Origin of the sequence: Salmonella sp. SAL04157 (genome assembly GCF_046551635.1) — a bacterium.
GTDB classification, from domain to species: Bacteria; Pseudomonadota; Gammaproteobacteria; order Enterobacterales; family Enterobacteriaceae; genus Salmonella; species Salmonella enterica.
Genome location: NZ_JBGDVS010000013.1, coordinates 57,672 through 115,342, shown reverse-complemented (window position 1 = coordinate 115,342; position 57,671 = coordinate 57,672). Strand labels below are relative to the sequence as shown.

Annotated in this window: 41 protein-coding genes (2 of these 41 cut by a window edge); 7 read left to right on the top strand and 34 right to left on the bottom strand. The window is 55.4% G+C overall.

Translation table 11 applies throughout. The features are described 5' to 3' along the window. The 21 genes from shdA to ACLJRE_RS20825 all read right to left on the bottom strand — a co-directional run. Positions 1-2,267: the start of a fibronectin-binding autotransporter adhesin ShdA gene (gene shdA, locus ACLJRE_RS20925; RefSeq protein WP_071883013.1), read on the bottom strand. Its footprint begins 3,292 nt before the window's first position; 2,267 of the gene's 5,559 nt are visible here — the first part of the coding sequence; the start codon lies at positions 2,265-2,267; its stop codon lies off the left edge, out of view. 498 nt (positions 2,268-2,765) lie between these two features. Then, on the bottom strand, positions 2,766-2,840 hold the full coding sequence (locus ACLJRE_RS20920; protein ID WP_076728224.1) for an IS1 family transposase: 75 nt from the start codon (positions 2,838-2,840) through the stop codon (positions 2,766-2,768). Positions 2,841-2,866: 26 nt separating this feature from the next. Next, complete coding sequence (gene ratB, locus ACLJRE_RS20915; protein WP_023212375.1) at positions 2,867-10,177, bottom strand: DUF823/DUF824 repeat adhesin RatB; 7,311 nt, start codon at positions 10,175-10,177, stop codon at positions 2,867-2,869. A 125-nt stretch (positions 10,178-10,302) separates the two neighbouring features. Then, complete coding sequence (gene ratA / locus ACLJRE_RS20910; RefSeq protein ID WP_076735152.1) at positions 10,303-15,906, bottom strand: DUF823/DUF824 repeat adhesin RatA; 5,604 nt, start codon at positions 15,904-15,906, stop codon at positions 10,303-10,305. Positions 15,907-16,025: 119 nt separating this feature from the next. After that, positions 16,026-16,994: a SinI family autotransporter-associated protein gene (locus tag ACLJRE_RS20905; protein ID WP_023212373.1), complete on the bottom strand. Its 969-nt coding sequence runs from the start codon at positions 16,992-16,994 to the stop codon at positions 16,026-16,028. 57 nt (positions 16,995-17,051) lie between these two features. After that, positions 17,052-19,244 (bottom strand): intimin-like inverse autotransporter SinH, encoded by a 2,193-nt coding sequence (gene sinH / locus ACLJRE_RS20900; protein ID WP_023212372.1) that lies wholly within the window; start codon positions 19,242-19,244, stop codon positions 17,052-17,054. A 346-nt stretch (positions 19,245-19,590) separates the two neighbouring features. Continuing rightward, on the bottom strand, positions 19,591-19,812 hold the full coding sequence (locus ACLJRE_RS20895; protein WP_000406471.1) for a zinc ribbon domain-containing protein: 222 nt from the start codon (positions 19,810-19,812) through the stop codon (positions 19,591-19,593). Between the two features lie 88 nt (positions 19,813-19,900). Further along, on the bottom strand, positions 19,901-21,373 hold the full coding sequence (gene der / locus ACLJRE_RS20890) for a ribosome biogenesis GTPase Der (protein WP_000249411.1): 1,473 nt from the start codon (positions 21,371-21,373) through the stop codon (positions 19,901-19,903). A gap of 116 nt (positions 21,374-21,489) precedes the next feature. Then, entirely contained in the window at positions 21,490-22,668 is a 1,179-nt protein-coding gene (gene bamB, locus ACLJRE_RS20885; protein ID WP_001177071.1) for an outer membrane protein assembly factor BamB, read from the bottom strand. Between the two features lie 10 nt (positions 22,669-22,678). Then, positions 22,679-23,299, bottom strand: coding sequence for a YfgM family protein (locus ACLJRE_RS20880; protein WP_000409190.1), 621 nt, complete (start codon positions 23,297-23,299; stop codon positions 22,679-22,681). A 13-nt stretch (positions 23,300-23,312) separates the two neighbouring features. Continuing rightward, positions 23,313-24,587, bottom strand: coding sequence for a histidine--tRNA ligase (hisS, locus tag ACLJRE_RS20875; protein WP_001107139.1), 1,275 nt, complete (start codon positions 24,585-24,587; stop codon positions 23,313-23,315). Positions 24,588-24,697: 110 nt separating this feature from the next. Beyond that, entirely contained in the window at positions 24,698-25,816 is a 1,119-nt protein-coding gene (gene ispG, locus ACLJRE_RS20870) for a flavodoxin-dependent (E)-4-hydroxy-3-methylbut-2-enyl-diphosphate synthase (RefSeq protein ID WP_000551832.1), read from the bottom strand. A gap of 26 nt (positions 25,817-25,842) precedes the next feature. Continuing rightward, on the bottom strand, positions 25,843-26,841 hold the full coding sequence (rodZ, locus tag ACLJRE_RS20865) for a cytoskeleton protein RodZ (RefSeq protein WP_023212371.1): 999 nt from the start codon (positions 26,839-26,841) through the stop codon (positions 25,843-25,845). A gap of 292 nt (positions 26,842-27,133) precedes the next feature. Then, the gene (locus ACLJRE_RS20860) at positions 27,134-28,300 is read right to left on the bottom strand and encodes a bifunctional tRNA (adenosine(37)-C2)-methyltransferase TrmG/ribosomal RNA large subunit methyltransferase RlmN (protein WP_000003206.1); all 1,167 of its coding nucleotides are present in this window, start codon (positions 28,298-28,300) and stop codon (positions 27,134-27,136) included. A 205-nt stretch (positions 28,301-28,505) separates the two neighbouring features. Continuing rightward, complete coding sequence (gene ndk, locus ACLJRE_RS20855; RefSeq protein ID WP_000963846.1) at positions 28,506-28,937, bottom strand: nucleoside-diphosphate kinase; 432 nt, start codon at positions 28,935-28,937, stop codon at positions 28,506-28,508. Positions 28,938-29,057: 120 nt separating this feature from the next. Next, positions 29,058-29,921, bottom strand: a complete 864-nt coding sequence (locus tag ACLJRE_RS20850) for a 4Fe-4S dicluster domain-containing protein (RefSeq protein ID WP_023212370.1) — start codon at positions 29,919-29,921, stop codon at positions 29,058-29,060. Then, positions 29,921-30,730 carry a dimethyl sulfoxide reductase anchor subunit family protein gene (locus ACLJRE_RS20845; protein ID WP_000544895.1) on the bottom strand — a complete coding sequence of 270 codons (810 nt, stop codon included), beginning with the start codon at positions 30,728-30,730 and terminating at the stop codon, positions 29,921-29,923. Before ACLJRE_RS20845 ends, ACLJRE_RS20850 begins: the two co-directional genes overlap by 1 nt. Continuing rightward, positions 30,723-31,352 (bottom strand): DMSO/selenate family reductase complex B subunit, encoded by a 630-nt coding sequence (locus ACLJRE_RS20840; protein ID WP_023212369.1) that lies wholly within the window; start codon positions 31,350-31,352, stop codon positions 30,723-30,725. Before ACLJRE_RS20840 ends, ACLJRE_RS20845 begins: the two co-directional genes overlap by 8 nt. After that, on the bottom strand, positions 31,349-33,727 hold the full coding sequence (locus ACLJRE_RS20835; RefSeq protein WP_023212368.1) for a DMSO/selenate family reductase complex A subunit: 2,379 nt from the start codon (positions 33,725-33,727) through the stop codon (positions 31,349-31,351). The genes ACLJRE_RS20840 and ACLJRE_RS20835 overlap by 4 nt, the downstream gene beginning before the upstream one ends. A 154-nt stretch (positions 33,728-33,881) precedes the next feature. Next, complete coding sequence (gene pbpC / locus ACLJRE_RS20830) at positions 33,882-36,197, bottom strand: peptidoglycan glycosyltransferase PbpC (protein WP_023212367.1); 2,316 nt, start codon at positions 36,195-36,197, stop codon at positions 33,882-33,884. Next, complete coding sequence (locus ACLJRE_RS20825) at positions 36,198-41,132, bottom strand: alpha-2-macroglobulin family protein (protein ID WP_023212366.1); 4,935 nt, start codon at positions 41,130-41,132, stop codon at positions 36,198-36,200. Between the two features lie 208 nt (positions 41,133-41,340). Between ACLJRE_RS20825 and sseA the strand changes: the two genes are divergently transcribed. Both sseA and timP read left to right on the top strand, forming a co-directional pair. Further along, positions 41,341-42,183 (top strand): 3-mercaptopyruvate sulfurtransferase, encoded by an 843-nt coding sequence (gene sseA, locus ACLJRE_RS20820; RefSeq protein ID WP_000205242.1) that lies wholly within the window; start codon positions 41,341-41,343, stop codon positions 42,181-42,183. A gap of 415 nt (positions 42,184-42,598) precedes the next feature. Beyond that, on the top strand, positions 42,599-42,715 hold the full coding sequence (timP, locus tag ACLJRE_RS20815) for a small toxic inner membrane protein TimP (protein ID WP_242617172.1): 117 nt from the start codon (positions 42,599-42,601) through the stop codon (positions 42,713-42,715). 36 nt (positions 42,716-42,751) lie between these two features. Here timP and sseB read toward each other — a convergent pair whose 3' ends face one another. The 11 genes from sseB to trmJ all read right to left on the bottom strand — a co-directional run bounded on the left by sseB (position 42,752) and on the right by trmJ (position 51,644). Beyond that, complete coding sequence (sseB, locus tag ACLJRE_RS20810; protein ID WP_001522413.1) at positions 42,752-43,528, bottom strand: enhanced serine sensitivity protein SseB; 777 nt, start codon at positions 43,526-43,528, stop codon at positions 42,752-42,754. A gap of 109 nt (positions 43,529-43,637) precedes the next feature. Beyond that, positions 43,638-44,921, bottom strand: coding sequence for an aminopeptidase PepB (pepB, locus tag ACLJRE_RS20805; RefSeq protein WP_000133547.1), 1,284 nt, complete (start codon positions 44,919-44,921; stop codon positions 43,638-43,640). Between the two features lie 53 nt (positions 44,922-44,974). Beyond that, positions 44,975-45,175, bottom strand: coding sequence for a Fe-S cluster assembly protein IscX (iscX, locus tag ACLJRE_RS20800; RefSeq protein ID WP_000523621.1), 201 nt, complete (start codon positions 45,173-45,175; stop codon positions 44,975-44,977). 11 nt (positions 45,176-45,186) lie between these two features. After that, positions 45,187-45,522: an ISC system 2Fe-2S type ferredoxin gene (fdx, locus tag ACLJRE_RS20795; RefSeq protein WP_001124466.1), complete on the bottom strand. Its 336-nt coding sequence runs from the start codon at positions 45,520-45,522 to the stop codon at positions 45,187-45,189. Between the two features lies 1 nt (position 45,523). Next, positions 45,524-47,374 (bottom strand): Fe-S protein assembly chaperone HscA, encoded by a 1,851-nt coding sequence (hscA, locus tag ACLJRE_RS20790; protein ID WP_001196652.1) that lies wholly within the window; start codon positions 47,372-47,374, stop codon positions 45,524-45,526. A gap of 12 nt (positions 47,375-47,386) precedes the next feature. After that, the gene (gene hscB, locus ACLJRE_RS20785) at positions 47,387-47,902 is read right to left on the bottom strand and encodes a co-chaperone HscB (RefSeq protein WP_000384398.1); all 516 of its coding nucleotides are present in this window, start codon (positions 47,900-47,902) and stop codon (positions 47,387-47,389) included. Positions 47,903-48,097: 195 nt separating this feature from the next. After that, positions 48,098-48,421 carry an iron-sulfur cluster assembly protein IscA gene (iscA, locus tag ACLJRE_RS20780; protein WP_000028952.1) on the bottom strand — a complete coding sequence of 108 codons (324 nt, stop codon included), beginning with the start codon at positions 48,419-48,421 and terminating at the stop codon, positions 48,098-48,100. A gap of 28 nt (positions 48,422-48,449) precedes the next feature. After that, positions 48,450-48,836, bottom strand: coding sequence for a Fe-S cluster assembly scaffold IscU (gene iscU / locus ACLJRE_RS20775; RefSeq protein WP_000331704.1), 387 nt, complete (start codon positions 48,834-48,836; stop codon positions 48,450-48,452). Between the two features lie 27 nt (positions 48,837-48,863). Continuing rightward, the gene (iscS, locus tag ACLJRE_RS20770; RefSeq protein WP_000775263.1) at positions 48,864-50,078 is read right to left on the bottom strand and encodes a cysteine desulfurase; all 1,215 of its coding nucleotides are present in this window, start codon (positions 50,076-50,078) and stop codon (positions 48,864-48,866) included. Between the two features lie 180 nt (positions 50,079-50,258). Next, the gene (gene iscR, locus ACLJRE_RS20765; protein ID WP_001241346.1) at positions 50,259-50,753 is read right to left on the bottom strand and encodes a Fe-S cluster assembly transcriptional regulator IscR; all 495 of its coding nucleotides are present in this window, start codon (positions 50,751-50,753) and stop codon (positions 50,259-50,261) included. A 159-nt stretch (positions 50,754-50,912) separates the two neighbouring features. Beyond that, entirely contained in the window at positions 50,913-51,644 is a 732-nt protein-coding gene (gene trmJ, locus ACLJRE_RS20760; RefSeq protein ID WP_023212127.1) for a tRNA (cytosine(32)/uridine(32)-2'-O)-methyltransferase TrmJ, read from the bottom strand. A gap of 118 nt (positions 51,645-51,762) precedes the next feature. On the opposite strand from trmJ, the gene suhB reads away from it, so the two are divergent. The 5 genes from suhB to asrC all read left to right on the top strand — a co-directional run bounded on the left by suhB (position 51,763) and on the right by asrC (position 56,660). Next, on the top strand, positions 51,763-52,566 hold the full coding sequence (gene suhB, locus ACLJRE_RS20755) for an inositol-1-monophosphatase (protein ID WP_000553473.1): 804 nt from the start codon (positions 51,763-51,765) through the stop codon (positions 52,564-52,566). A gap of 144 nt (positions 52,567-52,710) precedes the next feature. Next, positions 52,711-53,589, top strand: coding sequence for an alpha/beta hydrolase (locus tag ACLJRE_RS20750; protein ID WP_023212128.1), 879 nt, complete (start codon positions 52,711-52,713; stop codon positions 53,587-53,589). 181 nt (positions 53,590-53,770) lie between these two features. Further along, positions 53,771-54,814, top strand: a complete 1,044-nt coding sequence (gene asrA / locus ACLJRE_RS20745; RefSeq protein ID WP_000985214.1) for an anaerobic sulfite reductase subunit AsrA — start codon at positions 53,771-53,773, stop codon at positions 54,812-54,814. Positions 54,815-54,817: 3 nt separating this feature from the next. Then, the gene (gene asrB / locus ACLJRE_RS20740; RefSeq protein ID WP_000017587.1) at positions 54,818-55,636 is read left to right on the top strand and encodes an anaerobic sulfite reductase subunit AsrB; all 819 of its coding nucleotides are present in this window, start codon (positions 54,818-54,820) and stop codon (positions 55,634-55,636) included. A gap of 10 nt (positions 55,637-55,646) precedes the next feature. After that, positions 55,647-56,660: a sulfite reductase subunit C gene (asrC, locus tag ACLJRE_RS20735; RefSeq protein ID WP_000020685.1), complete on the top strand. Its 1,014-nt coding sequence runs from the start codon at positions 55,647-55,649 to the stop codon at positions 56,658-56,660. Here asrC and ACLJRE_RS20730 read toward each other — a convergent pair whose 3' ends face one another. Both ACLJRE_RS20730 and ACLJRE_RS20725 read right to left on the bottom strand, forming a co-directional pair. Continuing rightward, positions 56,661-57,647: a nickel/cobalt transporter gene (locus ACLJRE_RS20730; RefSeq protein ID WP_410957491.1), complete on the bottom strand. Its 987-nt coding sequence runs from the start codon at positions 57,645-57,647 to the stop codon at positions 56,661-56,663. Then, positions 57,638-57,671, bottom strand: partial view of a DUF1007 family protein gene (locus ACLJRE_RS20725; protein WP_000805728.1) — the 3' end only. The gene runs 605 nt beyond the window's last position; the window shows 34 of its 639 coding nt (coding positions 606-639); its start codon lies off the right edge, out of view — the gene reads right to left on this strand; it ends in the stop codon at positions 57,638-57,640. The genes ACLJRE_RS20730 and ACLJRE_RS20725 overlap by 10 nt, the downstream gene beginning before the upstream one ends.

The window sequence follows — 57,671 nt, the reverse complement described above, 5'->3', positions numbered from 1 at the left end:
CCGACCTGAAGCACGCCGCTGTTAACGATAGCGCCAGTGCCCAGCGAATCCGCATGGTCAGCCGTCAGCGTACCGCCGGTTATGGTGGTGCCGCCGGAGTAAGTGTTATCGCCGGTCACGATCAGCTCATCGTTACCGGTTTTGACAATTTTGCCCCCGCCGGTCACGTTGTTATCCAGCGTGCCCTGGCTCAGCGCAAGCGTTGCGTTTTCTGCAATCGTCACATCGCCAGTGCCGAGCGAGGCGGCGTCTTTGGCGGCCAGAATGCCGCCGTCAATTTCAGTGTCGCCGTAGTCGTTGCCAGTGTTGCTGAGGATCAGCGTGCCGTCGCCCTGTTTGGTTAGCTTGCTGCCATCCCAGTTGGAGGTCGCCGTGGTTTCGTCCAGTTCGCTGGTGACGGTAAAGGTACTGCCTGCATCAACGGTAAAAGTGCCATGCGCAGCGCGCGTAGAATTTGCGCCCGCGTACCAACTCAAGCCTGTAGACAACTCGTAGTTGGTATTATCATTCGCATCAACGCCCGCGTTGATCGTAAGGTAATCCGGCATAGCAGAGATGTCGGCATCCAGCGTTACGCTGTCAAAATCGGTAGTGATCGCAGTTTGCGAATCAATCAGCGTGAACGATCCTAAGTGCTCGTCGGTTTCGGGCGCGACAAAGGTGGCCGTTGAGCTAAGGTTCAGCGTCCCGTCCAACGTGACGTTGGTGGCTTTGATAATTGGCGAGCTGTTGGCGGTATCCAGCGTCGCGTTTATCTGGCTGCCGTCCTGCAAGGTCAGGGTATTGTCCACCGTCAGCAGCGTACCTGTCGAACCGCTCGCGTTGCCCAGCGTAATGCCGCCGTCGTTGGTCAGGTTGCCGACGGTTGACGGGTTGGTCATGTTCCACTGGCTGGTTTCGTCAAGCGTCAATGAACTGTTCAGGCCGTTGACGCTCCCTTGCAGTGAGGATTTTTCGGCCAGCGACAAGGACGATACTGTGCTCCCCGCGTCAATGTTGCCATTCAGCGTTGTGTTGTTGGCCTCTACGGTTGCCGCATTATCCAGTTTAATAGCCGTTGGGCCAGTCAATGTGCTGTCGGTTAATGTAATGGGCTTTTCCATCACCGTGTTTTTATCAACGTGCAGCGCGGCGGCGTCGTCTGAGGTCACGTCCGCATTATTGACCGTCAGCCCGGAGTTATTGCTGTAAAAACTGCTGCCCCCCGTGGTCATCAAAATACCATCGCCTTTGGCGATGATGGTGGCGCCGTCAATGTTGACGGAAGATTTGGCGCTCTTAATGCCTATATCTTTGGAGTTGATGACCATCGAACTTTTATTATCGCCGGAAATAGTCACCGTTGAGGCATTACCAGCCTCAATGGCTGCGCCTTTGGCATTATCGTGCGTGACGGTAGAGTTCGTAATATCAAGAACGCCCTTGTTGGACGCGATAACAGTACTGTCTGTACCCGTGGAACTCACTGTACTATCGCTCACATTCAGGAAAGCGTTGCCTGTTGTGCTGCCAACCACGCGCAGTTGTCCCCTCGTGAGCGTGATTTCACTCCCATCCGTGATGTTCAGCGTGCTGCCTTCTTGCGAAACTACATCGCTGCCGGTTTCCGCTGTTGCTGTTACCTTGATGTCGCTCAATGTCGCTTGCGACTCGCCGCTGAGCGTCATGATGCCATAATTGCCTCCGGCCAGGAGAGTCCCTCCCGTTAGCATTATGCTGCTCTGTCCTGATAGCTCGATACCCATAGCATATTCTCCCGACGTCGTGATTACCGCGTCGGTAAGATTAAGCATCGCGCCGTTAGTAAGCTTAACCGCCGTGGCGGCTGCATGGCTGCTACCGTCCGGGAGGAGAGCGCCGCCGCCGTCCGTTTCAATCACAACGCCCGTGCCTGTGCCTGAGGTTGGCTGCCAGCCCTGGTTCTGTGTGGGCAAACCTTCGAGGTACAGTGCCGTACCCTGGCCGGTACCTGAATAAGAAATTGGCGACGTTTCTGCGTTCAGGTCGTGGTCGACTCCGTCAATGTAGGACACCGGATTATCGGCCATAGCCAGCGGACTGGCGAACCCAAGCGCGGCAACAATTGCGAAGGCCAGCGCATTGTGTTTTGCACTAATTATCCATCCTGACTCAGGCTTTTCAATAGAAAGGGCGACTTCATTAGCGTGCGCCTGTATTTTAACTTTGCTGTGGCCTCGCGCCAGTTCTGAAGCCACGACATACATATTTCGCACGGCGCTCCAGACGATACTGTAGGTCCTGTTCAATTTTTAAATTTCCTTTTAATAACGCTCACGAAGCAAACTTGATTTTGATTGGCTGTAAATAGCTTTTAAATGGTGTATATAAATGAGATAAATAATAAATAACAAAAATATAGTTCTATGAATGATTACAATCATCTGTAACAATATATTATCAAAGACAGATTATTAACTAATTTCAAGGTCTATTTCAATGCCAGGTCAACCTTTGATTAATTTATAATTGATATAAATATATCCAACCATTTTATAAATATTCATACTATGGATGATATTTAATGGTTTCATATATTGAGATAAATAGATGCGTGGGGAAAAAGGTGTGATTATCATGCGACACCTGGTGTTATTGTAAATATACTCGTCATACTTCAAGTTGCATGTGCTGCGGCTGCGTTCCTGCAACTCGAATTATTTAGAGTATATGGGTAGCGCCAGATGCCGGGTTGCAGAAGCGAGACAGCGCTTTTACACACTCGCGGCAAACGGTGGTGACTCCAATTAGCAGAACATATACTTTTCAATGAATGTGTCGATTACTTTTTCATGAAGCTCAATGGAACATGAAAAGCAGATTTTTTTCGTGCCAGACGCTTAATACGTTAATCCACGCACGTCGCATAACCTGCTGAACTTGCCGGCTTAATGGCGCAGTTTTGATTCCTGGTATTCTCATCCACGCCGCAATACATGCCGCCGCTCGAGGTTGATTTAGATAAATAGGGATAGCCCTGCGTCGGCCAGCCTAACGAGCTAATGGAATGATACAGCGTCAACAGGTCGTTATTATCCGGTGCTTTGCTAAGGCTACCGCACTGTTTGGCAATATCCCATTTAGTGTTGTCCACCGTATGCGCCATCGCCCAGTACTCGTTATTTGTATGCACTCCGTTGGTAAATACTGGCGTCACGCCTGACAGCAGCTCAGCCTGAAGCCACGGACGATGCAGCGTTTTTCCGTTAACGGATGTCGTATCCGCCATATTTCCCCAGAACAACGCTTTATCCGTATCCGGACTGGTAAGTACCATAAAAATCACATCCAGTGATGCGTGAAGAGTCGTATTGTCCGTCAGTTTCACCGTGAGTGGCGTTTTCAGCCCCAGGCTTTTATCCTGATTAAGCGTAAACGTTGCCGTACCGTCGCTGCCGGTAGTGCCGGTAAAGATACTCCCGGTGGTGGTCATACTTTGGCTGGCGCTTGCGGGTGTCAGCGCTTTAAGCATGAGATCGTCTGCTCCGGCATCCGCTGCCACGTCGCCATCCGTTACCACCGTACCTGCCCGATTTTTCGAATCGCCACGTGACAGCGTAAAACCGACGTTGGCGACCGGGTTACCGCTGCTATCTTTTACCGTCACCGTTAACGGCATCGCGCCTCCCTTCTCCACTACCGCCGCGTTTTTCGCGCCGTCCATCGCCGTCGAGGTCAGCGTAATACTGGCAGGAGTAGAAGTACGCGGCTCGACCAGACACACCTGAGCGCCGGTGGCAGTCGATGAACTGGCGGTGCCTTTATCGCCGCTATTCAGGTTTATAAATTGGTAATATCCGGTATTCGGCGCACGATCCGCCGCCCACCAGGATTTGTTCCCCGCCACCGGCCAGCCGTAGTTTGTACCGATTGCGCCGTCAGGATTGTCGCCATACAACGTTTGCAGATCGCCTGACAACGGCTGGTATTCGACATCACAGCCGGTTGCGCCCGCTTTTTCAGTGTTCGCTGCGGTGACTAAGGGCCATGTTTCATTGTTAACCAGGTAAGTACCGCTATTCGATGTCATCTCCGCCGCCAGTAGCGGACGCCGGAACTTCACGCCCGCGCTGTTGGTCACGGTTTCCGGCATGTGTCCCCAGTATTTGGCTTTATCGCTGTCCGGGCTGGTAATGACGGTGAAAATGACGTCCATATCGCTAACTGTCAGCGGATCGTCGACAAGCATCGCCTGCAGCGGTGTTCTCAGGCCACGGGAGTCATCCTGCGTCACTTCGAGTTGCGCTTTACCATCCTCATCCGTAATGCCATACCAATAATTTGTGCACGAAGATACCGTGCAGTTAAACGTCATTGAGCCCGTAGACGGCGCAACCGATGTGAGTACCATGCCTCCGCCGGAACTGCCATCAACGACACCCGCCCGGTCTATCGAAAGCGTTCGTCCCAAACGGATAGCAGTATTGGGCTGCGGCGTGCCAGAACCATCCCTCACAGTGACGGTCAACGGCAGACTCTCGCCCTTCTTCGCCACTGGAGCGCCTTTATCCGCATCCATGGCGCTGGAGGTGAGTTCTATCGACAAGTCCCGGCGCTTTGCCAGACAAAGCTGCGCCGTGGCGGTATTGGCTTTGGTTGTCAGCGTATTATTATCGCTGAGTCTGACATACTGGAACTGACTGTCTGAGTGCGTGGCATCCGGTACTGAGTTACCCGCCCCCCAATATTTTCCTGATGCCACCGGTAGGCCAAGCGTTGTCGTGAGTGCGCCATTGGGATAATCGGTATATAGCGTCTGTAAATCATTTACCGTCGGCAACCCCAGCCGATCGCACGGGCTGGCGGTGTCCTGATACATATTCGGATAACGGCTCCAGGTATACCAGGACTCGTTATTTTCCGTATAACCCGACGTGTCCGCTGTTGAAGAAAGTTCAGCGCGCAGCAGCGGTCGCTTAAATTCAACCCCCTTACTGTTGGTAAAGGTTTCCGGCATATGGCCCCAGTATTTGGCCTTATCGCTGTCCGGGCTGGTCACTACGGTAAAGATTGCGTCTTTACTGTCCGTCAGGTTGCTGCCGTCCATCGTGGCGGCGCTGATAGTGGTCTTTAAACCTGTGGTACTGTCCTGAGCCAGGGTAAATGTCACCTGACCCAGTTCATCAGTTTCCACGTACAGATATTTCGCGGAGGTATCCAGCAGGGATGTCGCAAGGCCGGACGGCATCACATTACGTAGCGTAATATCGTCTGTGGCACCTGAAGCCGATGCGGCGCTGTTGGCGCGATTGTACGACGTTCCCCGGCTGATTTTCACCATCACGTTTTTCATCGGCTGGCCTGCGGCGTCTTTCACCGTGACGGTAGCGGCAATCTGCTCGCCCTTCTTCGCCTTTGCGATTCCGGTGGCTTCATCCTGGCCTGCCAGCGTCAGCGTCAGGCTGGCAGCGGCGCGGCGCGCCGAGACAAGACAGGTCTGCATGTAGTAAGCCGTGGTGCTGGTCGTCGTTTTGACATCATTGCCGTCGTTAAACAGGTTGACCGCTGCGTACAGCGACTGCGCGCCGTCTGACGATATCACGTAATCCCCCGCCCACCAGTAGCGGCTGACGTTGTTGTTGCCCGAACTGGTCATCGGCCAGCCGTTACGGCTACGCATGGCATTATCAGGCCAGGTATTGTACAGCGTCTGGAGGTTGCTGACGCTGGGCAGATAATCGCGCCCGCAGCCGCCGCTGACGCCGTTCCAGGCTTTATCGACGGTTATCATGCCCCAGGTTTCGCCCTTGTCGTAGTAGCCGTTGGCGATGGTCAGCGTTTTGCCGGGCGTAGCGCTGAACTCGCTCGCCAGCAGCGGACGTTTGTACGCCACGCCGCTGCTGTCGGTTAACGTTTCCGCCATATGGCCCCAGTAGCTGGCCTTCGGGGTGTCCGGGCTGGTAACCACGGTGAAAATAACCGGCAATGGCGCGGTCGTTGTGGCGTTGCTGTGCTCTATCGACGCCATCAGCGGCGTTTTAAAGCCAGCGCTCCCGTCCTGGCTGATATCCAGCGTCAGCGTACCGTCCGCGCCGGTAGCGGTGTAATACTCAACGCCGCTGTTACGCGCGTCGCTGTGGTTAATCTGTATGGCTGCCGCCTGCGAACCGTTAACCTCCTGATTCGCCCGCCCAATGCTGTCGCCGCGCGTAAAGATAACCGGCGTGTCCGCCACCGGCTTGCCCTGGGCATCCAGCGTGGTGATGGTGACCGGAATCGTCTCGCCGACCTTCGCTTTAGCGAAACCATCGCTGTCGTTATACTGCGGCGAAGTCAGCGTTATCTGCGTCGCCACCGGATGGGCGTTTTGCAGGCAGACAAAATAGAGTTTTTCATCCCACAGCAGCGAACCGATGCCGCCGTCGCGCAGATTAATCGACTTAACATAGCGGTTTTCCGACGTCCTGCTTAAATCGGCGGTGCTGTCCTGGTAGTTTTTACCGTCCAGCGGCCAGCCCTGTTGAGTATTCATGGCGCCGCCGGGCCAGGCGTCGTACAGCGACTGGAGGTCGGCAAGCGAGGGCACAAATCCCGCGCCGCAGGCGTCTTTCGCTACATCAAAATTCACGCTGCCCCAGGTTTCGTTGTTTTCCGTATTGCTGCCGTGGGTAATGCCGCTGGCGATTTCAGCCGACAGTTGCGGGCGTTTAAACACCTCGCCGTTGGCCGCCGCTACCGTTTCCGGCATATGGCCCCACATTTTGGCTTTGTCGCTATTGGGGCTGGTGACCACGGTAAAGATGGTGTCGATGCTGGCCGTCGCGCTGGCGTTATCGTACAGCGCCGCCGTAATCGCGACCTTCGTACCGTGGGTATCCGGGCGGGTGACGTTGATAATTTTGCTGCCGTCCTCGCCGGTCAGTTCGCCGATTTTGGTGGCGGTATCGTTGAGCGATTCACCGTCGATGACCACCGCAGAAACGATGCCGTCGCCGCTACCGGCGATGTGTTTTTCCCCCTGGCGGGTATAGCCGTCGCCGCGACTGAGCACAAACGGCGCATCCGGGACCGGATTGCCGCTGGCGTCTTTCGCCGTCACCTTGAGCTGAAGGGTGTCGCCTTTTTTCACTTTCACCGCGTGCTCGCCGCCGACGTCATACCACAGCGACGTATCTACCGGTTCGATGGTAATTGAGGCGGCCGTGGGATTGACGCCAACCAGGCAACTCACAAAATCGGAGGCGTCGCCGGAAGCGGTTTTGCTGCCGGAGGCCAGCGATACCGTCTGCCACGAACTGGCGCTGGCGAAGGTGGAAGACCAGTAGTTATACGACGTCGGCCAGCCGGATACGGTGTGAATTTTATTGCCATCGTTCGCGGTATAGAGCGCGCTAAGTTGGTGATCTTGCGGCAGATGATTGACCTCGCAGCCTCCGGCGTCGGGGTTGTTCAGCGCATCGGCATGGGTAACGCGCGCCCAGGTTTCGTTATTCTGAGCTTCGGTCCTGGTTGCGGCGGGGGCTTCTTCCGCCAGCATTGGCCGCTGGAATTCCATATTGTCCACGGTGATAGTATCCGCCATATGCCCCCACATATGCGCTTTTGGCGTGTCGGGGCTGGTGGGTACGGTGAATTTCACGCTGCGGTTGACGGGGGTGGTGATCAGCGAGTGGAGCGGCAGTACGGTCAGCGGCGTCAGCAAGCCGACGCCCTGCGGCTGTTCAATCACCAGCGTGGCGTTCCCCTCGGCATCGGTGATGCCCTGATACGTCATCGACGCCTGGGAGGAGCCAAACGAGGTTCCCCCCATAACCAACGTTCCGTCGCTGGAGTCGGTAAAACCGGTCGTCGCGTTGTCGCGATTTTTGCCATGCGACATGGTCACGGTAAACGCGGCGTTAGGCACAGTCAGTCCGTTCAGCGCGTTGACGGAGTGCACGTTCATCGTTACCTGTTCGCCCACTTTGGCGACCGCATTGCGTAACGACTCGTTGCCATCGAAGTAAACGTTCAGGATGGTCACCAGTTCGTTGCCGGAACAGGAAAGATAGTTCGGTTCAGCGCCGCTGAACATGCTGTCCGCGCCGGTCGCCAGGTTGACGTGCGCGGTGGTAGAGCCATCGGTATCCGCCGCGATATAGCTGTGTTTCTGCGTCGGCCAGCCGTAGGTCGTTTCCATCGCGTTGCCGGAATGGGCCGCATACAGCGTATCCAGCAGCAGTTGCCCCGGCACCTGGCCCGCGCCGCACTGGTTTGTCGCCGCCGTTACCGAGTTAAACGTGGCCCAGTATTCGTTATTCTCAAATTCAGAGCCGGTGTCCTGCGCGGCTTCGTCCGCCAGCAGCGGACGTTTGTAGATATTGCCCGCCTCCACCACGCCCTGCATATGGCCCCACATGCGCGCCTGCGCCACGTCCGGGCTGGTGACTACGGTAAAAATGACGTTCTGCGTCGCTTCTGTCCCGTCGAACAACACCACGCGCACCGGGGTTAACACGCCCGCGCCCCGATCCTGGGTCAGCGCCAGCGAGAACTGGCCGTTGGCGTCGGTGACGCCGTGATAGTGACCGTCGCTTCCTTCCAGATTGGTGATGACGACCGGTTCATCCGACCACTGATGCGCCGCGTCAATATCGGCGTTCTTTTGATTCTGGCGATTCTGTTCGTCGCCCAGATAGACATTAAAGTAGCGATAGGGCAGCGGTTTGTTGGTGGCGCTGTCGGTCACGCTGATCTTCATATTGATCTCATCGCCAACCTCGACTTTCGCGGCATTGACCGTTGAATCAAAACTATCGGCGCTAATCACTAACTTCGGCGTGACCGCAGGCGAGGCTTTATCCACGCAGCTTACCAGCGATTGCGTGGCGTCCGGCATTTGCGTAAGGCTGCTGCTGCGCATATCAATGCTGATATGGTCGGTGGCGATCGATCCCTGGGAGGAGGACCAGTACTCTTCATCTCCGGATGTCAGCCCCACCGGCCAGCCGAGGGTGGTGGATAAATCGCCGCGCTCAATTTTTAACCCTTCCAGTTGGCGCGCATCCGGCAGAATATCGCAGTGTTTATCCGCATTAGCCCAGTTGAACTGCGCCCAGCTTTCATTGTTGATACTGACGGCACGATCTTCGCCGTCGGTTTCCGCCGCCAGTTTGGGGCGGCTAAAGGTGTAGCTTTCGCCGTCCACCGTGGCGGTGGAATTGTCCGCCATATGGCCGTACATATTGGCGCTGCCGCTGTCCGGGCTGGTGAGGGTGGTAAAAATCACGTCCACGTCGGCTTTCAGCGCAGGCGCACCTGACGGGTGCGCCACCAGTGGGGTTTTTACCCCCGGACCGTTAGCCTGGGTGACGGTCACCGTCGCCACGCCTTCCGCATTGGTGGTGCCGTGATATTCGGTGGCGGTGGTGGTCAGTTCGGTATTGCCGACGCGTACCGGCACGGTATTGTTCACCACGCCCTGGCGATTCAGCGCATCGCCGCGGGTAATCACGAACGCGATATTGCCCGCAGGCTCGCCGTTACAGCCTTTGGTATTCACCGTCAGCGTGATGCTTTCACCGGCTTTGACCTTCGCGGCGTTGAGCGACTCGTCCAGATGATCGGCGGCGAGCGTTACCGGGTCGCCCACGGCGGGGGCAATATCCACCGCAATCTTTTGATTGAGTATCTCTACCGCGCTGTCATAAGGCACGCCGGTGCGGGTAAGCAGCCACAGCGGCGGTACGGCGGTTGAGGTATCCAGTTGCGGCCAGACTACCAGGTGGCGGCCCGCCATATTTTGCTCACAGAACGTCAGGTTTGCCGATGGCTGCGGAGACAGCGGCGTATCCGGCGTGGCGGCGTCGGCCCACACCAGCGTGACGGTGGGCGCGCGTTCAGCCTGCCAGGCCAGCGGCGGATCGGCGAAAATATCGCCTTCGGTATCGTGCGGATTGGTTAAGGTCAGCGCGCTGCCTGCATCGCTGGTGCTGAACTGGCTGGGTTTCGCGGAGTAATCAACAGAATTAGCCGCATCAGATCGCAACTGCACGCTGCCCTGATAGACCGGGATCGTCACACTATCGGCCTGAGGGGGAGTACCGTTAATAGCCGCAGTTTGCTCAGTGAGTTCCTGCCATGCACCGCTGCTTCGCACGGCCTGCGCGAAGAAAGGCGTTAAAATAAAGGCGCATAACAGCAACCAGGATAAAAAACCGACACACTTTTTCGATTTCACTGACGTACCTGAGAAAAGTCCATTTCGTTGCAGCTCATTCCATTAATACAAGGAATTAAAAATGCATCGCGACCGGCACAACGCCAGCCGCAAGGGATACACAGGTTGGGCGCGCCTCACCCAACCTACTGCACCCGGCACGAGGCATAAGCAAAACCTTGACTTGAAAGCGTACAGTTTTCCGTATTGGTCGTTTCGTTAAATGAGCAATACTTACCGCCAACCATCGTTTGCGATGCATAGTCATATGTATACGACGACGCCGGCGCAGCCGTAGGCCAGTGCAGGTCGCCAATGATGTTCTTCAGCGCCTTCAGATCGTCCAGCGTCGCGGCGTTTTCCAGCGAGCCGCAAAGATAAGGCAGCGATGTCGTAGCATGAATGGATGTTTCACCATAATCAATATAGTTCGCCGCCCAGGTTTCATTATTAAGCGGCCAGGTGCCTGGCGGCATTTTGGACATCTCTGTTTTCAGGAATGGGCGGCGCAGCGTAACGCCGTTAACCTCAACGGTATCCGGCATATGGCCCCAGTATGACGCATACGGCGTATCCGGGCTGGTTGGTACCGTAAAGATCGCATCGACGCTCGCCGTCTCGCCAGCCAGCTCCGAAAGCGTCGCCGTGATGGATGTTCTCAAACCCAGCGATTTATCCTGGTTTAACGTGAACCGCAACTTACCGTCATCGCCGGTGACGCCATACCATTTCGTGCTGGTTCCCCTCTGGTTATTAAACACCACTGCCGCACCCGCAGGCGATACCGGCGTCAGGGTCATGTCTGATAACGCGCCTTTGGACACAACCGGCTCGCCAATCACACCGGCCTGAATGTATTTGCTATCCACCGTGCCACGCGAATAAGAGTAATCACGCGTCAGCATAACCGTCGCCCCCGCCTGCGGCTGCCCGGCGCCGTTAGTCACCGTTACCGTCATCGGTATCGCCTCGCCTGTTTTCGCCACTGCCGCCGATTTATCCGCGTTCCACACGTCCGTAGATAACGCAATCTTCATCTGTCGCGGTTCCGTCAGACAGAGCTGGTAATAGAAATTCCCCGGAGTTTCCAACGTGGTGCCGCCATTACCCGTATTGAGATCGGTAAATTGCCAGTAAATGGATTGATTTTTTACCAGGCTGTCGCCTGCCCACCATTTTTTCTTGATGGGTAATCCAATGTCGGTCGTGACTTTGCCTTTGGGATGATCGCCGTACAGAGAATTGAGATCGTCCAGCGTGGCCATCTGATTTATCGGGCACGCGCCATAATTCCCGGTATTAAAATTATTCACCGTAAACCAAGTTTCATTGGTTTCGAAGTAACTCGACGTATGATTCTGCGATGAGAGTTCGCCATACAGCAGCGGGCGCGTAAACTTCGCGCCGTTGCTGGCGGTGAAGGTTTCCGGCATATGGCCGTACATATTGGCCCTGTCGCTGTTCGGGCTGGTGATAACGGTAAACACTGCCGGCAGCGACGAGGTTACTGTCGGCGTATCATACAGGCTGGCAGTCACCACGCTTTTCACCCCGACTCCGCCAGGTTCGTCAAGCGAAAGGGCCAACGTACCGTTCGCCCCGGTCGCCCCATAAAGAACCGATGAACTGTAGGCAAACTCTTGCGTCGCGCCACCAGACTGCGTCATCGTCATGGTGTAGCTGTTGGTAAACGGGTAATCAGCTTTACGCGGCGTCCCGGCGTCGCGCTTAAGCGAAAACGTCGTATAAGGCACCGGATTGCCCGCCGCATCGGTGGTGGTGACGAGCAGTGGGATCGACTCACTGTTTTTAGCCTTCACCGCCTGAATAGTGTCATCCGTCGCCAGCGTGGAGGTGAGCGTAATTTGCGTAGCCTGCGTCTTCGGCGTCGTTGCGCAAATTTGGTATTGCCTGTCGTTCACACCGTCATTAACGACGCTTCGACGCGAATCATCATCCAGATCGACAGTGTAATAGGATCGGGGCTTTCCGCCGGTTAACGACCAGGAACTGGAACCGCTCCAGTAAGAACGGTTGATCGGCCAGCCCTGGGCGGTTTTTATCGTGCGGTTTGGGTATTTGCTGTAGAGCGAATCCAGCGCCTCGATGGAAGGGAAATAGCCCGCAGCGCAGTTAACAGCGGGGTCGGTTTTTGAACTGCCTGGCCCATAAAGCCCCGCCCAGATTTCGTTGTCTTCGGTATATTGCGCGGCACTTGCCTGATTGGCTAATTCAGCATAGAGCTGTGGACGCTGATACTCCGCGCCATCCGCCGCCGTGAGCGACGGCAACATATGCCCCCACATGCGGGCGACGTCGACATCCGGGCTGGTGATGACGGTAAAGATGGTGTCGATGCTGGCGCTCACGGCAGCGTTTTCATACAGCGTGGCGATAATGGCCGTTCGGGTGCCGTGGGTATCCGGGCGGGTAACGCTGATGATGCGGGTGCCGTCAGCGCCGGTCAGCATCCCCATTTTGGTGGTGGTCCAGGTCAGCGATTCGCCATCGATCACCACGGGCGTGACGATGCCTTGCAGATCGTCGCCTTCACTGGCGGTGTACTTCTCGCCCTTGCGATCGTAACCGTCGCCGCGGGTGAGCACAAACGGCGCTTCCGGGATCGGGTTGCCGCTGGCGTCCTTCACCGTCACCTTCAGTTGCATCGTGTCGCCTTTTTTCGCTTTGACCGCGTGAACGCCGCCGCCATCGTACCACTGCGACGCATCCACCGGTTCAATGGTAATCGAGGCCGCCGCCGGGTTATCGCTGGCCAGACAGCTGGCGTAAATCGAGACGTTGGCGTTGGCGAACTCACTGCCGCTAAACAGCGAGATCAGTTTCCACGTGGTAGCGCTCTGGAAGGTCGAAGACCAGTAGTTAAGCAGCGTCGGCCAGCCCTGGGTGCTTTTCATCACGCCGTCGCTGTTGGCGTTGTACAACGCCTCAAGCTGATCGATGCGCGGCAGGCGGTTCGCCGCACAGCCGCCCTTATCCGGGTTGCCCGCCGCGTCAGGGTGCAGAACGCGCGCCCAGGTTTCGCTAGCCTCAGCCTGAGTACGTTCCGGCGTCACTTCATCCGCCAGCTTAGGCCGCTCAAAGGTCAGATCGCCGACGGTGATGGTATCGGCCATATGGCCCCACATTTTGGCTTTTGGCGTATCCGGGCTGGTGGCGACGGTAAACTTCACGCTGCGGGAAACGGGCGTGCTGATTAATGAATCGACGGGCGCAATGCTTAACGGCGTCAGCAGCCCTACTCCCTTCGGCTGGGTGAGGATAATGGTCGCATCGCCGTTGGCGTCGGTGATCCCATGATAAGTCTGCCCGGCAAGGTAGCCCACGTCATCAAACAGCATCTGGCCATTGCTGGTGTCGGTAAAACCGGTCGTCAGCCCGTCGCGCCGTTTGCCGTTCGCCATGGTGACGGTGAAGTCGGTATTGGCGATCGCCATGCCGTTAAGGGCGTTGCGCGAATGAATGTTCAGCTTAATCTGCTCACCCACTTTGGCAACCGCATCGCTGTTTTTGGTCGCCGGGTCATCGTTGAAGTAGACCTCAAGCTGCGCCACCATTTCGTTGGCCGAGCAGGTCAGGTAATTCGGTTGATTGGTAAATTTACCGCTATCGCCGTTTTCAAGGTTGACGTGCGCCGTTCCCGAGGCGTCGCTGTCCGCGGCGATGTAATAGTCTTCGGTTGGCCAGCCGTGTTCGCTTTCCATCTTGCCGCCAGCATGTTCGCTGTATAAATGCGCCAGCGATGACTGATCCGGCACCTGGCCGATGCCGCACTGCGCGGTGGCTTTTTCCACTGAATTAAACGTCGCCCACTCTTCGTTGTTTTCGCTGAACTGGCCGTCTTTGTGGCTGGCCTCGACCGCCAGCAGCGGGCGTTTATACAGGTTGCCCGCGTCCACCACGCCCTGCATGTGGCCCCACATGTTGGCGCCGTCCACGTCCGGGCTGGTTATCACGGTGAAAATGACGCTAAAGGGCAATTCGACGCTGCTGCCTTCATCATCCGGCATCACGATGCGGATGGGCGTTTCTACGCCCAGGCCGCTGTCGTGTTTTAACGTCAGGTGTACCTGGCCGTTGGCGTCGGTCACACCGGTATAGTGTTCCGGCGACGAGGCGCGCATATCTTCGGTGTTGATTGTAACCCGTTGGTTATCCCACGCGTCCTGATGCTCTCCTTTGCGGTTTTTCGCTGGGTCAATGAACAGCTCCATATAGCGATAAGGCAGCGGCTTTTGCGTGTCGCGATCCACAACGGTCATCACTAAATCAATCGATTCCCCCACCTGTGCTTTATACGGCCCCTCTGGAGAGAGCGTTATCTGCGGATGCGCCGCAGGCTGGGCCTTATCCACACAACTGACCAGTAGCGTGTCGCTGTTGGCGGCCCTGACGACCGACGCGCTGTTCATATGCACGGCAGCGTGGTAGTCGTTTATCTGATCTTTGGTTGACGACCAGTATTCCGCATCGCCCGTCACCGGCCAGCCGGTGTACGTTGCCAACGCACTATGCTCATGCCTTAGCGCCACCAGTTGTTCGGCATCCGGCAGAATGTCGCAATGGTTATCCGCGCCACTCCAGGTAAACTGCGCCCAGGTTTCGTTGGTGTCCACAACGGTGCCGCCATTTCCGCTGGTTTCCGCCGCCAGTTTCGGGCGGGTGAAAGTGTAGGTCGTACCGTTCAGCGTCGCCGTGGCGTTCTCAAGCATATGACCGTACATGTTGGCCTTATCACTGTCAGGGCTGGTGATGGTAGTGAAAATGACGTCGACATTGTCGGTCAGCGTGGGATAGCTTTGCGAAGAGACGATGAGTCGTGTTTTTACCCCCGGACCTTGCTCTTGCGTCACCACCACCGTGGCGTTGCCCTGCCCGTCCGTTACACCGTGATATTCTGTTTGCGTAGTCGTTAACTCGGTATCGCCAACGCGCACCGGGTTAGCGTTATTGACCACGCCCTGGCGATTGATTGCATCCTCGCGGCGGATCACGAAGGCAGCATTCGGCGCTACGTCGCCATTACAGGCTTTGGTGGAGACAGTGAGGGTAATGCTCTCCCCCGCTTTGACTTTCGAGGCTGCAAAGTTGGCGTCAATATGATCGCCGCTCACAGAAACAGGATCGCTCACCGCCGGTTTGATATTTAGCGTCACTTTCGGGCTAAGTAGCGGAATGACCGCACTGTTCGGCACCCCGGTACGGGTATAAAGCCACAGTGCGGGAACGCTGTTCTCATCTTCCACCTGCGCCCAGGCAACCAGTTGCCGCCCGGCGAGGTTTTGGGCGCAAAAGGTCTGGTTAAGAATCGGCTGCGGCGAGAGCGGTGTATCCGGCGTGGCGGCATCGGCCCATACCAGGCTCATGGTCGGCGGTTCTTGATTTTCCCAGGCGATGGAGGGCGGATCGGTAAAGAGATCGCCTTCCGTATCGGTGGAGTTGACCGCACGCATCGAGGTTGAGGAGGCATCAGCGCTAAAATCGCGCGGCATGGCGGTAAACTCGATATCGTAGGTCTTGGTAGGGTCAAGCAGCATACTTCCCTGATACAGGGGAATAGTGGCACCGTCGGCCAGCGGCGCGGTGCCGTTAACCGCGCCGGTCGTCGAGTTCAGCTCTTGCCAGGTTCCGCCCTTCAATAGCGCCTGCGCAGGCGCGATCGACACTGCAAACATGATCAGTAATGTCAGTAAGAAATGTACCACTTTATTCACTTGCCGATTCCTGTTCATGAGCGATAGCCACCCGTATTCATTCTCTGTCGTGATTCAACCCACTTTGCTTAGCGTGCAGCTAAGCAAAGTGCGCGGAAAATACCACTCCCCGCAGGGAGTGGTATGTTGAGGACAACTTATTTGCGTTTGTAGTCGATAGACAGACCAAAGCCCTGGACACCGTCGGTACCCACGGTAACGCCGCCTTCCGCGCCCTCGAACGCCGTTTTCGCTTCGGCGTTGGTGACAGGGATGACAAGGTCTTTATCGTTCCAGCTTTCGTTAACGATACCGCCAGTACCGGTACCTGCAATTTTACTGGTGCCGACGAATTTCCAGCGGTAGTCGTACTGGCTGGTAACCTCTTCACCGGTATCGTATTTACCTGCCGTACCACCCTCTTTATCTTTCCACAACAGAACTTTATAAGTTGTGTTGGTTTTGAGCGGAGTAGAGGTACCCAGCAGGTTGGTGGTTGAGCCAGACTCGTAGATAACCACATGGACGTTTTCATCCACCACCGGACCTTCCGGAATATCGTCACCATCCGCACCACCGCCCGCATCGGTCGACAGGTCTTTCAACAGCAGTTCAGCTGCCACGGCAGGATCACCGGTGGTGGTGGTTGGCGTGATTTTGATACCGATATAGTGGTCGGCGTCACCCGCCTGAATTTCATAGGTATCGCTACCTTTGGTGCCAATCTCTTCGGGATTGCTACCATTCTGGTCGCTGTATCTCATCCACTGTACCGTCAATTTCGTGGCGGCGTTGTCGGTATCCAGGTCGCCTTCCGTATCGCCAATCGCCCAGTTCACCGTGACCTTATCGCCAACGTGGAACTGCTTATCGCCTTCGGTCACAATTTTACGTTCACCGCGATCGATAGTTACCGTCACGTGATCTTTGTCGGTATCCGCGGTTTTATCCGCCGCACGGGTAATCCACGGCACCGAACCCTGAATGGTGCCCGTCTGTTCAGAGACAATCTGCCACTGCCCCGATTTCAGATTACCGTTTGCCGCCACCGCTGGCGCGGCGCAATACCCGGCAACTACTAATGCTAAAGCGACCTTCGTCAGCCGCCGTTTTACTGTTGCTTGCATTCAGACTCTCCTTTTTCTCAAAATTCAGCGGCTGGCTGGTCAGCCATAACGCTGACGCTATTTCTGGCTATACGTAACGCGTATGCCGTAACCCTGAACGCCATCTTCCTCATTGGCGGCAAACTTCTGCGCCGCCTCTTTATTGGTTACTGGCAGGACAAGATCTTCATTCATGGTGTTGGCCAGCGCGCCGGTATGTCCGTTTGTACTCTGCCCGGTAAACTCCCACTGGTAGTCGTACAGCGCCATCTCTTCTTCCGTGAGCTGCTCGGACATCTGGAATACGCCGTCTTTATTCTTGTCGCGCCACAGCAGGAAACGGTAAGCATTATTGACCGTAGGGTGCTTATCTTCTTTGCCGATAAGGTTGACAGGGTTGGCGGCTTTGACCTGATAAATCACCGCATTCAGCGCGCTCAGGTCGTCGCCGATAAAAGTGACGTCAACGTAGTTACTGTCACCATAGGCGTCTGCTTTCGCCTTCCAGCGGAAAGTGCCCGGCAGGGTGCTGGAAAGCGTCACCGTCCCCGCTTCTTTGTCACGGCTGGCAATAAACACGCAGGGGGTTTCCGTGGTGCAGGGCGTCTGGGCCAGGGTGACTTTTTTATCATTGCTGTCGTACAACACAGGCGTCATGGCATCGTCCACCAGTTCGTTACCATTGCGATCCGTGGAGTCGCCAAAGGAATCGGTGATCAGCAGATCCATCACCACGCCGTCTTCGCCATCAGCCAGCGCGCTGGCTTCATGGCTGTGATCGCTGCGATCGGTATCGGCAATGTTGTCGACGATCAGCTCAATTTTGCGATCCTGCTGGACGGTGATTTCCACCACGCCGGAATTCTGCTTATTGCCCTTTTCGTCTTCCAGCGTCATGCGTACTTTCCAGGTGTTCAACGCGGTGCGCTGCTCTTCGGTATCGGCGTTAACCCAGGCAGGAAGCACCAGATTCCAGCGGTTGTTGTTACCTTCGGTTAACGCATCCGCTTTCACCACCGGCATCACCAGCGTACGGGCGGCGTTGTTTTTCGCCTGCCAGGAAGCAGAAATAATTTTGTAATGGTGGTTAATCAGCGCGTTGACAGTCCATTTGCATTTTTCCAGACCCACCGCGGCCTCAGGCGTATCTTCAATCACGCATTCCGGGTGTTCGTTGGTGGCGTCGGCCTTCAGCCACAACGTGACGTCCAGCGGATCTTTCTCGCGATATTCGAGAACGATGAAATTGTTACGATCGACAAAATCGGTGCGGCTGCCCATTAAGGAGTGCTGAATTTTAACGTTTTCCGGATCGAGCTGCGCCGCCAGCGGCGTGCCTATCTGATAGTTCACGGTCGCGTTAACGCTAAAATCGTTACTATCGCCAGTACCGGCTTTGTAATCCGTACCAACCGTGACCAGCGGTACCGGCGTGTAATTTAGTCCGACGGTAACGGCATGAGGATCTTTTTGCAGGTTATCGGTGCCAAACAGCGCCACTTCATCGCCGTAGTACTGTTCATAAACTAATTTAGCGCCAAGCTGCGGATAAAACGGCAGCCAGCTTTCCATGCGGATATCCCAGCCGCGCGCGGGTCGTTCTTCATAAAAGTCGAAATCTTTGGAATCTTTCCAGTCAGAAAGAGGATGGTAATAGTTGCCGGAGAATTTCAGGTAATCCGTCCAGGCTTCGGTTCCCAGGCCTAATCGACGGTGACCGCGCGTAAAATCGTAGTCATAGAATGCGTTGCCGCCAAGCAGCCAGTTGCCGACGTTCTGGCGAACGCCAAGCCCAACGTTACCAATGGTGCGGTCTTCCTTACGCTGAGCCGAAATCTGGCTAAAGAAAAGCGTGCTCTGGTTATCATACCAGGGAATAAAATAATCCAGCGAACTGCCGTCCAGATCGCCGCCTTCGCCAATAGATAAACTGGTGCGCACTTTACCATAAGGCGAAAGCATACCTTCGAGATAGGATTGCGCAGAAGACGTGACTTGCCCTTGAATATAACCGCGCGCCTGGGATTCCAGCGCTTCCGGGGTGAGATTATCAAAGCCCTGGGTGGCGGAATTAATAAAGTAGTCAGCGCCCTGTTCTTTAAAGGTCTTTCCTTTATTTTCCTGTTCTTCTTTTTTCGCGGATTCGCTGGCTAAATCAGGCAGGGAGGAGTGGCTTTCATCATTTGCAGATACAGAGTTATCTGCGCCGGAAGCCGCAACTGATACTCCAGACACTAATAGCAAAACCAGAATGCGAATCCTTCGCACCATATGATATCCCTGTCGTTAAATAAACACGCCTCTATAAAACGATATTATATGGATGATTCACACGGAATCATAACCAACAGGCCTAAATATATTCCTAAAAAGAAATGTTTAATATGAAACAGACTAATAATATTGATATAATAAATAAAAAAGAAAGCTGCTATTTATTTATAATATTAATTTTAGGGAATAATATTCCCTATAAATAGTTGAATAAATAAAAAGAATTAAATAGCCGCCGGGCAGAATACTATGCTGATATTACGGGAGTATCGAATAACTATTTTGCCTTTAGCCGGATAAGACGTCGGCGCCTCTGCTCTGCGGCGCAACGTCGACAGCGGTTTTATTGATCGGAAATGACGAAATTAACCCGTTTTTTTGAAATTAAACCGTGACCGTTCTGGCAAAAATAGTCCATTGCGCCGCAAGCTTTCAAAACCTGTAACGGCTGGCGGCAGTCAGGACAAATTGCCTGTAACGAGAAATCGTTAGCGCATGTCTCGCAATGCGCTGTATCGCCATTGCGCTCCAGCGCGTGATGGCAAACGGGGCAGGTTATTTCCATAACATTCTCCTCAGGCGCGTGACTCACTTTTACTTGAAAGGCCTGATAGCGCAGCGCTTGTCAGGCCTGGAATATTACTGAAAAAGCATTACTTGCTTTTCTTGATATGTTTCATCAGACGCTTACGTTTGCGCATTTGCGTTGGCGTCAGTGTGTTACGCTTGTTCGCATACGGGTTCTCCCCTTCTTTAAACTGAATGCGAATCGGCGTCCCCATCACTTCCAACGACTTGCGGAAGTAGTTCATCAGATAGCGCTTATAGGAGTCTGGCAGATCTTTTACCTGGTTGCCGTGAATAACCACAATCGGCGGGTTATAGCCGCCAGCGTGGGCATATTTCAGTTTCACACGGCGACCACGCACCAGCGGCGGCTGATGATCTTCAACCGCCATCGTCATGATACGGGTCAGCATCGCAGTGCTCACCCGGCGAGTGGAACTGTCGTAAGCCTCGCGTACGGACTCAAACAGGTTGCCAACGCCGCTGCCGTGTAGCGCAGAGATAAAATGAACGCGGGCAAAATCAATAAAGCCCAAACGAAAATCCAGCGTCTCTTTCACCTGCTCTTTGACTTCCTGGCTCAGGCCATCCCATTTGTTGACTACGATAACGAGTGAGCGCCCACTATTGAGGATAAAGCCCAGCAGAGACAAATCCTGGTCGGAGATCCCCTCGCGCGCATCGATAACCAATAGTACGACGTTAGCGTCTTCAATCGCCTGCAACGTTTTAATCACCGAGAACTTTTCTACCGCATCGGTGATTTTTCCGCGCTTACGCACCCCCGCCGTGTCAATCAGCACATATTCCCGTTCGTCGCGTTCCATCGGGATATAAATGCTGTCGCGAGTGGTGCCCGGCATGTCGTATACCACCACGCGCTCTTCGCCGAGAATACGGTTAGTGAGTGTGGACTTACCTACGTTCGGGCGACCAACAATCGCCAGCTTTATCGGCAGGCTTTGCGGGTCAAAATCATCTTCCGGCGCTTCTTCGCCATTTTGTTCCGCCTCGAACTGCGCCCAGTATTCCGCGTCTTCATCCACCTCTTCCTGCGGCGCGACATCATCCATCCACGGCAGAAGCACATGTTCCAGCAGGCTCAATACGCCGCGACCATGTGAGGCGGCGATAGGGTAAATTTCGCCTAACCCCAGCGAGTAAAAATCGACAACCGCCTGATCGGGATCGAGACCATCCGTTTTATTCGCCACCAGGAAGGTCGGTTTTTCACGGGAACGCAGATGTTTGGCAATCGCTTCATCCGCCGGCATCAGGCCAGCGCGCGCATCTACCATGAATAACACCACATCCGCTTCTTCAATCGCCAGCAGCGACTGTTCCGCCATCCGCGTTTCGACGCCATCTTCGGTGCCGTCAATACCGCCGGTGTCGATACAGATAAACTCGCGGCCTTCAACCTCCGCACGACCGTACTTACGGTCACGAGTCAGACCCGGGAAATCCGCAACCAGCGCATCTCGGGTGCGGGTCAGACGGTTAAATAGCGTGGATTTTCCGACGTTAGGGCGCCCGACAAGCGCGACCACAGGTACCATGTTTAAAGCCTCATTAAAAAAATCATCAGACAACGCGCGCATTTTGCGCCATTGTTAAAAACAGGAAAACGGCCCCTACACCAGGAGCCGTTTTTTAAAACGCACAACCGTGACGATTAACGCGTAATCGCGTAGACCGTACCGTCTTTGGCCTGGATGAGCAGTTTACCATCCGCCACCGTCGGTTCGGTCAGAAAACCGGAACTGTCTACTTTTTGTTGGGCCACAAAACGCCCGTCATCAACATCAATCCAGTGCAGATAACCTTCGCTATCGCCGACGACTAAATCACCATTATACAGTACCGGGGAGGTCAGCAAACGGTGCAGCAGATCGCTTTGCGTCCACAGCGTTACGCCGCCGTCAGTGGTCAGCGCCAGCACGCGATCGTTCTGATCGACCAGGTAGATACGGTCGCCGTCGACGATAAAGTCATTGACCGAACCCAGCTCGCGTTTCCACATAATCTGACCACTGCGCAGATCCAGCGCCGTTAAGTTACCATTATACGCCAACGCGTAAACGACGCCGTTTACCACAACCGGCGTGGTATCAACGTCGCTCAGACGGTCAATTTCCGTTGGGCCAGTGGCCTGGGAGATACGCTGTTGCCAAATCATCTGCCCTTGTTGCATCAACACGGCGCTGACGCGGCCATTATCACCACCAACGATAGCCGCGCCGAACGCGGTTGCCGGCGCAGATTCGCCGCGCAGCGACAGCGAAGGCATATCCAGGTTCACCGTCCATTTAATGGCGCCATCCGCCTGATTTAGCGCCTGCAACTGACCGTTGCTGGTATGGATAAGGACGATTCCATCACTGACAACCGGGCGAGACAACGCTTCTCCTGCGACCTTCGTCTGCCATGCTGTGGTACCGTCGCTGGTATTCAGCGCATAAACCTCGGCCTTTTCACTGCCGATATAGACGTGACCGCCCGCGACCGTGACGCCGCCGGACAACAGCGCGGACGAACGAGAGAACCAGCCGTCTTTCTCGCCCAGATTCACAGACCAGATCTCTTTGCCATCATCCGCATTGAGCGCTTTTACCACGCCCGCGCGATCGGCTGCATAGACCACGTTATCTGCCATTACCGGATGAAGGTTAGAATAAAATTCGCCAATTCCGTTACCGACAGAGGTACTCCAGACAGTGGTCGGGGTAAACTGGTTTTCAACTTGCGGTAATGGAGACATCTTGACGACATCTTCTTCGCCGCTAAACAGTGAACAGCCGCTGAGCAGGGTAACGGAAAGCAACCCTGGCAGAAGTAATTTACGCAATTGCATCGGGTCCCTCTCAGATGGACAAATTATTGATTTTCATCTGCATCATTTCGCTCAACGCCGGAGAAGCATCGCTATTGACGCCAGCTTCCCATGCGCTGCGCGCGCCTTTTTTATCACCCTTACTCAGCAACGCTTCGCCGCGCAAATCCGCGACAATGGCCGTCCATCCTTCGCCTTTAACGGCATCCAGAGTTTTCAGCGCGGCATCAGCTTGCTTAAGCTGTAACTGAACGCGAGCGAGACGCAGATTAATCACCGCTTTGAGATTTTCATCGCTGGTGGCCGCCAACCCCTGCTGCAACTGGGCTTCGGCTTTTTTAAGTTCATTCTTATCCACAAACTGCTGCGCCAGTTCCATAGACGCCAGCGCACCATAGGTATTTTTATTCTCAGCCGCGAATTTTTCAGCGGCCGGAATGCTATCCGGCTTATCGGCGCTTACCGCCGTCACCGCATTTTGATACGCCAGAGAAGCAGCACGCGCGGACTCCGTCTGATGGCTGCTCCAGTAACGCCAGCCAACCAGCGCGCCAACCCCTAAAATCACTCCGACAGCCAGCGCTTTGCCGTTTTCGGCAAAGAAGCGTTTAATCGCATCCACCTGGTCGTGTTCGTTCTCGTAAATTTCCACGCTGTCCTTCTCCTTAGCCCAATAAAGTGCGCAAATGCGCGGCGACGCTGTCCTGCGCCACTGCCGTTTGCTCACCGGAGCGCAAATCCTTCACTACAACAGTTCCATCGGCGACTTCAGATTCGCCAAGAACCAGTGCAATACGGGCGCCCCACTTATCGGCGCGGGCAAACTGTTTCTTAAAGTTGCCGCCGCCGTGGTTTGTCATTAGCTTCACGCCTGGCATTTCATCGCGCAGCCGCTCCGCCAGCGTCATTGCCGCAGACTGCGTTTGTGCGCCGGCAGCTACCAGGTATATATCGACAACAGGAGAGGCAATAAATTCCGGATTAACTGCCTGAACTAACAAAACAAGTCGTTCCAGGCCCATCGCAAAGCCCACTGCCGGGGTAGCGCGACCGCCCAGTTGTTCCACCAGACCGTCATAACGACCACCCGCACAGACGGTGCCTTGTGACCCCAGACTGTTTGTTACCCATTCAAATACGGTGCGGTTGTAGTAGTCCAGACCGCGTACCAGACGCTGGTTGACGGTGTAGGCAATCCCCGCCGCGTCCAGCAATTTACACAGGCCGGCAAAGTGCTCGCGTGAATCGTCATCGAGATAGTCGCCGAGAGCGGGCGCGTCGTTGAGCAGCGCCTGCACGTCCGGATTTTTTGAATCCAGCACGCGCAGCGGATTGGTATACATACGGCGTTTGCAGTCTTCGTCCAGCGTCTCTTGATGCTGTTCGAGGAACGCGACCAGCGCATCGCGATAGTTCGCACGCGCCTCTAATGAACCAATAGAGTTCAGCTCCAGGCTAACGTGGTCAGCGATGCCCAGCGCGCGCCACCAGCGTGCGGTCAGCATAATCAGCTCCGCGTCAATATCCGGGCCTTGTAAGCCGAAGACTTCGGCGCCTAGCTGATGGAACTGACGGTAGCGGCCTTTTTGCGGACGCTCATGACGGAACATCGGACCGATATACCACAAACGCTGTTCCTGATTGTACAGGAGACCATGTTCGATGCCGGCGCGTACACAGCCCGCCGTACCTTCAGGGCGCAATGTCAGGCTATCGCCGTTGCGATCCTCAAAGGTGTACATCTCTTTTTCAACTACGTCAGTAACTTCACCGATCGCACGTTTGAATAACGGGGTCTGCTCTACAATCGGCAAGCGGATTTCACTGTAACCGTAGCTGCCGAGCACGTTTTTGAGTGTGCCTTCAATGCGCTGCCAGATGGCGGTTTCGCCAGGCAGATAATCGTTCATGCCGCGAATGGCTTGAATGTTTTTTGCCACGTTTATTCTCTTTCTGAATATAAAAATGAACCCTCAGCGCTTCCCCGAACGAACCGGGAGCCATGCGGGTTCAATCATACACGGGAAGCGCGCCGCTTCCCATCACGTTCTTATTTTTCAACCTGCAGCACGTCAATCCGACGCGCTTCATCAAGTTGACTTGCTTTCGCGCGAATACGGGATTCAAGCTGCGCGATCATATCGTCGTTATCGAGTCTGTCCTTACGCACGCCGTCTTCATACAGGCCGCTTTTCTTATTGCCGCCCGTCACGCCCAGCGTCGATACCAGCGCTTCGCCCGGCCCGTTCACTACGCAACCGATGATCGAGACGTCCATCGGGGTGATGATATCTTCCAGACGCTGCTCCAGCGCGTTCACCGTGCCGATAACGTCGAACTCCTGGCGAGAACAGGTCGGGCAGGCGATGAAATTGATGCCGCGCGCGCGAATGCGCAGCGACTTCAAAATATCGAAACCGACTTTGATCTCTTCCACCGGGTCGGCCGCCAACGATACGCGCAGCGTGTCGCCGATGCCTTCCGATAACAGCAGACCTAAACCGATCGCCGACTTGACTGCCCCGCTACGCGCGCCGCCCGCTTCGGTGATCCCCAGATGCAGCGGCTGATCGATCTGCTTGGCTAACAAACGATAAGACTCAACGGCAAGGAATACATCGGACGCTTTTACGCTCACTTTGAACTGATCAAAGTTGAGACGATCGAGATGATCGACATGGCGCATGGCTGATTCCAGCAGCGCCTGCGGCGTCGGCTCACCGTATTTTTCCTGCAGATCTTTTTCCAGCGATCCGGCATTTACGCCGATACGAATAGGGATGTTTTTGTCGCGCGCGCAGTCCACCACCATGCGAATGCGTTCTTCGTTACCGATATTGCCGGGGTTGATACGCAAACAGTCAACGCCGTATTCCGCTACTTTCAGCGCAATGCGGTAGTCGAAGTGAATATCGGCAACCAGCGGGACGTTAACCTGCTGTTTGATAAGCTTGAATGCTTCGGCGGCGTCCATGGTCGGTACAGAAACACGAACAATATCTGCGCCAACGCGTTCCAGCGCTTTGATCTGATTAACCGTCGCTTCCACGTCAGTGGTACGCGTGTTAGTCATCGACTGGACGGTGATGGGGGCGCCATCGCCAATCGGCACATTACCAACGTAAATACGTGTCGATTTTCTACGTTGAATCGGAGCCTGGTTATGCATGAAAAATCTCCCGCGTTACCCGTCTGTTACTGCGCCGGTATCGGTTCGGCATTAAGGGTCAGACGCGCAACCTGATTAGTTCTGATAAAGCGGCTCAGATCGACAGGTTTTCCTTGATACTGGATCTGCACCGCGGCCGGCGCGCCAATTTTAAGTTTATAAGGCGCCTGACCTGTTAGGTTTAAATTACCATCTTTACGCTGCATACCGCTAAACAGCTTCTTACCCGTGGCGTCAGTGACTTCGAGCCAGCAGTCAGCGGTAAAATTCATCACCAGCGCGTTCGGATCGGCAGCAGGCGCCGCTACGCCAGCCTGACTGGTCGGCAGCGCGGACGGCGTTTCCGTTGCCGCTGGCGCGGCAGATGTCGCAGCCGTATCGACATTCGCCTGCGAAGGCGCGACTACCGTATTTTGCGTTGCCGTTGGCGCTGGCGTTTGCGTCGCCGCTGTCGAATCAACCGGCGTCGCAGGAGCCGGAGCCGTTTGCGCTGGCGTCGTATCCTGACTTGTCGCGTCACGGGTGTCCAGCGGTACGCTTTGGCCGCTGTCTTTATCTGCGTTCAGTTCAGCCGTGCTTTGATCGGCCATTGTCGTGATCTCTTCCTGCTGCGCCTTATGGTTCTGCCACCACCAGGCGCCGGTCAGCCCTACGACCACAAACAGTACCAGCCAGGTAAAAGACATTAACCAGCCGTCGCGTTTTTTGCGACGCTTTCCTAATGAGAAACTCTGCATCGGAGCGACTTTGGCGGCGCGCAGCGGGGCCTGTTTTTCCAGCCCCGGCAGCAGTTCCTCTTCTGGAACATGCACCAGACGCGCATATGAGCGGATATATCCGCGCAGGAAGGTTGAAGCAAGATCGGACGGCGCCTTATCTTCTTCAATATCGCGTACCGTAGAAACCTTCAGGCAAAGTCGCTCAGCGACAGCCTGCTGGCTGAGTCCGAGTTGTTCACGGGCATTGCGCAGACGAACGCCGGTGGTTTGTGCTTCATTTTGGTCGTGCGTGGCTTCAGTATTCATTCGCTACAGCTACAGGTACGTGTAAATTAGGATTCAGGCGCCGACGAGCCGTAATGCCCGCCCACACCGCGAAACATCAGGTTAGTTAACCTTAGTCAGACAGTATAAGCCTGTCAGGCCGCAGATGACAAAACCGCGTAAGACACAAGGCTAAACTCTTGTTGCACCGTTACATACTGCCTTAAAGTCGACAAAAACGCACCGTTATTATTGACCAGACAAGTACAACGCCAGACATTATTCAACTGACATTGCGCCACGGTATAATGAATGCACCGTGGCGCAACTGCTATCAAATAGCCTTGATGTCAATCACCTCTCCCTGCATACGCTTACGCAGGGTACGTTTAGTACGGTCAATCACATCGCCTGCCAACTGTCCGCACGCCGCATCAATGTCATCGCCACGCGTCTTGCGTACGATGGTTGTGAAACCATAACTCATCAAAACCTTAGAAAAGCGATCGATACGGCTGTTAGAGCTGCGGCCATACGGCGCGCCAGGGAACGGGTTCCACGGAATCAGATTAATCTTACAAGGCGTCTCTTTTAATAGCTCCGCCAGTTGATGCGCGTGTTCAGTGCCGTCGTTGACGTGGTCAAGCATTACGTATTCAATCGTCACGCGCCCCTGATTGGCGTTGGATTTCTCCAGATAGCGGCGAACCGCGCCCAGGAACGTTTCGATATTGTATTTTTTGTTGATCGGGACGATTTCGTCGCGAATAGTGTCATTCGGCGCATGTAAGGAGATAGCCAGCGCGACATCTATCATATCGCCCAGTTTATCCAGCGCAGGCACCACGCCGGACGTTGAGAGCGTGACACGACGTTTGGACAGGCCGAAACCAAAGTCATCGAGCATAATTTCCATCGCCGGTACGACATTGGTCAGGTTAAGCAATGGCTCGCCCATCCCCATCATGACCACGTTGGTGATCGGACGCTGGCCGGTGACTTTGGCCGCGCCGACGATTTTCGCCGCACGCCAGACCTGACCGATAATTTCCGATACGCGCAGGTTGCGGTTAAAGCCCTGCTGCGCAGTTGAACAAAATTTGCACTCCAGCGCGCATCCTACCTGTGAAGAGACACACAGCGTAGCGCGGTCATCCTCCGGGATGTAGACCGTTTCAACGCGCTGATCGCCGACAGCAATCGCCCACTTAATGGTGCCGTCTGAGGAACGCTGCTCTTCAACGACCTCCGGCGCGCGGATTTCCGCGACCTCTTTTAATTTGCCGCGCAACACTTTGTTGATGTCGGTCATCTCATCAAAATTATCGCAGCAATAGTGATACATCCATTTCATCACCTGATCGGCGCGGAAAGGCTTTTCACCTAAGTTTTTAAAAAACTCGCGCATCTGCTGACGGTTGAGATCCAGCAGGTTGATTTTCGTTTCGTTGTTAAGAACTACCGGGGTACTGCTTTCAGGTGTGACAATTTGTTCAGACATATGCTATTCCGGCCTCGTTATTACACGTTATGGCCCCTGGAGGGTTGAAAAAGAAACGCCCCGGTAAGCTTACTGCTCGTCCGGGGGCGCTGCATTGTACAAATTCTGGCGTAAGGATGCCACGTCTGCACGCGGCATTAGCAAAAATAATATTTGAACCGATAATTTATCGCCAACGCATTTACAGCGTGAAAGACGAAGGAGATTAACGGGTGCGCGGGCACACTTCGCCTTCACCGAAGAAAAAGGCGATTTCGCGCTGCGCGGATTCCAGCGAATCCGAACCATGGGTGCCGTTTTCAGTTAAGCTATCAGCGTAGTCGGCGCGCAGCGTACCCGCCAACGCGTTCGCCGGATTGGTGGCGCCAAGCAGATCGCGGTGACGCTGTACCGCATTTTCACTTTCCAGCACGGATACCACGATAGGGCCAGAGGTCATGAACTCCACCAGACCGTCAAAGAACGGCTTGCCGTCGTGCTCAGCATAGAAGCCGCGCGCCTGCTCAACGGTCAGGTGCAGCATTTTAGTGCCAACAATTTTGAACCCTGCAGCTTCAAAGCGCGCAAAGATGCTGCCAATAACGTTTTTTGCCACCGCGTTGGGTTTAATGATGGAAAAAGTCCGTTCAATAGCCATGTTTACCTCTGAAATATGTTCTGTTGTTATGTCAGGCGCGGATTATAAAGAGCATCCCATCAATTGCCTATGGATGCAGGTAACATTTTTTTAAAATAAAATGAGCATTAGCAACAAAAGTTAAAGGCGCACAGCAAACTCATGGGACTGACACAGCACGCAGTGCGTGTGTTCAGGCGTGAGAGCATGGAAAGTACGTTTGCAGCTTTCGCAGGTGAGCGTATACGCCGCACTATGCCGCGTTGAGGCGGGTTCCACGTCAAACCGCAGCCGCAGCGCCTGATGCGGACATACCGCCGCACAGCCGCCGCATCCCGTACAACGCGCCGCCGCTATCGTCAGGGTATTGTCGTCAAACTGGATAACGTTTTCCGGGCAGCTTCGCCAGCAGGCGCCGCACATCCTGCACTCTTGCGGACTGATTTCGGGTACGCATTCGCTGAACGCGGAAAACGCCTGTCTGAGACGCCGTTTCCCCGGCTCGACGGCGCACGGGGTAATGGCGTCGCGCGGAACATGAAACAGAGTGCGCCGCGAGGCGTTAATCTCCGCGCCGACAACGTGTTTGAAAGACCAGCCCGGCTCGCCATAGCGGCGCAGCACTAAATTTAGCCCCGCCAGCGCCATCAGCCACTGCGCCGATCGCTCCACCGCAATATCAATAAAGCGAATACCGTACTGGCTGTGCCAGAGAAGCAGTTCATCGACCGTTGGCGCCTGTAGCGAAAACGGCCCCACCAACGTATCCCCCTGCACAAAGCGTTTAACCGGTTTGATACCGGTAATGGCGTCAACAGGACAGACAAACAGACAGTCGCCACAGGCTATGCAGCGCGTCGTATCTATGCTGACCTGCCCCTGCGCCAGCGAAAACGCCTGCGCCGGACAAACATCGGCGCAAGCGCGGCAGGAAGAAAAACGAAAGCGACGACGGACGCAGGCCTGCGTCACGTCTACCGCCGGATCGATCGTCAGGTTAACCATCAGCCAATACTAAAGAAGACGTAGCGCAGCATAATCTCGCCGATAAGCAGCAATACGCTGCCCGCCACCAGCGTCCCTCTGGCGTTTCGCAGACCGCCTGCGGCAAAGCAGAGCATTCCCGCCGCTGAGACACACCAGCCGAGAAGATAGACGTCACGCAACTGCGCCAGCGCCTGTAGCGGATGATGCGGGAAAGTGACGACCGTCGTATCCACCGCATTAATATCCGCCAGCCATAGCGGCTGCATAATCAGGCGAATCAGCACCATCAGTGCGACCACCACCACAGCGCAGCGCATTGCGGCGCCAGCGTTGCGCAGATAAGCCAGCGCAATGACTACCGAACCGATAATGCCTGACGTGCCAAAAAACAGCGCCAGCGTGTTGCTATGCTGCCAGGTCGCCACCGAGGCATGGATATAAACCTGCGCCATGCAGAATACATCCACCAGCCCGAACGCTGCCGCCAGCGCCAGCAGCGGCTGCCAGCCTGGCTTTCGGAAAAACAGCAGCACAACCCCCAGTCCCAGCGCCGCCAGATAAAGGCTGGCAAAGACGATTTCGCGACTCAGCCACGAACTGGCGACATGACGTAACGCATTTAGCGCATTCAGGGGATAGCCCATGTGCAGCGCTGAAGCAAGCAGCCCCACGCAGGCCAGTACAAACGCCCCCGCCATCGCGGGAAGCGCGCCGCGTGCAGGCACGCGTCCCTCTACGGCGTACTGGCGGCCCAACGCCAGCCACACTGTCACACCCACAGACCCTTGCAAACAGAGCGTAAAAATCAGCAGCGGTAATTCATGCATGGCGTTTACCCTCTTTTTCTGCGCCCTGATGCGCTTTGACAACCAGATTAGGTTTGGTTATGGATGAATCTGGCAGCCCGTAAACGTCGCATACGCTACCGTACTTCGCGCGCAGTTCATCAATCGGGCCAAACTTGATGGCCTCCAGCGGACAGGTCGCGACACAGACGGGCAGTTCACCTTTCGCCAGTAAATCAACGCACATGTCGCACTTGGACATTTGGCCGGTCTGCTCGTTAAGCTGCGGCGCGCCGTAAGGGCAGGACCAGGCGCAATAGCCACAGCCGACGCATTTGTCGGTATCAACGCGCACGATGCCGTCGCCCGGGCGTTTATGCATAGCGGTAGTCGGGCAATTTTTGGTGCAGACAGGGTCCGCACAGTGGTTGCAGGAAATGGAAAGCGTATAAGCAAATACGTTATTGCTGACCCCGCCCTGCCCGGTCGGGATGAAACTTCCGCCCTTGACTTCATAGACGCGGCGGAAACGACGGCCTACTTCCAGATTGTTTTTGTCTTTGCAGGCCACCTGGCAGGCTTTACAACCGGAGCAGCGTGAGGAGTCGATAAAAAATCCCAGTTGTTTATCGCTCACCGGCGGGTAATGTGTAAACTGACTCATGCTTTAGCCACCTCCACCAGCATGGTTTGATGTGAATTTCCCTTCGCCAGCGCGGTAATACGGGCCGAGCTGAGGACGTTCGCACAGCCGCCTTTATCAATACCGTTCTCATCCGGCTGCCACCAGGCGCCGGCCTGCATCGCAACAACGCCGGGAATAATGCGCGGCGTCACTTCCGCCGGGATTTCGCAAATCCCGCGTGAGTTATGAATGCGCACCATGTCGCCATGCGTAATGCCGCGCTTTTGCGCATCCTGCGGGTTGATCCACAATGTCTGCTGCTGCACTTCAATCAGCCACGGATTAGCGTATTGCGTTGAGTTGGCGCGGTTTTTTCCTTTCCACGTAATTAACTGGAGCGGAAAATCTTTCGCCAGCGTATCTTCCGGGCCTTCATGCGCGGGAACGTAGTGCGACAACGCCGGGATTTCCGGATGCTGCATGTCGTACAGGCGCTTCGAGAAGATCTCTATTTTCCCTGACGGCGTCGGGAACGGATGATTGTCCGGATCGCGAATATTGTCTTCAAAGGCGACAAATGGCGCGCTTTTGAACAGATGCTGACGGGTCTTTTGCAGCGTGGCGAAATCCGGCAGATTTTCGTCCGGCATCGCCAGGCGCGTCTGTTCCCAGATGTGTTCAATCCACGCTTTCTCATCGCGCCCCTGGCTAAATTCATTCTCAATGCCTAATTTCGCCGCCACCTCACGTAGCCAGTCGTAGTCGGAGCGCCGCTCAAATTCAGGCTCGATCAATTTTTCAGAGAGTATCAGGTAGCTTGCCGTGCCCCAGGTTTCACCGATGTTCCAGCGTTCCATAAAGCTGGTTTCCGGCAGCAGTAGATCAGCGTATTTCGCGCTCGGCGTCATAAACAGATCGCTGGCGACAATAAACTGGATCTTTGATTCATCCTCCAGTACGCGTACCGCCTGGTGCAGATCGGGGTTCTGATTCGCCAGATAGTTCCCGGCCAGCGAGAACAGAATACGGATGTTACTGTCCAGCTTATCGGCATCTTTCAGCCCCATATCCGGCGTCACTTTGCTGGCGTCGTCTGCGGCCTGTACCCAGTTCATCACCGAAATTTTGGCTTTTACCGGGTTATCCGGCATCTCCGGACCCGCGGCAAATTTACGGTTAGCGCAGCCGCCGTAACCCGCAGCCCAACCGCCTTTGATGCCGACATTACCGGTAATGGTCGCCAGTAGGGTCGAGCCGCGCGCGGTGCGCTCGCCGCAGTTGTGGCGCTGTGGTCCCCACCCCTGAATCAACGCGGCGGGTTTGGTATTCGCGTAATCACGCGCTAACTGGCGAATGGTTTGCGCCGGCACATGGGTGATCTTTTCCGCCCACTCGGGGGACTTAACGACACCGTCTTTGGCGCCGGTCAGATACGCCACCAGCGATTCGTTAGCCGGTACGCCTTCCGGCATTGAGTCTTCGTCAAAACCGATAGCGTAGCGCGCAATAAATGCACGATCGTGCAGATTCTCGCTGATGATGACGTACATCATCGCGTCCATCAGCGCATTGTCGGTGGTGGGCAGTAGCGGGATCCACTGATCCGCCAGCGACGAAACGGTGTCGGAATAGCGCGGATCGACCACGATAAACCGCGTACCGTTCTGCTTCATCTTCTGCAAGAAATAGTTGGTATGACCAAAAATGGTCTCCGTCGGGTTATGGCCCCACAGAATCACCAGTTTGGTCTCCAAAAGCGTATCCAGCGAACTGCCGCTGGCGGCAATGCCGTAAGTATAAGGCGTCGCGGCCGCCGTGTTGCCCATACTCACAGAATGGTAGCTTTCGAGATAGCCGCCGGTCAGATTCAGCAGGCGACGCGCCATTTTATCGCCGGAAAAGGTGCCGCCGGAAACGGCAGTGCCAACATGAACATAGCGCGAAGCCGGGCCATATTTTTCAGTAATCGATTTTAAATTATCGGCGATTAAGGTTGTCGCTTCATCCCAGGAAATTCGCTCGAATTTTCCTTCACCGCGTTTTCCTACGCGCTTCATGGGATATTTAAGTCTGTCAGGATGATAAACAAATTTACGGTATGCGCGTCCACGAACACAGGCACGCATCACCGGCATTTGCGCATCCAGCGCATTATCCGGTCGCGTTGAAATTCGCGTCACGATACCTTCACTGACATGCGCCCGAATATCGCATTTGCCCCCGCAGTCAAAAGTGCTGCATGTCTGGACGACTTTTTCCGCAGGCCTGTTTTCAGTTGCCGTCACAGCGCGCGCCTGAGCGGTAGCTGGCGAGGAGACAAACGGTAACGCAATAAGCGCGGAGCTGGCCTGGATAAAATGGCGGCGAGAAATAGCGGGCTGTTCGCCATTTCCCTGGCTTTTTATATTTTTCATGATCCGACTCGTCAAATAAAAACCCATTCTCACGTTTTTAAGTGTTAGATCTCTTGATATTTATCAAGCTCCCTCATTAAGGGTAATTCCGGAAAATTAATAATTCTCATTAACTTTAAATTAAATGAAATTCATAATTTATTCTGAAGAGTTGTTAACGTATTAATTCAAAATTAACCGCTGCAACCTGACCGGACTCATCCATTACGACAAGTTGATAACGTCCAGCGATATTGAGTAATAAAGAAAGACGATTATTTTCGCCATTAACAGGCTCGCCATTTAAAAACCACCAGCGACGCCCTTTACCGCCGGTAGTCGAGACGGGCAGCGTGACGTTTTCCTGGCCTGGCAATTGCCTGATCACCGCGCCATCCCTCACTCCTGACAGCATTAACGGCGCGGCATCATTGCCCTGTAGCGGCGGACAGTGAGCGGACGCCGCGGGCAAGCGGGCGCTACGTCTTTCCGCAGGCGGCAGCCACGGCTCCAGCGGCCGCGGCCAGACGATAAACGTATGCGCACGCGCCTGCGGACAGTCGGCAGCGACACGCCGCCCCGTATCATCCAGCCAGACCGGGAAACGAATACCGTTGATGTCTTCCTGCTCAGGTAACAGCAGCGTGGGCGGCTGGCTGTCATCAAGCAGCCATGTCGCCAGTCGGCGGCGACAGTTGCTGTCTCCGGCAGGCAGAGTCTGTCCGCCCGGCCAGCAAATGACGCCGCGGCTTACCGTCTGCGGACGCGGATCTTCCGGCAGGCGTCCCGTATGCGCCAGTAACAGATTATTGACCTGGTTAAGCAATGGCACCGCGCTGGCAAAACCAAATTGCCCCACCACAGGCGTGCCGTCGGGCCTGCCTGTCCAGATACCGATGATATAGCGCGCGTTAACGCCAATAGCCCACGCATCGCGATAGCCGTAGCTGGTGCCGGTTTTCCACGCCAACGGCACAATGCGTGGCAGCACGTTATCCGGCAAGGGTTGCGCTTCATCCGCCATAATCCGTCGAATGATCCACGCCGCTCCCGGCGACATTAATGGTCTTTCCGACAGCGGATCGTCCGGCTGTAACCGTAGTTTCGCCGCTTTCCCATGACGAGCGAACGCGCTGTATGCCGCCGCCATCTCGTCAAGCCGCGCGCCCGCGCCGCCCAGAATCAGCGAAAGATTGGGCGCCGCGCCAGCAGGCAAATATAGCGGCAGGCCGACGTTACGCAGTTTTGCCGCAAATCGTTTCGGCCCATAGGCTTCAAGCACCTGAACGGCTGGCAGATTCAGCGAGCGTACCAGCGCGTCGCTCATGCTGACCGGGCCGTGAAATCCGCTGTCGAAGTTTCCCGGGCGGTAATCTCCGGTGCGGCGCGGAACGTCCTGTAATAATGATGCGGGATGGATCAAGCCGTCATCCAGCGCCAGACCGTACACAAAGGGTTTGAGTACCGATCCCGGCGATCGGATCGCCGTTACCATGTCGACATGACCAAAACGGCTGTCGTCATTAAGGTCTACCGATCCTACCCAGCCGCGCACGCTCATATCGGTATGATCGACGACTATCATCGCCAACGAACTGCGTGCCGGCAGCCGCCCTTTCCATGCCCGCGCCAGATCTTCCAGTTGCCGCTGCAACCCGGCGTCCAGCGTGGTCACAATTTTGTCGTTCTGGCTTTTACTCAACATCATTCGGGCAAAAAGCGGCGCCAGTTGCGGCATTTGACGCGGCGCCAGCCAGACCGGCTCTTCACGCGACTCGCGTACCGTTTCGGCAGGCCAGACGCCCTGCGCCGCCATCCGATCCAGCACTTTATTTCGTGCCGCTTCGGCTCTCGCAGGCCAGCGGTCGGGGCGTAACCGGCTCGGCGCCTGCGGCAATACGGCCAGCAGCGCCGCGTCAGCGTAACTCAGGCGCGCGGGCGGCTTGCCGAAGTAGGCCCAGCTTGCAGCGCCAATACCCTGTAGCGTGCCGCCGAACGGCGCGCGGTTCAGGTACAGCGTCAGGATATCGCGCTTGGACAAATGCCATTCAAGCTGGAGGGCGCGCCAAAGCTGGCGGATTTTACCGCCGAACGTGCGCGAATGTGGGTCCAGCAGTCTCGCCACCTGCATAGTCAGCGTACTGCCGCCGGAAATAACGCGCCCGGCGGTAAGATCCTGCCATGCCGCGCGCGCGACGGAGAAAGGGTTAACGCCAGGGTGCCGCCAGAACCAGCGATCTTCGTAATTGATTAAGGCCTCCAGGTAGCGGGGAGAGACCTCTTCAATCGTCACCGGATAACGCCAGATCCCCCCGGCGTCGGCAAAGCGCCACAGCGGCGTACCGTCATGGGCTACCACGACCCGCGCAGGATGGACCTCATTGAGCGGCAGCGGCCAGAGTTTATCCGCCGCCCATAACGCCAGGAAAATAAAAAGCGGCGCGCCCGCCAGCCACAGCCAGCGGCCACGTTTACCACGCCAACCGTTCATTTAAGGCGTCACAATCAGCAGCCCCTCGCTCGCGCCGGTTGCCCGCCACTGAGGCGCGTACATCGATTCCACCTGCGGTTGCGCAAGCTGGTACGTCCCCGGCGTTACCGCGCGCGCCAGGTAGACCAGCGTCACGGGCTGGCCCTCATTGACAACGACGGCAGCCACAAACCGATCATCGCGGAATTCCATATACTGAATATCCGCCTGCTGCATCTGATTAAGCAGATTTTGCACTTCGCTACCGCTCTCCGGCAGGCTGGCGCTGCTGTCAGCCAGATTCTGGTTTTCCAGCTCCAGTCCGGCCGGGAGCAGGTCCACCACCAGCGCATCCGGCACATTGCGATCGGCCACTACCGTTAACCAGACCAGCACCAGTTCGCCGCTACGCAACGAGGACAGCGATTTGCGCTGACCATCGGTCCCCAGTATTTGTCGTTCAATCTGCAAAACGTTGCTGGCAGGCTCAGGCGCAGATGAGGGATAACCGCTGCTATCCAGACGCAACCATAGCGGCTGGCTACCGGTGTTCGTCACCTCAAGGGCGGCCAGCTGGTCAGCATCCAGATTACGGGTCAGCGCCTTGTCGCCCGACAGCGGCTGCGCCTCTAACGAGGTCTGCGCCTGCCAGGCGCCCGCGCTGGCCTGTCGCGAATGCGCGGCGAGGAACAAGGCATTGTTCTCCTGGGTAGAGAGCCATCGCTGACCGAAGGCCTGCTCAGAAAGCGAGCTTAATAGCGCATTTTGCGCGTCCGGTCTGAGGTTGTTCTCTTCCAGTAGCGACAACATCAGAGCGTTATCGCGCAGAGAACTGCCGTAATCCGCTATCCATTGCCGTTCGTCCTGACGCGGCGTATTCAGAGCCAGCGTAATGGCCTCTTCGCCGCGTCTGGCATCACCCATCGTGTTTAACGCGATGCCCAATTGCATCAGCGGCAGTCCTGAAACCGCCTGACTACGGCGCTCCCAGATTTCGCGCAGCGCGCCGAGCGGCGCTTTCTGCTGACGCGCCAGTACCAGCGCGGCGTAAGCCTGAGCGGCAAAAGTACTGGCCTGGGTATTATCGCTATAACGAATCAGCATCGTGCCGGGATCCTGCAGATAACGCAGCAGTCGCTCATTGCCCCGGTTAATGGCTTCCGGCGGGACGCTATATCCCTGCTCGCCCGCGCGAATGAGGAAATCCATCGCGTAGGCCGTTAGCCAGGGCTCTTCCGCCCCATTTTCATCCCATAGCGCAAAACCGCCGTTATCACGCTGCATCTGTAGTACCCGTGAGATGCCGATATCCACTGCGGCGCGCCGTTTTTCATCGCTATCGCCGGTAATACCGAGCGACTGCAATTGAGCGGCATTGGTATACAGCGCCGGGAATAACCCGCTGGTGGTTTGTTCCAGGCACCCGTACGGATATGCTTTCAGCTCGCGAATGTAGCGCGCCAGATTGAGCGGCGGTTTTCCGCTTAACAGCAGTTGTCCCTGTAACGTGGCTGGCGAGACGTTTGCCAGATGCTGCTCTGGTACATGCCAGCTCTCTCCCGGCGCCAGCGCAATGCCGCTATTTACCGTTTGGGCAGGCCAGGCCGGACGCACGCCGATTTGCCACTGCTTATGCTGCGCGCCGAGGGTTTCTCCCGGCAGATTCAGACCGCTAATGGTCGCCTGGATTTCGCCTTCGCCCAAACCTTCCAGCGCGCGTACCGGAACGAATAAGGTGGTGCGCACGCCCGGCGCCAGGTTGACCGGTTGCGGCTGCTGGCTAAGCAGTTCCAGTAACCCACTGGCGGCGAGCGCAATATTCAGCGTCTGCGGACGGTCGGTCAGATTGGTGACGTCCAGCACCAGTCGCGAAACATCCCCTCCCGCCAGAAAACGCGGCATATTCAGCTCGGCAATCACTGGCGCGGCGACAACGACTTTGCTTTCGCCGCGACCAAAATCGTCCGCTGTCCATGCCTGCGCCATAACCCGCAGTTCGCCGTTAAAGTCGCCAATCGGCAGCGTTACGACCCCTTCGCCCTGCTCATTGAGCGTGATCGGCTGCGCCTGCTGCGCGATGATATTGACATGGTTTACCGGCGGTTTTCCGCCGCGCTTAAGGTCGTCGCCATCGCCGCCAAAACGCAACGCCGCCAGCCGCCCCTGCCCTTCAATGACCTGGCCGTAAATATCGTAGATATCCGCACCGTAGCGTTTTTGACCGAAGAACGCCTGCCACGGGTCCGGCGTCGCGTAATCGGTGATGTTCAATACGCCGCTATCGACCGCGGAGACCAGCACGTTGATCTGTTTTGGCATTTCGCCGTGTTTAACGCTGGCTTTCACCCTGACGGTGAGCGGCTGATTCGGGCGCATTTTAGCCGGGCTTTCCAGCGCCAAATCGAGGCGGCGGTTTTCATCCCCCAGCGGTAGGTGTAGTAACCCCACGGCGCGTTTTGGCGTCGCGGAACGAGATTTATCGCCGGGACGCACCACCAGCGTACTGAGATAGAGATCGTGGCGATTCCAGGTTTTATCCACCGGAATCGTGAGCTCCAGACCTTGTGCCGGCACATCGATTGCCTGCCACCACAGCGGACCATCGCTGGACTCCACCATGGCATAACCTTTACCGGCGACCGGCGCGGCGATATGCAATTTCATGGTATCGCCTGGACGATAATTCGCTTTATCCAGTTTGAGGGTGACGCGATCCGGACGCGCCGCGCCGCTACCGTCGCTGTTATCCTGCCAGCTATAGCCGGCCCAGAAACGAACGCTGCTGACCGTCTCATTCGGCGCTTTGACCTCCAGACGGTACGCGCCCCATTCCACCGGGAAGCTGACTTTTCCGGTTTCATCCGCGTTCAGATCCAGCGTCTGCTCGCCCTCCACCAGATCTTTTTGATCAAACTGCGACTGCCAGCCTTCGCTTTCCGACCAGTTCCAGTAATAGTCGCGACGCTCGCGGATGAGCCGCACCTGTAAACCAGACACCGCTTTTTTCTCGCCCTGCGCGTTGGCGTAAACAATATCGAATGCGGCGTTGCTGTCTTCGTCGACAATCGGTTGATTAACGGTGGTATCCGTACGGTAGTCGTATACCGCTTTGGCGGCGAACTGTGGACGAATTCCCGGTAACGTATCGGCAGGCCAAATCGCCTGCTCTACGCGACGAGTGACCGGACGACCGCCAGACTCCAGCAGGCTGGCCTGTAGAATCACCTGCAGCGGCGAATGCGCTTCTTGCCACTGGCTGGCAGCACTCACTTCACCACGCCCGCCTTTATCCAACGTAAGCTGAACTTCGTCCAGGCTGCGCGAAAGATTCTCTTCGGCAATATTGCCGAACTGGAAACCAGGCAACGCCGCGACAGCGTCGCGCAGCGGACGCAGGAAAAGTTGCCCTTGCAGGGTATTGCCGATAGCAGGCGCGCCATACAAGTAATAGCCGACAACGGAGAATTTCACCTCATCCGCAGGTGCCAGCGGTGTTTTTTGCGCCGTCAGGTTGAGCGCCATCCGCTCCGGCATAAAGTCTTCCACATGGAAATCCCAACTCCGCAGCAAATTATCGCCGGTGTTGGCGCGGACATGCCACAAGCCGGTCGGCGCGTTGATATCCAGCGGATAATTCAAACGGTATAGCCCGTTTTCCGGCTGGCTGACGATGGTACTCATCACCTGTCCGTCTGGTTTTACCACTTCCAGCTTAACGGGTTGATCGGGCAGCGTTTTACCGTCGCTATCGCGCAGTAATCCGTTGAGGATAACCGTTTCGCCCGGGCGGTAGAGATCGCGCGGGCCGAACATAAAAAACTGCTTGCTGTAGCCGGGCGCGCCAGCGACATTAAATTCCGACAGATCCAGAGCCGGAAGCGTGAGATCGAGCAGCGTGGTCTGCTCCTCTTTACGCGCCAGTAATAGCGCCGCCGCTTTATCAGCTTCCAGTTGCACATGTCCCTGCGCGTCGCTCGTCGCCTGCGCCAGCGTCTGCCCTTTATCATTCAGAAGAACAATCTCAATTCCCGACTGCGCCGCGCCGTTTTCCAGGCTTTGCGTAAAGATATCCAGCCGATTATGGTAACGGTGCGCGGACACGCCGATATCGCTAAGGGTAAACAACGTAGCGGCATTACTATAGTTGTAGTGTCCAGCCTGATTCATTACCGCCACATATACGCCCGCCTGTTGCAGCGGCTTAATATCGCTTAATGGCAGCTGCAGTTTCTCACGCGTATTGCGCGCCGGATTAAGATCAAAACGACCGGTATAAACCAGATCCGCCATTTTCAGCAGATTGTCGGACTCCCAGTTAGAGAGAGAACTACGGTACTCCCACTGGCTGACAAATGACGCCAGCGATCCGGGCTTAACGCGGAAAAAGTTCACATCAACGTGGTTGACGTTAAGCGCCATGACCGGCAGTCCTTCCGCGATTTTCCCCGGTAGCAGCGATCCCCGGCTGGCAAAGCCGACGCTGGGCTGGACATCACGCGTGGTAATCGTTTTTTCATAAGACTTGCCGAAGGTGGCGTTATTCAGCGCTTTAACGGCGGGATCAACCGTGACCACCAGCACGCGTTCAGGTTCCAGATGACGTAACCTTAGCTCTTTTAAATTTGGCGCCAGCTCCCATGCGCCGTCAACGCTGCCGCTTTTCTTATCAACCACGTGAACCACACGGGAGAAATCCTGTTCAGGATCTAAAGGAATTGAAAACGTCAGCACCAGCGTCGCCGCGCCGTCGAGCTGCGCTTCGGAGGCGTCTAATAGCGTGAGCGCTTTGCCCTGGCTTTGCTGCGCCAGCTTTTGTAGCTGTGCCGGGTCTTGCGCGGGCGAAGGCTGCGCTACGGCTGGCGCTTCGCTTTTAGTCGTCGGGGCGGTTTTATCGTTGTTATCGCATCCCGCCAGCGCCAGCATGATCATGCAGGCCACCACGCGTAAATGTTTCATCTTTCATCCCTGGCCTTAACGGCCTGTCAGCAACGGTTGATGAGATATTATGCGCGAGAAATTTTATTGTGTAAGTCCGTATTACTGTGATGATGCGAAAATTTTACGCAGAAATGTGGTTTCGCCAGCCAAAACAGCCTCTTCTACTTGTCCCTTTTCGGGAAACGTCCGACAATTTGATCATAATCAGGTAACAATGGAGATGCCCATGACCACCGCCTTTTTTGTCGCCGCCGACTGGCTTGCCGAACATATTGATGATCCGGAAATACAGATTCTTGACGCCCGTATGGCGCCGCCAGGACAGGAACATCGTGATATGGCGGGCGAATATCGCGCCGGACATATTCCCGGCGCGCTGTTTTTTGATATTGAAGCTCTTTCCGATCGCGCATCGCCGCTGCCGCATATGATGCCGCGCCCGGAAGCGTTTGCGGTGGCCATGCGTGAACTGGGTGTTCGCCAGGATAAACACCTGGTCATATACGATGAAGGCAATCTGTTCTCCGCTCCGCGGGCATGGTGGATGCTACGCACGTTCGGTGCCGAGAAAGTGTCCATTCTGGCGGGCGGACTGGCGGGCTGGCAGCGTGACGAATGGCTATTGCGCGAAGGCGAAGAAGCGCATGAAGGAGGCGAGTTTGAGGCGAAATTCGCGCCGCAAGCCGTGGTGCGTCTCACCGACGTATTGCTGGCAAGTCATGAAAAAACCGCGCAAATCGTTGACGCGCGTCCGGCGGCGCGTTTTAACGCTCAGGCTGATGAACCGCGTCCGGGACTGAGGCGCGGACACATTCCTGGCGCGCTAAATGTCCCGTGGACGGAACTGGTGTATGAGGGCGAATTAAAGACCACTGACGAACTGAATGAGGTTTTTTTCAGCCACGGCGTGAGTTTCGACAGACCGATTATCGCCAGTTGCGGCTCCGGCGTAACGGCCGCGGTCGTGGTGCTGGCGCTCGCCACGCTGGATGTGCCTGACGTCACGCTTTACGACGGCGCGTGGAGCGAATGGGGCGCGCGTACCGATTTACCGGTTGAACCCACTTAATATCTGCCATGCCGGATGGCGCTCACGCTTATCCGGCCTACCGTTCAGGCTGATGTAAAACGAATCTACATAAATTCTGTTTAAGCAGGCCACAAAAAAACCGCTCAATTGAGCGGTTTTTTTGTGCTGGTCCGGTTCGCGGCCTTTCCAGCAGGCTTTGTTGCCATAGCAACGCAGGCACACCGTAGGGGATTAATACTCCCTTTTAAGGGAGCAAATGTCAATATAATTTACCGGGAAACTATTCAACATTTGAGGTATTATCTTTCCCGGCCCTTTCCGCCGTCTCGCAAACGGGCGCTGGCTTCAGGAGAGGATAACCCATGGCCGTAAGCGCAGGCACACCGTAGTGCCTGCTATCACGGCATTATCGCCAGCGGTACTGCCGTGATGCGGTCTTCGCAAGGACCGCAACATGAAGGTACGATGCTTTTGTGTCGTGCTTCTTGTTTCTGGCACGTTGTGTCTTCACGCAGACAGAAGCTACCCAGGTAATTCTGTTCCCGTAACGCTCAACGTCCAGAGCAGGTAAGCCAGGAGGCCGCCCTGTTGGGCGGCTTTCTTTTCTTCAGATGATGCGATTCTGTTTAAAATCGCGCAGGAACCCGCCCCAGCGGCGCTCGTAGAACGGTGCGATATGCTCGGTGATAAAGTGGCTGATACCCTGCTCGCCCTTCCTCACCTGACAAATATCGATCGGTTCGTCACCCGGTAACGTGTCGGTCGCCACATTGCCCGCTGCGTGAATGATCTCTTCAATATCGCCGTCAGCCTCAATGCCAATCAGCAGATTAGGTTGGGCGTCCGCATGTTCTTTAATCGCGCAGAGAAATGCGCGTTTCACCGGTTTGATGGTTTTAAACAGCGTAGTGAGGGAATCAATCATCTGCGACGGCGGCTCGGCCACTTCGGATAAAATAAGCGACTCGCCGCCTTCCAGCACTTCCTGCGTACTTAACGGACTGCCTTCCTCAGCGAGAAGCAGGCTGATTTCACGCGGCATAAACTCTTTGCCGGTCGGCAATTTAGCGTTGAGGAATAACGTTTCGCCAAGCGTCATTTCAAACAGCGTGCGCGCCGGCATCACCACAAATGCCTGTTCGTCTTCCACGGCCTGCTGCAGCGCCTCCAGAGAAGTAAAGAAGGGAATGACGGTCGTGCCGTCTTCTTTTTCCCAGTGCTGCAAATCCAGAGCGCTGTCTTCCACAATCGCCTCGCCTTCGGCAGCGCTGCCCGGCACCCAGACGGTGGACTCCAGTAAGGTACGGAAAAATGCCGGACGATGCGCGGGCTCAGTCGCCGCTTTCTCCAGCAAGATTTCTAATTCATTTTTAGTTTCGGACATAGGAATCACAAATTATGTATATGGGTTGTAGGCCTGATAAGACGCACGGCGTCGCCATCAGGCAAAATGCCGGGTGGCGCTTCGCTTACCCGGCCTACAAAAACACCGTTCAGGCGGTCAGCAAATTCGCGATGGTGCGCACACCCAGACCGGTTGCCCCGGCAGCCCACTGCTCAACCGGCGCTTTGCGATAAGTGGCGGAACAGTCAATGTGCAGCCAGCCTTCGCGGTAATTTTCAACAAAGTGCGACAGAAAACCCGCGGCGGTGCTTGCCCCAGCGGGATACGCCGCGCTGCCGGTGTTGTTCAGTTCCGCAAAGTTAGACGGCAGTTGGTTACGGTGGAACTCTGCCAGCGGCAGACGCCAGAACGGTTCATTCTCTTGCGCCGCGCTGGTCAGCAAGCGCCCCGCCAGCGTATCGTCAAAACTGAATAGCGCATGGTAGTCGTTACCCAGCGCCGTTTTCGCCGCGCCGGTTAACGTCGCCATATCAATGATTAGCTGCGGGTGTTGTGCGCTGGCGTCAATCAGGCCATCCGCCAGCACCAGTCGCCCTTCCGCATCGGTATTCATGACTTCGACATTCTTACCATTACGGTAGCGAATAATGTCGCCCAGTTTAAACGCATTGCCGCTGATCAGATTATCGGCGCAGCACAGGAACAGTTTTACGCGTTTATTCAGCCCACGGGTAATGGCGAACGCCAGCGCGCCTGTTACTGTCGCCGCGCCGCCCATATCGGATTTCATTGAGTCCATAAAAGCGCTTTGTTTGATACTGTAGCCGCCGGAGTCAAAGGTAATACCTTTACCGACCAGGCAGGCATAAACCGGCGCATCTTTGTCTCCCGTCGGGTTGTAATCCAACGCCAGCAGCACCGGCGGACGCTCAGAACCACGGCCTACGGTATGCAACCCCATATAGTTCTGCTCGCGCAGATCTTCGCCTTTGGTGATACGGTAAGTGACGCTATCGCACGCGACGCTACACAGCAGATCCACCGAGCGCTGCGCCAGTTGCCCCGGCCCAAGCTCTTCCGCCGGAGCATTAATGGTGTCGCGCACCCAGTCAATAATAGTCAGGCGGTTATCCAGCTCCTGACGTTGGGCATCGTCTAAATCCGGCCACATTACGGTACGGACGCCTTTTGGTCCTTTGTAACCCGCCCAGAATGCCCAACAACGCTCGGTATCCCATCCTTCGCCTGTCAGCGCGACCTGTTTTATTCCCAGGCCGTCGATTTTACGCGCCGCACGCTGGATCAACCCCAGATCGTCTTTACCGTTAAGATGCAAGGTAATACCGTCGTTATTAATACTGTAAGTGGCTTTATCGCCCCAGCGCGCATCGGCAGGCTGCGTGGAAAGCGTAATTTTCATGGCTTCTGTCATTGTTATTTTCCTTATTAGCAAACGGGCCGCCGTAGGGCAGCCCGTTATTTGACTTACTCTGCTTCATCCAACCAGACTAGCAGAATCGCCTCCAGAATTTTTTCATTGGATGCGTTAGGGTCGTCGTCAAAATCGTCCAGTTCGCAGATCCACTGATGCAGATCGGTGAAACGAACGGTTTTAGGATCGACATCAGGATATGCGTCGTATAACGCTTCGCCGATCTCGCGGCTATCGGTCCACTTGAGTCCCATACTACCCTCTGTTAATGCTCACGCGCATGGTTGATTGTGTAACGTGGAATTTCGATAACCAGATCGTCGTCGGTAACGCGGGCCTGGCAGCTCAGTCGACTTTCCGGCTCCAGCCCCCACGCTTTATCCAGCATATCGTCTTCTTCTTCCGAACTTTCCGGCAAGGAGTCGAAGCCTTCACGTACAATACAGTGACAGGTGGTGCAGGCGCACGATTTCTCACAGGCGTGTTCAATCTCGATGCCGTTGCGCAGCGCAACGTCAAGAATGGTTTCACCGGTCTCAGCTTCCAGAACTGCGCCATCCGGACAAAGATCCTGATGAGGCAGAATAACAATCTTCGGCATGTTAAACCTCGTCTACGGAATGGCCTTTCAACGCGCGACGAACCGACTGGTCCATGCGGCGAGCAGCAAATTCCTGGGTTTGTTTATCTACGTTTTTAATGGCTTGTTCTATGGCGTCAACATCATCGCCTTGTGCGACCGCGCTTAAATGTGCGGCGGCATCATCAATGCATTGACGTTCTGCGGCGCTTAACAGCGCGGCGTCGGCAGTTAGCGCGCCGGTCAAACTTTCCAGCACGCGCGCGGCTTCGACTTTTTGCTCCGCCAGCATACGCGCTTTCACGTCCTGCTCGGCAAAACTCATGGAATCCTTGATCATCGAGGCGATTTCGCTATCGGTCAGGCCATAGGAAGGTTTGACCTGAATGGAGGCCTCGACGCCGGTGGATTTTTCCATTGCGGTGACGCTCAACAGGCCATCGGCGTCTACCTGGAAGGTCACGCGAATATGCGCCCCGCCCGCCGGCAACGGCGGAATCCCGCGCAGCGCAAAACGCGCCAGCGAGCGGCAGTCCTGCACCAGTTCGCGTTCGCCCTGCATCACATGGATAGACATCGCGGTCTGACCGTCTTTGAAGGTGGTGAAATCCTGCGCGCGCGCCACCGGGATAGTGGTGTTGCGCGGAATGACTTTTTCCACCAGGCCGCCCATCGTTTCCAGCCCAAGAGAGAGTGGAATCACGTCCAACAGCAGCATTTCGCTGTCCGGCTTGTTGCCGACCAGAATATCGGCCTGAATCGCTGCGCCGATAGCGACCACTTTATCCGGGTCGATAGCGGTTAACGGCGTGCGGCCAAAAAATTCGCCTACTCGCTCACGCACCAGCGGTACACGGGTCGAACCACCAACCATGACCACTTCCAGAACGTCCTGGGGATCAACGCCGGCATCTTTCAATGCGCGACGGCAGGCCAATAGCGTGCGCTTAACCAGCGCGGAAATGAGATCGTTAAACTGCTCGCGAGTGATTTCCCCCTGCCAGCCCGCAACGTTAACGCGAACGGTATCGGCATCGCTTAAGGCGATTTTCGCCGCAATCGCGGCATCCAGCAGTTCGCGCTGAACGCGATTGTCGCTACGATCGGCAATTCCCGCCTGCTCACGAATATAGTCCGCCAGCAGATGGTCAAAGTCGTCGCCGCCGAGCGCAGAATCACCGCCCGTCGCCAGCACTTCAAACACCCCGCGGCTCAGGCGTAAAATAGAGATATCGAAGGTACCGCCGCCGAGATCGTAAACAGCAATAACGCCTTCTTTGCCTGAGTCCAGACCGTAGGCAATCGCCGCCGCCGTCGGTTCGTTGAGCAGGCGCAACACATGCAGGCCTGCCAGCCGCGCGGCGTCTTTCGTTCCCTGACGTTGGGCATCATCGAAATAGGCGGGAACGGTAATCACCACACCATCCAGCTCGCCGGAGAGCGATTCGCTAGCCCGCGCGGCCAGCGCTTTGAGAATATCAGCCGATACGCGTACCGGATTGAGCAATCCAGCCGCCGTGTCAATCATCGGCAGCCCATTAACGCTTGCCTTAAACCGGTAAGGCAGATGCGGATAGCGCGCCTGGATATCCGCCAGCGAGCGTCCCATCATGCGTTTCACAGAGCTGATAGTGTTGGCCGTATCCTGCGCGGCATTGTCACGCGCAGCGTAACCGACCGTATGGCCCTGCTGCTGATAGTGAACCACTGAAGGCAACAGGTGGCGCCCTTCGTGGTCAGGCAGAGTTTCCGCCTGGCCGCTGCGAACCGTCGCAACCAGAGAGTTGGTAGTGCCTAAGTCGATACCCGCCGCCAGACGACGCTGATGCGGCGCGGCGCTCAGACCAGGCTCACTAATTTGTAATAAGGCCATGTTAGATTCCAGTTAAAAATCGAGCAGCTTTTCTTCGAGTTGTTCTGCGCTGCTTCGCAGTTTATCGAGAAACCGCAGTTTGCGCACCGTATCCGCCGCCGCGTCCCACGCGGCGTTGTCCAACTGTTCCACCATTTGCTGAAGACGAGCATCAAACATCTTTTGTACGCGTTTGATGAAGCTTTCCAGCCGCACGTCGTCTTTTGATTGTTCGATATCGTCCAGCTCTTCGCGAAGCGTGAGTTGTTCCATCAGAAACGCGGTGTCGCGTACCGTATGCTGCTCGCTGGCCAGATCGAACCCGTGTAAGGAAAGCAGATACTCCGCGCGCGTCAAAGGGTGACGCAGCGTTTGCCAGGCCTGGTTGATCGTGGCGGATTGCTGGACGGCGGCAAGCTGCTGCGCCTGAGTGCCGTTGGCAAATTTGTCAGGGTGATACTGGCGTTGCAGATCCTGAAAACGAAGGCTCAGCGCCTGGGTGTCAATCTGATAACGGGCTGGTAAGCCAAAGAGGGTGAAGTAATCCATAACATTCTCAGGGATAGCCTGTCAGAACAAACCCCACACGCAGGCGACCACGGTGGGGTTATACCTTCTTACTTCGCGCCGCAGATGCGTTGTCTGCGCGGGTTCCCCCAGACACTGACTCAAATAAGCGCCTGGGGATTCACTCGCTTGCCGCTTTTCTGCAGCACGAATGCTCGGTATAACAGCGGAACACGGTTACACGTGGAAGCTTTCGCCGCAACCACACTCATCTTTCACATTCGGGTTGGAGAATTTAAACCCTTCGTTCAGACCTTCTTTTACGAAGTCCAGCTGTGTACCGTCCAGAAATTGCAGGCTCTTGCCGTCAACCACTACCTTAACGCCTTTGTCTTCAAACACGGTGTCTTCCGCCGTTGGCTCGTCAACAAATTCCAGTACATAAGCCATACCTGAGCAGCCGGAGGTTCTCACGCCCAGACGCAGACCAAACCCTTTACCACGGTTGGCCAGGAAGGTATTAACTCGCGCTGCTGCACTGTCGCTAAGTGTAATCGACATAACAAAACCTCAATGTTAACGTTCTATTTTATTTCGCTTCGCGTTTGCTTTTGTAATCCGCAATAGCGGCTTTAATCGCGTCTTCCGCCAGAATAGAGCAGTGAATTTTCACCGGCGGCAGTTCCAGTTCGTCTGCAATGTCGGTGTTTTTAATCGCCTGCGCTTCGTCCAGGGATTTCCCTTTCACCCACTCCGTTACCAGAGAACTGGAGGCGATAGCGGAACCGCAGCCATAAGTCTTGAAGCGCGCGTCTTCAATGATACCTTCATCGTTAACTTTAATCTGCAACTTCATGACGTCGCCGCAGGCCGGCGCGCCAACCATGCCGCTTCCCACGTTATCGTCGTTGTTGTCAAACGACCCTACGTTACGCGGGTTCTCATAGTGATCGATTACTTTTTCGCTGTAAGCCATTATAAATTCTCCTGATTCCGATACCGATTAATGATGTGCCCATTCGATGCTGTTCAGATCCACACCCTGCTTGTACATTTCCCACAGTGGAGAAAGGTCACGCAGACGGCCAATGGATTTACGAACCAGATCAATGGTGTAGTCGATCTCTTCTTCAGTGGTAAAACGACCTAAAGAGAAACGGATAGAGCTATGCGCCAGCTCGTCATTCATGCCCAACGCGCGCAGCACGTAGGACGGTTCCAGACTGGCGGATGTACAGGCGGAACCGGAAGAGACCGCCAGGTCTTTCAGCGCCATGATCAGCGACTCGCCTTCAACGTAGTTAAAGCTCACGTTGAGAATGTTTGGCGCGCCCTGCTCAAGGTCGCCGTTCAGGTAAACTTCTTCAATATCTTTGATGCCGTTCCACAGACGGTTACGCAGACCGCGCAGACGGGCCATTTCGGTCTCCATCTCTTCTTTCGCGATACGGTAAGCTTCGCCCATGCCGACGATCTGATGGACAGGCAGAGTACCAGAGCGCATACCGCGCTCGTGCCCGCCGCCATGCATCTGCGCTTCAATGCGAATACGCGGCTTACGACGCACATACAGCGCGCCAATGCCTTTCGGACCATAAATTTTATGACCGGAGAAGGACATCAGATCCACTTTCAGTTGGCTCAGATCGATAGGCAGTTTGCCCACGCTCTGGGTGGCGTCAACGTGGTAGATGATACCGCGCGCGCGGCACATTTCGCCGATGGTCGCGATATCCTGCACCACGCCGATTTCGTTGTTCACGTGCATGATGGAAACCAGAATGGTGTCGTCACGCATCGCTGCTTCGAGCTCGTTGAGATCGATGATGCCGTTGCGCTGCGGCGCCAGGTAGGTCACTTCAAACCCTTCACGCTCAAGCTGGCGGCAGGTGTCCAGCACCGCTTTGTGCTCGGTCTTGCTGGTGATGATGTGCTTGCCTTTTTTCTGATAAAAGTTGGCAGCTCCTTTGATCGCCAGGTTATCAGACTCCGTCGCCCCTGAGGTAAAGACGATTTCACGCGGGTCGGCACCGACCAGCTCAGCAATCTGGTTACGGGCGATATCTACCGCCTCTTCAGCCTGCCAGCCGAAACGGTGTGAACGAGACGCCGGGTTCCCAAAGGTTCCGTCCAGGGTCAGAAACTGCATCATTTTCTCGGCAACACGCGGGTCCACCGGCGTGGTTGCGGAGTAGTCGAGATAAATCGGTAATTTCATTGCTCTTAAACTCCGTACATCACTCAATGCAAGGAATCAGGCAACCGGCTGGATGTACGACCGTGTTGACGGGACGTCCGCGTCCCGGCCTGATTCTGAATTCTTTTTTACGCTTCATCCTTCAGACGACCGCGGCATTCACCGCATGAGGCCGCCAGAAGAGATGGCGTAATATTTTAATTAAGCACGTAATTTAACGTCGATAGCGTCCTGCGCACGACCACTGGCGCGCGGCGCGTCATGCGTGTGCTGGCGACCAGACACATCCAGAACTTCCTGGTTATTCACCAGCTCGCCTAAGGTAATATTGTTGAGAAAACCGGTCAGGCGATCGCTTAAATCACGCCACAGCGCATGGGTCAGGCATTTATCGCCGCCCTGGCAGCCGCCTTTGCCCTGGCAACGGGTCGCGTCAACGGATTCATCAACCGCGCTGATCACTTCGCCGACCGCGATACTGCCAGCATCTTTACCCAGCAGATAGCCGCCGCCTGGCCCGCGTACGCTGGAAACCAGACCGTTTTTACGTAAACGGGAAAATAGCTGTTCCAGATAAGAAAGGGAAATCCCCTGACGTTCAGAAATATCAGCCAACGGTACCGGGCCCGCTTCGGAGTTGAGCGCAACGTCTAACATTGCGGTCACGGCATAACGCCCTTTAGATGTCAGTCTCATGTCTTACTTAACCTCAAACTCGCCCCTGCCCGGGGTTTTTTATTGTAAAATGGGGGTATTGCATAGCAGGGACAAGTCTGACATTCCCGAGTAATTTGGTCAACTATTTACTTGAGTAAATTAGTCAGGTATTTAGCGTTCCGTGCGGTATTGACGCGGTTACTTGCCTTTATTCTGCTGCTCAATAGACGCCAGAATCCCACGCAGAATATTCAACTCCTGGCTTTCCGGGCGGGCGCGGGTAAACAGACGGCGCAATTTATTCATCACCTGCCCCGGATGGTTTTCGCGAATAAAGCCAGTGGAGAGCAACGTCTGCTCCAGATGTCCGTAGAAACGTTCAAGATCGTCCACCAGCGGATACGGCGTCTCTTCATGATCTGCCGCGTCGCCGTTTTCCTGCGTCGCCAGCCAGGCCATACGGACTTCATACGCGATGACCTGTACCGCCATCGCCAGATTCAACGAGCTGTACTCCGGGTTAGCGGAAATCGCGACGTGATAATGGCATTTTTGCAACTCATCGTTAGTCAGCCCGACACGCTCACGACCAAAAACCAGCGCAACCGGCGTATTTGCCGCTTCCGCCACGCTTTTTAAGCCGCACTCGCGCGGATCAAGCATCGGCCACGGCAGAGTGCGGGAACGGGCGCTGGTGCCGACCACCAGGCTACAGCCAGCCAACGCTTCATCCAGCGTATCGACGATCTGCGCATTACCGATCACATCGCTGGCGCCTGCCGCCAGGGCGATGGCCTGGGAGTCCGGTTTCACCAGCGGGTTTACCAGCCACAGGTTAGTTAAGCCCATGGTTTTCATAGCGCGAGCCACAGAGCCCATATTGCCGGTGTGAGAGGTTTCCACCAGCACAATTCGAATGTTTTGCAGCATTGTCTTTCTTCAGCTAAAGATTATTCTGACATCTTACCATAAAACCAAGACAGATTCCGATCTCGCTGCTATACTCTGCGCCGTTTTCCCGTTCTTTAACATCCAGTGAGAGAGACCGATGCATCCGATGCTGACCATCGCCGTGCGCGCAGCGCGCAAGGCGGGTAATGTAATTGCCAAAAACTATGAAACTCCGGACGCTGTAGAAGCGAGCCAAAAAGGCAGTAACGATTTTGTGACCAATGTGGATAAGGCCGCTGAAGCGGTAATTATCGACACCATTCGCAAATCTTACCCGCAACACACTATTATCACCGAAGAAAGCGGTGAGCACGTTGGCACAGATCAGGATGTTCAATGGGTTATCGATCCGCTGGATGGCACCACCAACTTCATCAAACGTCTGCCACACTTCTCTGTTTCCATTGCTGTACGCATTAAAGGCCGTACTGAAGTGGCTGTCGTTTACGATCCGATGCGTAACGAACTGTTCACCGCCACCCGCGGTCAGGGTGCACAGCTCAACGGCTACCGTCTGCGCGGCAGTACCGCTCGCGATCTGGACGGCACTATCCTCGCTACCGGCTTCCCGTTCAAAGCCAAACAATACGCGACCACCTACATTAATATTATCGGTAAGCTGTTCACCGAATGCGCCGATTTCCGCCGCACCGGTTCCGCCGCGCTGGATCTGGCCTATGTGGCTGCAGGTCGTGTCGATGGTTTCTTTGAAATTGGCCTTCGTCCATGGGATTTCGCCGCGGGCGAACTGCTGGTTCGTGAAGCGGGCGGTATCGTCAGCGATTTCACCGGCGGTCATAACTACATGATGACCGGTAATATCGTGGCGGGGAATCCGCGCGTCGTTAAAGCCATGCTGGCGAATATGCGCGACGAACTGAGCGATGCGCTGAAGCGCTAAGTCTCTTCGGCGGATGGGGCCACTCATCCGCCGTGCCTTTTCAGGCGTTTTTCCTAAACACAACCTCATTGCTTTACTTGCCTGCATGTTTTTGTACGATCGCTCCCTGCTCCGCTATTGGCATAAAGCGGCAAGGAAGCGAACATGACCCTTCAACATACCCGACGCATCGTCAAATCCCTTTTTATTCTGTTTATCATTGTGGTCTGTATTTACCTGCTACCCCGCGTAGCGATCAATGCCTTTTATTACCCGGACAATAAAGTCTATGGGCCAACCCCTGCCGAAGCTGAATCCATTACCTTTACCGCCAAAGATGGCACGCATCTGCACGGCTGGTTTATTCCCACTGCTTTCGGCAGGCCGGAAAACGCCGTCGCGACGGTGATTCATGTCCATGGCAACGCCGGAAATATGTCGGCGCACTGGCCGTTAGTCAGTTGGCTGCCAGAACGCAACGTAAACCTGTTTATGTTTGATTACCGTGGTTTTGGCGAATCTGAGGGCACCCCATCACAAGAGGGGCTACAGGACGATACGAAAAGCGCGATAGATTATGTGCGGCATCGCGACGACGTTAATCCCGAGCGCCTGGTACTGCTGGGGCAGAGCCTGGGCGGCAATAATGTACTGGCCGCCGTAGGCCACTGCGTAGGCTGCGCAAATATGCGCTACGCCGACCAGGCGGGCATACGTGCGATTATCCTCGACTCAACGTTTTTATCCTATTCCTCCATCGCCAACCAGATGATCCCGGGCAGCGGCTATTTGCTTGATGACCGCTATAGCGCGGATCGCAATATCGCCAGCGTCAGCCCCATTCCGGTATTGATTCTTCATGGCACGGCAGACCATGTTATTCCCTGGCAGGACAGTGAGAAATTGTATGCCCTCGCCCAAGAGCCCAAACAAAAAATCTTCATTCCTGGCGGCGATCACATTGATGCTTTTTCCGGGCGTTATGAAAACCTTTACCGCGATGCAATGATTAATTTTATTCAGACCGCGCTATCCGCTAAATAGCGCGACGCTGTATATATGCATATTTTATGATTAAGAATATATTTATTATACCGATAGTAAAAACCATTTTTTCCCGTTAGCGAAGGCGGTGGATTAGCGCTAGCGTAACAGTAATATTCAACTGATTTTTATAACAATTTATTTTCATTTGTTTTTCCTGAATATTACTGTGGAGTATGTGATGGCTATCAAAATTACGCCTGACGAGTTTAGTCTGCTTATCCAGCGATTAAACAAAAAATGGCGCGTGTTTGCCCCGTCCGCAGAGTTTCGCGGCGGACGTTTTTCCGACACTGACAACATTATTTATCAACGAATTAGCGGCTGGCGCGATCTCATCTGGCACGAGAAATCGCACATGTCGCCGAATACCATTATCGCCCCTATCACCGAAACGCTCTTTTATTTCGATAAAGACACCATTCAAATTGCCGAGACAGACACCTCCCCGATAATCGTCTTTGCCCGCGCCTGCGACATTAACGCCATGTCGCGGCTGGATTATATGTATTTATCAAATGGGAATAATTCCGATTACAGTTATCAACTGCTACGGGAGCATATTCGTTTCGTCCTTATTGAGTGTGAAGAAAGCTTCGAAAATTGTTTCTGCGTCTCAATGGGTACTAATAAAACTGACTGTTATAGCGCCGCTATGCGTTTTAGCGATGAAGGCGCGCTTGTCAGCATCCGCGATCCCTTTATCGAGGCGGCGATACAAGGGCTGGGGCAGGAGGCTGACTATACCCCCTCTTTCGTCAGCGAAAACCGGGAAACCGTCGTCACGCCGGACAGCGTTTGCCGCGATCCGCAAAAAATTCGCGACATTCTCACCCGCCATCCGCTATGGGACGCCTACGACAGCCGCTGCATCAGTTGTGGCCGCTGCACTACCGGATGCCCAACCTGTACCTGCTATAGCGTCTTTGACGTCGCCTATGATGAAAATCCGCAGCGCGGCGAACGCCGCCGCCAGTGGGCAAGCTGCATGGTGCCGGGCTTTAGCGACATGGCCGGCGGTCATGGTTTTCGCGAAAAACCCGGCGAGCGTCTGCGCTACCGCGCCCTGCATAAGGTCAATGACTACAAAGCGCGCAACGGCATTGAACATATGTGCGTCGGCTGCGGCCGCTGCGACGATCGCTGCCCACAATACATCAAATTTTCTTTGATTATCAATAAAATGACTGCTGCCGTTCGGCAGGCGCTGGCAGAGGAGGCATAACGCATGTCACACTGTTCCTGTCATGATAAACCGCAGCACAGTTTGCTGCCTGCGGCGTACCGCATCCTCAGTATTACTCGCCACACGCCGCTGGAGTGGAATTTCCGCGTGGCCGTCGATTTTCCCGCGCACTGGGGGCAATTTGTTGAGGTGTCGCTGCCGCGCGTCGGCGAAGCGCCCATCTCCGTTTCCGACTATGGCGACGGCTGGATAGATCTGCTGATTCGTAATGTCGGAAAAGTGACTAGCGCCCTCTTTACGCTGAAAGAAGGCGACAACGTGTGGCTACGCGGCTGCTATGGCAATGGCTATCCGGTCGATACGCTGCGCCATAAACCCTTACTGGTTGTCGCAGGCGGCACGGGCGTCGCGCCGGTGAAAGGCTTAATGCGCTATTTCGTTGAGAATCCGCAGGAAATTGGTCAACTGGATATGATTCTCGGCTATAAAAATCGCGATTGCGTGCTGTACAAAGAAGAAATGGCAACGTGGCGCGGCAAACATAATCTGGTGCTCACGCTGGATGAAGGCGAGGCTGATGACCGTTACCAGATTGGTCGGGTGACCGATCGGCTTGCCGACATGACGCTTAGCGATATCGACACCATGCAGGCCATCGTCGTTGGGCCGCCAATAATGATTACCTTTACCGTAAAAATGCTGCTGCAAAAAGGGCTCAAGCCGGAGCAAATCTGGGTGGACTACGAACGCCGGATGGCCTGCTCCGTCGGGAAGTGCGGCCACTGCCGTATGGGCGAAGTGTATGTCTGCACCGACGGCCCGATATTTAACTACGCCGTCGCGCAACGTTTTGCCGATTAAGGAGAACATCATGAGCATTGATATTGATATCATTAAAGCCCGTGCGAAAAACGAATATCGCCTGTCAAAAGTGCGCGGCGAAGCCATGATCAGCGTCCGCATTCCCGGCGGTATTTTGCCCGCGCATTTGCTAACGGTGGCGCGTGACATCGCCGAAACCTGGGGCAACGGACAAATTCACCTCACTACCCGCCAGAAGCTGGCGATGCCGGGTATCCGTTACGAAGATATCGACAACGTGAACGCTGCGCTGGAGCCGTTTCTTCGCGAGATTGAAATAGAACTGTGCGACGTCCAGGTTGAGGATACCAAAGCGGGCTACCTCGCTATTGGCGGGCGAAATATTGTCGCCTGTCAGGGGAACCGCATTTGCCAGAAAGCCAACACTGACACGACCGGCCTGTCCCGTCGTCTTGAAAAACTGGTCTATCCCAGCCCTTATCATCTCAAAACGGTCATCGTTGGCTGCCCGAATGATTGCGCGAAGGCGTCAATGGCAGATCTGGGAATTATTGGCGTGGCGAAAATGCGCTTCACTGCCGATCGCTGTATCGGTTGCGGCGCCTGCGTGAAGGCCTGTAGTCACCACGCGGTAGGCTGCCTGGCGCTGAAGAATGGCAAAGCGGTCAAAGAAGAGTCCGCCTGTATCGGCTGCGGCGAGTGCGTGCTGGCCTGTCCGACGCTGGCCTGGCAACGTAAGCCGGATCAGCTCTGGCAAGTCCGTCTGGGCGGACGCACCAGTAAAAAGACGCCGCGCGTCGGCAAGCTCTTCCTCAACTGGGTGACTGAAGATGTGATAAAGCAGGTGATCGTTAACCTGTATGAATTTGAAAAAGAGATGCTCGGCGGAAAACCGATCTATCTACATATGGGCCATCTGATCGACAAAGGCGGCTACCTGCGTTTTAAAGAACGGGTACTGCGCGGCGTTCAGCTCAATCCGGAAGCGATGGTCGCCGAACGCATTTACTGGGCCGAAGACGAATCCGTCGCGCGGATGCATCTCAAACCCGCCGGGCACTAATCAACCACGCCATGGCCGCAGCCCGCCCACAGGCTGCGGCACGCTAAACCACATGACCAACGCCGCAACAAGCAGTATGACCCCTCCGGCCAGCGCCAGCGTTGACCAGCCTACCTGCCGCCATAACGCCGGCGCTTTGTTTCCACTGAGTTTCACCGCCAGATCACGAAAAGTGTGTACCAGCAGCGCCAGCGAAGTAATCGTTAGCGAGGTTCCCGCCGCCATTGCCAGTACCGACGCCATTCCCCAGCTAAAAACGCCAATCACTTTACTGAATAACAGCACCATTATCGCGCCGGAACAGGGCCGCATCCCCATAGACAGTACGATCATGAGTCGCGCGCGCCAGTCATCGCCGCTATGCAATTGTTCCTGCGTCGGTAGATGCTGATGTCCGCAGCCGCATTTTTCATGGTGAACATGGCGCGGCGTAAAAGCGATAAAGACAGGTTTACGTAGCAGCGCGCGTAACCTTTTTATGGCCCGCCAGCACAGCAAGATGCCCAGCCCGCCAACTAACGCATAGCTCCCCTTTTCCAGCCAGAAACCACTCAGATGGAGCTGCCTGGCCGGAAGTTGCAATACGGTCAGCACGCCCACCACCAACCCGATAGCCACGAGCCCCTGCAATAACGCGGCGGCGAGGGTTAACACGATACTCGATTTCAGCTTCGAAGGATGCGTCGCCAGCCATGTCGCGATCACCACTTTGCCGTGTCCCGGCCCCAGCGCATGAAGCACGCCATACATAAAACTCAGCAGAAGCAACGATCCGCCCGCTCGTTCAGGATGCGTCGCCACCGCGTTAAGCAGCGCGCTCAACTGCTGATTCACGTCCCGCTGCCAAAGAGCGCTTTTCAACATCACCTGCGGCCAGGCCTGCCATATCCACAGACCGCCAACCAGCATCAGCAGCAGGAATAACGCCAGTGGCCACAGCGAGAGCCAGCGCCGCCCCGGAGCGCGTTGAGAAAAAATTACTGGCATTGCAAGGTCACCGTTTGGGCAAAC

Coding starts and splice junctions, on each gene's coding strand:
- suhB (WP_000553473.1), top strand. CDS start 51,763: ATGCATCCGATGCTGACCATCGCCGTGCGCGCAGCGCGCAAGGCGGGT.
- iscR (WP_001241346.1), bottom strand. CDS start 50,753: ATGAGACTGACATCTAAAGGGCGTTATGCCGTGACCGCAATGTTAGAC.
- pbpC (WP_023212367.1), bottom strand. CDS start 36,197: ATGAACGGTTGGCGTGGTAAACGTGGCCGCTGGCTGTGGCTGGCGGGC.
- sseB (WP_001522413.1), bottom strand. CDS start 43,528: ATGTCCGAAACTAAAAATGAATTAGAAATCTTGCTGGAGAAAGCGGCG.
- hscB (WP_000384398.1), bottom strand. CDS start 47,902: ATGGATTACTTCACCCTCTTTGGCTTACCAGCCCGTTATCAGATTGAC.
- ispG (WP_000551832.1), bottom strand. CDS start 25,816: ATGCATAACCAGGCTCCGATTCAACGTAGAAAATCGACACGTATTTAC.
- ndk (WP_000963846.1), bottom strand. CDS start 28,937: ATGGCTATTGAACGGACTTTTTCCATCATTAAACCCAACGCGGTGGCA.
- ACLJRE_RS20895 (WP_000406471.1), bottom strand. CDS start 19,812: ATGGAAATAACCTGCCCCGTTTGCCATCACGCGCTGGAGCGCAATGGC.
- asrB (WP_000017587.1), top strand. CDS start 54,818: ATGTCACACTGTTCCTGTCATGATAAACCGCAGCACAGTTTGCTGCCT.
- ratA (WP_076735152.1), bottom strand. CDS start 15,906: ATGAACAGGAATCGGCAAGTGAATAAAGTGGTACATTTCTTACTGACA.
- trmJ (WP_023212127.1), bottom strand. CDS start 51,644: ATGCTGCAAAACATTCGAATTGTGCTGGTGGAAACCTCTCACACCGGC.
- rodZ (WP_023212371.1), bottom strand. CDS start 26,841: ATGAATACTGAAGCCACGCACGACCAAAATGAAGCACAAACCACCGGC.
- ACLJRE_RS20835 (WP_023212368.1), bottom strand. CDS start 33,727: ATGAAAAATATAAAAAGCCAGGGAAATGGCGAACAGCCCGCTATTTCT.
- asrC (WP_000020685.1), top strand. CDS start 55,647: ATGAGCATTGATATTGATATCATTAAAGCCCGTGCGAAAAACGAATAT.
- iscA (WP_000028952.1), bottom strand. CDS start 48,421: ATGTCGATTACACTTAGCGACAGTGCAGCAGCGCGAGTTAATACCTTC.
- fdx (WP_001124466.1), bottom strand. CDS start 45,522: ATGCCGAAGATTGTTATTCTGCCTCATCAGGATCTTTGTCCGGATGGC.
- sinH (WP_023212372.1), bottom strand. CDS start 19,244: ATGGTGCGAAGGATTCGCATTCTGGTTTTGCTATTAGTGTCTGGAGTA.
- ACLJRE_RS20750 (WP_023212128.1), top strand. CDS start 52,711: ATGACCCTTCAACATACCCGACGCATCGTCAAATCCCTTTTTATTCTG.
- iscS (WP_000775263.1), bottom strand. CDS start 50,078: ATGAAATTACCGATTTATCTCGACTACTCCGCAACCACGCCGGTGGAC.
- der (WP_000249411.1), bottom strand. CDS start 21,373: ATGGTACCTGTGGTCGCGCTTGTCGGGCGCCCTAACGTCGGAAAATCC.
- ACLJRE_RS20845 (WP_000544895.1), bottom strand. CDS start 30,730: ATGCATGAATTACCGCTGCTGATTTTTACGCTCTGTTTGCAAGGGTCT.
- ACLJRE_RS20850 (WP_023212370.1), bottom strand. CDS start 29,921: ATGGTTAACCTGACGATCGATCCGGCGGTAGACGTGACGCAGGCCTGC.
- iscX (WP_000523621.1), bottom strand. CDS start 45,175: ATGGGACTCAAGTGGACCGATAGCCGCGAGATCGGCGAAGCGTTATAC.
- hscA (WP_001196652.1), bottom strand. CDS start 47,374: ATGGCCTTATTACAAATTAGTGAGCCTGGTCTGAGCGCCGCGCCGCAT.
- ACLJRE_RS20840 (WP_023212369.1), bottom strand. CDS start 31,352: ATGAGTCAGTTTACACATTACCCGCCGGTGAGCGATAAACAACTGGGA.
- ACLJRE_RS20905 (WP_023212373.1), bottom strand. CDS start 16,994: ATGCAAGCAACAGTAAAACGGCGGCTGACGAAGGTCGCTTTAGCATTA.
- sseA (WP_000205242.1), top strand. CDS start 41,341: ATGACCACCGCCTTTTTTGTCGCCGCCGACTGGCTTGCCGAACATATT.
- ACLJRE_RS20860 (WP_000003206.1), bottom strand. CDS start 28,300: ATGTCTGAACAAATTGTCACACCTGAAAGCAGTACCCCGGTAGTTCTT.
- ACLJRE_RS20730 (WP_410957491.1), bottom strand. CDS start 57,647: ATGCCAGTAATTTTTTCTCAACGCGCTCCGGGGCGGCGCTGGCTCTCG.
- bamB (WP_001177071.1), bottom strand. CDS start 22,668: ATGCAATTGCGTAAATTACTTCTGCCAGGGTTGCTTTCCGTTACCCTG.
- asrA (WP_000985214.1), top strand. CDS start 53,771: ATGGCTATCAAAATTACGCCTGACGAGTTTAGTCTGCTTATCCAGCGA.
- ACLJRE_RS20825 (WP_023212366.1), bottom strand. CDS start 41,132: ATGAAACATTTACGCGTGGTGGCCTGCATGATCATGCTGGCGCTGGCG.
- timP (WP_242617172.1), top strand. CDS start 42,599: ATGAAGGTACGATGCTTTTGTGTCGTGCTTCTTGTTTCTGGCACGTTG.
- pepB (WP_000133547.1), bottom strand. CDS start 44,921: ATGACAGAAGCCATGAAAATTACGCTTTCCACGCAGCCTGCCGATGCG.
- iscU (WP_000331704.1), bottom strand. CDS start 48,836: ATGGCTTACAGCGAAAAAGTAATCGATCACTATGAGAACCCGCGTAAC.